Origin of the sequence: Streptomyces sp. NPDC002476, from assembly GCF_042889785.1 — a bacterium.
GTDB lineage: Bacteria > Actinomycetota > Actinomycetes > Streptomycetales > Streptomycetaceae > Streptomyces.
Genome location: NZ_JBIARH010000040.1, coordinates 1 through 57,671, shown reverse-complemented (window position 1 = coordinate 57,671; position 57,671 = coordinate 1). Strand labels below are relative to the sequence as shown.

The following is a 57,671-nucleotide window of genomic DNA, read 5'->3' as shown; positions in this document are numbered from 1 at the left end:
GCGAGCCGTCCGGGAGCAGCGTGAGTACGGTCGGCTTGCCCGCCGCGCAGGACGACATCGGCTCACCGGTGACCACCGTGGACGCGTCGACTTCCATCGGACCGGACGGGGACGGCTCGGTGGTCAGGGCGGCTTCGAAGACGCAGTGGTACGAGCCGCCGCCGTCGAGCGGTCCGTCCGCGGTGAGGGTGAGCACGGTCTGCCCGACCGCGCCCTGTCGGATGACGAGTTCCCGGGTCGAACGGCCCGAGGGGTTGTCGATGGAACCCGACCAACTGCCCAGGAAACCGGCGGGTATGGGGCCGTCGCCGCTCCGCTCGCCGGCGGAGGGCGAATCGTCCGGATCGGAGGATGCCCGGCCGTCACCGTCGTTCGCACCCGAGGACGTCCCGGCGGGTGGCGGTGACACGGTCGGGGAGGGAACGGGCTTCTGCCCCTTTTCGTTCATCAGCGCGTAGACGGACCCGCCGGCGCCGATCGCGACGAGCACGGCCACCGCGACGAGCGCGATCGTCGCCCCCTTGCCCCGCCGCACGGGTTCCGGGGCGGACCGCGGGGCGGGGGTGCAGAGCGGGCCGTACGGAGGAGTGGAGCCGAATCCGGGGTGCTGGTACGGGTGTTGCTGCGGATAGCCATACCCGGCACCGCTCTGCTGCGTACCGAACCCCATCTGTCCGGGGTGCGGCTGCGCATGCTGCTGCGGTGGATAGCCGTACGCGTGGGAGTGCGGCGCGGGGGGCGGTACGGGCGCGGGGGTGCCGACCACGGCGGGCATCGAGTGCATGGCGCCGGGCGGTGTCGGGCCGGGCCCGTCGGCCGGCGCGCCTGATGCGACGGATCCGGCGGGGGCGGAAGGAACGGAGGAAGCGGGGGATGTGGTGGGCGTGGAAGTGGCCAGAGAGGCGGTGGGCGCGCCGGGTGTGGTGGGCGCCGTGGCCGACGGGGCGGTGGGCGGTCGCTGCTCGGTTCTCTCCTCCGGATCCTCGGAGTCCAGCAGTTCCACGGCGTGGCGCCCGAGCTGGGCGAGGAGCGCGCCCGGGAGCCACGGCTCCGTCACGTCGTCGTCCGCCAGGTATTCCAGGAGCGCGTCCGTCGAGGGGCGGGCGGCCGGATCCTTGCGCAGGCAGTCCCGGACCAGCTCGACGAGGTCCACCGGGACGCCGGTCAGATCCGGTTCCTCCTGGGCGATCCGGTACATCTGCGCGTGCACACCGCTGTCGGACGTCCCGAACGGAAGCCGGCCGGTCGACGCGTACGCCAGTACCGAGCCGAGGCAGAACACGTCGCACGCCGGGGTCACCCGTTCGCCGCGCACCTGCTCCGGCGACATGAAGCCGGGCGAACCGACCAGGGCCCCGGTGCGGGTGAGGCCGCCGTCGGTGACGGTGTCGAGCGCCCGGGCGATGCCGAAGTCGATGACGCGCGGACCGTCGATCGTCAGCAGGATGTTGGAGGGTTTCAGATCACGGTGGATGAGTCCGGCGGAATGGATGGCCTGGAGCGCGTGGGCGAGCCCGGCCCCCAGGATGTGGACCGAGCGCTCGGGCAGCGGGCCGTACACGCCCGCCCCCGATGCCGATCGCGAGGCGACACTGGGGGCGGGCGGGGTTCCAGGGCGGCCGGAGACCGTGGCCTGGAGGGAAGGCCCGGCAACGTAGCCGGTCGCCACCCAGGGCACGGCGGCCTCGGTGTCGGCGTCCAGCACCGGGGCCGTCCAGGCCGAGCCGACCTGGCGCGCCGCTCGCACCTCCTGACGGAACCGGTCGCGGAATTCCTGCTGCTCGGCGAGCTCGCCGCGTACCAGCTTGATCGCGACGGTTCGGCCGCGGTCGGAACGGGCCAGATAGACCTGGCCCATCCCTCCGGCGCCGAGCCGGCCCAGTAGTCGGTAGCCGCCGATGCGTTGCGGGTCGGTGGGCCCGAGCTTGTCCATGGTGTGCGTCCTCCCCCTGCGGCGAATACGCCGGAACGCGTTGAGGATAGCGGCGCGCCATGCCGCTCCGAAGGGGCCGGATCCGGGCCCCCGCGGGCAACTCCTCAGCCCTGTCCCGGCTTTACGTCCTCGTCCTCGTCCTCGCTCCGTGCGCCTCGCCCGGCTCCGAGCTCCGGTCCCCGTTCCGGTCCCGCTTGAGGACGCAGCCGGGCACGAGGAGTGCCACGGTGGTCACGAGGTGCGGCACGCGACACGGGAAGTGGCATGAGGGGAGCACGTCGGCGCGGAATGGCGTGGCGTACGTGGGGACGGGGCCGCGCGGCACGGCGTACGTGGGGAGTGGCAGCATGCTGCCGCCGCTGTCGCCGTCACCGATGCCGGAGTGTGCAGAGCCGCGGCGTGACACCGAGTGGACGAAGCCGTGAGGCGACACCGAGTGGACGGAGCCGCGACGCGACACCCTGCCCACCAAAGCGCCGCACGCCATACAAGGTGGCCATGTCGGCCCGCCCCCGGCACATCTACGCTCGCCGCATGACCCCTCATGCCTCGCATGCCCCGCATGTCGACCCCGCCGCCGGCGCGGCCGTGAAGGCCGCAGACCGTGCGCACGTCTTCCACTCCTGGTCCGCCCAGGGCCTCATCGACCCGCTCGCCGTCGCCGGCGCCGAGGGGGCGTACTTCTGGGACTACGACGGCAACCGCTACCTGGACTTCACCAGCGGGCTCGTCTACACCAACATCGGCTACCAGCACCCCACCGTCGTCGCCGCGATCCAGGAGCAGGCGGGCAAGCTCGCCACCTTCGCCCCCGCGTTCGCGATCGAGGCGCGCTCCGAGGCCGCACGCCTCATCGCCGAGCGCACCCCCGGCGACCTGGACAAGATCTTCTTCACCAACGGCGGCGCGGAGGCCGTGGAGAACGCCATCCGGATGGCGCGGTTGCACACCGGGCGCACGAAGGTGCTCTCCGCGTACCGCTCGTACCACGGTGCCACCTCCACCGCGATCAACCTGACCGGCGATCCGCGCCGCTGGCCGTCCGACAGCGCCTCGGCGGGCGTCGTCCACTTCTGGACCCCGTTCCTCTACCGCTCGCCGTTCCACTCCGAGACGGAGGAGCAGGAGTGCGCCCGCGCGCTCCAGCACTTGGAGGACACCCTCGCCTTCGAGGGGCCCGGAACGGTCGCGGCGATCATCCTGGAGACGGTCCCCGGGACCGCGGGCATCATGACGCCGCCGCCCGGCTACCTGGCCGGCGTGCGCGAGATCTGCAACCGCTACGGCATCGTCTTCGTCCTCGACGAGGTGATGGCGGGCTTCGGGCGTACCGGCAAGTGGTTCGCCGCCGACCACTTCGATGTCGTGCCGGACCTGATGACCTTCGCCAAGGGCGTCAACTCCGGTTACGTACCGCTCGGCGGGGTCGCGATCTCCGCCGAGATCGCCGCCACCTTCGAGACCCGCCCCTACCCGGGCGGACTGACCTACTCCGGCCACCCGCTGGCGTGTGCGGCGGCCGTCGCCACCATCCACGTGATGGAGGACGAGAAGGTCATCGCGAACGCCGCCCGCATCGGCGAGACGGTACTCGGCCCCGGCCTGCGCGACCTCGCCGAGCGCCACCCGTCGGTGGGCGAGGTCCGCGGTCTCGGCGCGTTCTGGGCGCTGGAACTGGTCCGTGACAAGGAGACCCGCGAGCCGCTGGTCCCGTACAACCCGAGCCCCGAGGCCAACGCGCCGATGGCGGCCTTCGGCGCGGCGGCGAAGAAGAACGGCCTCTGGCCCTTCATCAACATGAACCGCACCCACGCCGTTCCCGCCTGCAACATCACCGACGAGGAGGCCAAGGCGGGCCTCGCCGCCCTCGACGCGGCGCTGTCGGTCGCGGACGAGTACACCGCGCAGTAGGTGCGCAGTAGGCACGCAGCAGGCGGGTACGCGGTGTGACGAGGACGTCGTGTAACGAGTGCACCGTGTGACGAGCCCGTCGTCGTGCGGCGCGTGCGCGAATGCGCCGCATGGTGAACGCACCGGGTCCCTGGGCGCGTGCACCGGCGCGGCCGCCTTTCCCGGCCACCGACCCCGCACGGGGCCGGTGGCCGGGAGCGTTCGCCCGCTCGTCCTTCCGGCGTCTCCCCTTCTGCTTCTGCTTCTGCTTCTGCCCGGATCCGGGCAGGCCGACCCCTGCCTTAAGGTTGCCGGAGGCGGAGAGCAGGGGAGGGGCGCCATGCGCGCGAGCGGAGCTGTGACCCGCAGCACGCTGCGGCAGCAGATCGCGGACGCGCTGCGCGACGAAGTGCTTGCCGGACGACTGGAGCCGGGACGGGAATTCACCGTCAAGCAGATCGCGGAACAGTACGGTGTCTCGGCGACGCCGGTGCGCGAGGCACTTTTCGACCTCTCGGCGCAGGGGCTGCTCGAATCCGATCAGCACCGCGGTTTCCGGGTACGCGAGTTCACCGTCGCCGACTACCGGTCGATGGTCGAGGCCCGCACGCTGGTCATCGACGGGCTCATTCGCGATGTCTTCCAGGGGTACGGCCCGGGGCGGACGGCCGCGCGGGCGGTGGTGTACCAGGACGGTCTGATCTCCGTGCGCCGCAGGGCGCAGGAGGCCTCGCGGGCGGCGCAGGGCGGCGACCTCGACATCCTCATCGGCTACGACCTCCGCTTCTGGCGGGAGTTGGGCGCGCTCGTCGACAACGCGTACATCAACGATTTCCTGCACCGGCTGCGCGTCCAGGCGTGGGTGTTCGCCGTGCCGTATCTGCGCCACGACGCGAGCGCCCGGGACTGGCTCTGGCACGGCCACCCGGAACTCGTCGCGGCGATCACGCTCTGCGACCACGACGCGGTGCGAGCGGTGATGGACGACTACAGTGCACACGCGCTGAGCTGGGCGGACCGGCTCGCGGCCGGAAAGCTCGCGCGTCCCGGCGCGTCCGCCTCCGCCGCTCCCGGCCCTGCCGCCCCGGTCGCTCCCGTCCCCGCCGTTCCGGGCTCCGTCGACCCTGCTGACGCCGGCGCTCCCGGTCCCGCCTACTCCGAAGAACCGGGACCGGGCTTTCCGGGGGGCTGACGGCCCGTACGGTCGCACTGCCGCGCCGTCAAGTCCTGTTGCCGGACGAGAGGCTTGTTGCCGCATCAGGTCTGTCGCGCATCAGCGGACCTGCCGGGCGCCATCGGGCTACCGGGCACCATCGGACCTGCCGGTTGCCGGCAGACCTCGGCAACTGGCGGCGCATCAGACCTGCCGTGCCATCAGGTCTGCCGCCCCGTCGGGACCGCGCGACCGGGTCCCGTCACCGCTCCCGGTGGACGTCCCGGCGGGCGTCCGGGCGCTCGCCCAGCCCCTTCTGCGGGCCACCTGGCACTGTGCGCGACGTGCCGCCCGCATTACGCTGTTGCGACTGTTGTGAATATTTCGATGCGCACCTGCGGGAGAGCGAGACTTCGTGGCCTGTGACCTGTGGCTGGTCCCCCTCGTCGATGTGCTGTGCCACAGCCCCGACAACCCGTTCGCCGAAGAGATCGCCACCTACGACAAGGTGCTGGGCGAGGCCGGACTGCCGCCCGTTCCGGTGTACGCGTACATGCCCGGCCTGACCGGTGACGTGGCCCCGGTCGCGGGCTTCGACTACGACGCCCTGCACTTCCTGCGCCGCGCCTATCTGCTCCAGCTCAGCGGCCTCGCCGTCACGCCCGTCGACGAACTGGGCGGGGACTATGAGCAGTTGCTGGAGATGTTCGAGGCGACGGCCCGGCAGTCCCATCTGGTCTGGCACTACGATCACGCGGGGGCGTACGTTCCGCTGGACTTCGCCGCCCCGCTCTCCGACGACGACCTGCTCGCGGGCGGCGGCCCCCTCGGCTCCAGCCACGGGCTGCTGAGAGAGCTGGAGTTCGTCGCCCCGTCCCTTGGCATCGACCCGGCGAACCCGCCGGCCGCCCCACTGCCGCCCGTGGCGCCGACCGAGCTGGAGGAACCGGCGGGCTCGATCCCCGACGACAACAGTCCGTTCGCCCGTGAGCGGCACGTCTGGCTGGGCCTGCACGCGGCCGCCACCCGCAGCCTCGCCCAGGGCTCGATGATCGTCTTCAGCTGACCCCCTCACCGCCCCGAGTGGCATCCGGACCGGCATCCGGACGGCACGGCTGAGGACGGCACCGCCGGGAACGGTCGGTGCCGGTGCCGGTGCCGGGGGGCGGGGCAGGGGTCGGGGCCGGCACCCGAACCGTCCTGCCCGGCCGGGCTCCTCCGGCGCCCCGCGGCGGTGTCACCGCGGGGACTCCGGGGGCCGCTGCCGCGGCATGTTCGGCCGGGCGATCGTCTGCATCGGGAATCGCCCCGGCTGCGCGCCGTGGTCCGTGCGCCCGCCGCCCCCGCCGCCGGGCGACAGGGCCTGGAGCCCCATCGGCGCCGGCCCGGCTCGGAACTCCACCATCCAGTCCGCGGTCTCGGTCCGGACGAGTTCCGTAACGTCCTCCGAGAACCGCCGCAGCACCCCGAGACAGCGCTCGGCCGCCTCGCTGGCCGTCCCCTCGGTCGGACCCAGCACCTCCCGTACGGACTCCGAGGCCCAGTCGAACTGGAGCACCTGGAGGCGACGCTGCACGGCCTGGGCGGTGGCGAGATTCCTTATCCAGCCCGATGTGAGGCCGAAGTACCGGTCGCACGCCATGCACGCGGCCCCCAGCAACAGCGACAGATAGCCCCACCCGGCCGCCCCGGCGAGCGTCCCGGTGAGGTCGAGCAGGGGCAGGGCGGCCCCCGCGACCGCCCCGGCGGCCGTACCGACCCGCAGCGTCCTGGCCGCGCGCCGCTTCCGGATCCGGTCGTTCAGATACCAGTCGGCGGTGCGCAGTGCCTCGGCCTCGACCCAGCGGTACAGCTCGTCGAGACGTTCGGCGGGTTCACCCCAGTCGCCGAGCGGGAACGGTGTACCGGTCAAGTCACCGCCCCGGCCCCGTGCGACCCGGCCACGTGCGCCGGAGCCCGATCCGGAGGAGCCGGCCGAGCCGGCCGAACCGGGCTCGTTGCGGGGTCCTTCGGGCTGCATCTCCGGCTGACTCACCGGGGTACTCCTCTGCGTTCTGCTTAATGACGCCTGATGTGCGGCGGTGGTTTCGGCGGTGGGCTGATCACTGCTCTCCGGCGCGGCCGACTGTCCCGCTTACGTAACTTTGCGTGACGGGCGGTGCGCCCTTGTGTCCTGTCGCGCATGCCCTTCCTACCGCCGAATGGTGGGCCGCGGGTTCGAAATGGCGTTATGACCGGGCGCGGGGGGCCTGTGATCAGGTATGGGCGTCATGTCGGTGCTGACCCAAACTCACTCGAAAGAGTTGCTCGCCAGTGGGTGGGGCACACCGTGCGGTGACCACGTAGGCTCGACTTACCGAAACGTGTTGTCGTCGAATTGCCAGGAGTGACCGTGATTCCCGGTGCGGGTCAGCCCAATATGCAGCAGTTGCTGCAGCAAGCGCAGAAGATGCAGCAGGACCTCGCCGCGGCTCAGGAGGAGCTGGCCAGGACCGAGGTCGAGGGCCAGGCGGGTGGCGGTCTGGTGAAGGCGACCGTGACCGGCTCCGGTGAACTCCGTGCCCTGGTGATCGACCCGAAGGCCGTCGATCCGGAGGACACCGAGACGCTCGCGGACCTGGTCGTCGCCGCGGTTCAGGCGGCGAACGAGAACGCGCAGCAGCTCCAGCAGCAGAAGCTGGGCCCGCTCGCCCAGGGGCTGGGCGGTATGCCCGGCCTCCCCTTCTGACCGACCGCCTCCGGAGCGCGGCTCGGGCCCCGGTGGGGGTCGTCTCCGGGCCGTCGTCCGGGTAGTCCGGGCACGGCCCGGACGGCATCCAGGCTGACGCACGGGCACGGCCGGGACGCTTCCCGGTCGTCGTCCGGGCGTGGCCGGGATGCTCCCCGGTCGTCGTCCAGATGTGGCCAGGACGCCCCCCGGTCGTCGCCCGGGCGCTTGTGGGCCTTCTGACCGGCGGCCCGAGCTCGTAAGTTGTATTCATAGCCCATCGCACGCGATGGACCGCCGGTCGTGCGCCGCCCGCGGCGTGCGGCCTTCGGCCCGTCGCCCGCGGCCCACCCGCCCGCGGCCCGTCCGGGGACGGGAACAGGGAGTGGAAGAGGAAGGCGTTTCCGTTGTACGAAGGCGTGGTTCAGGACCTCATCGACGAACTGGGCAGGCTGCCCGGCGTCGGTCCCAAGAGCGCGCAGCGGATCGCTTTCCACGTCCTGCAGGCCGAACCGACCGATGTGCGCCGTCTCGCACATGCCCTCCTGGAGGTCAAGGACAAGGTCCGGTTCTGTTCGGTCTGCGGCAATGTCGCCCAGCAGGAGCAGTGCAACATCTGCCGGGACGCCCGCCGCGACCAGGCGGTCATCTGCGTGGTCGAGGAGCCGAAGGACGTCGTCGCGATCGAGCGGACCCGCGAGTTCCGGGGCAGGTACCACGTGCTCGGCGGCGCGATCAGCCCGATCGAGGGCGTCGGCCCCGACGATCTGCGCATCCGTGAACTGCTCGCGCGGCTCGCCGACGGCACGGTCACGGAGCTGATCCTGGCGACCGACCCCAACCTGGAGGGCGAGGCCACCGCGACGTACCTGGCCCGGATGGTCAAGCCGATGGGTCTGCGGGTCACGAGACTGGCCAGCGGTCTGCCGGTGGGCGGCGATCTGGAGTACGCGGACGAGGTCACCCTGGGCCGCGCCTTCGAGGGGAGGCGCCTGCTCGATGTGTGACGCTTTCATGTCACCCGATGTACCGATGGTGACCATCGTCGCGACGCGCGGTGTTTTTACGTTCAGCGACGCTATGTTCTACCCACCGCTCGCGACCGTGCCCACGGGAGGTCCCCTCGATGTCTGACGCCACGCTGAACTCCGTCACGCAGGACCCGGGCGATTTCGCCGTCCAGATCGCCGACCAGATCAAGACGTTCATCGTCGCGGTCACCGAGGTGTCGAAGGTCGAGGAGCCCGAGGAGGCCGTTCCCGTCCTGCTGCTCCAGATCTCCCAGCTGCTGCTGGCGGGCGGACGGCTCGGTGCGTACGAGGACATCGTCCCCGAGGAGCGCTACGAGCCGGACCTGGGCGCGGAGCCGGACGCCGACGGGCTGCGCGAGCGGTTCGCCGTCCTGCTGGAGCCGATCGACGTGTACTCCGAGGTCTTCGACCCGTACGAGCCCCGAAAGGCGCCGGTCCCGGCCCGCATCTCGGACGACCTGGCCGACCTCGTCACCGATCTGCGCCACGGCCTGGCCCACTACGAGGAGAACCGGGTCACCGAGGCCCTGTGGTGGTGGCAGTTCTCGTACTTCTCCAACTGGGGTTCCACCGCGTCCGCCGCCCTGCGCGCCCTCCAGTCCCTGATCGCCCACATCCGCCTCAACCAGCCCCTCCAGGAGCTGGACGGCCTGGACACGGACTCGGAGACCGCCGACGAGGAGCTCGCCGAGGAGGCGGGCCGGGTGATGGCGGAGGAGATCGCGGGCCCGCTGGGGCTGCGCCCGGTGCAGTAGTTACGTCCCTCGCGCGCCTTGTCGTACCGGGCCACGGGGTGAGACGCCCCGTCGCGCCCCTCGTCCTGTCGCGCCGCAGGTGAGAGGCCCCCCTCGGGTTCCCTTGCCGTGCCTCGCCGCGGGGTGAGACGCCCCGTCCGGCGAGTGGACGGATGCCGCGCGGCAACCGCCCCGGCGTGTGACGTCGCGTGCCGCAGCTCGCAACCGCGGCGATGCGCGCCCACGTGCGGCAATGCGCGCCCATACGTGGGAGTGCGGGAATGCTGAGTTGCGGAATGCGTGGCAATCACGGCACGCGCCCTCCCGTCGGGAGCCCCCGACGGGAGCCCCCGACGGGAGCCTTCAACGGGCGGACGGTGAGGTTCCGGTCCAGGCTGGAGGGGGCGCTTCGCAGGGCGCGGCCATCCGCCGCGCGTGTGGGGTGTGCCACACCCGGGAGTGCGGCTCCGATCGGCGGGCAACAGCCCGTACGAGCGGCTTGGATCGACATACCGGTGATCACGTGCTGAGCAGGAAATCTCACCATGTGGTAAGGACGGGGCGATTTCGGGCTGCTCGTTAAACTGAGTCGACCGAGTAACGGACTGAGCGAGGAGCGCACGTGGGCCTTGTCGTGCAGAAGTACGGAGGCTCCTCCGTAGCCGATGCCGAGGGCATCAAGCGCGTCGCCAAGCGAATCGTCGATGCCAAGAAGAGCGGCAACCAGGTGGTTGTCGTGGTGTCCGCGATGGGCGACACGACGGACGAGTTGATCGATCTCGCCGCGCAGGTATCCCCGATACCCGCGGGGCGCGAGTTCGACATGCTGCTGACCGCGGGAGAGCGGATCTCCATGGCCCTGCTGGCGATGGCGATCAAAAACCTGGGCCACGAGGCCCAGTCGTTCACGGGCAGCCAGGCAGGCGTCATCACCGACTCGGTCCACAACAAAGCGCGCATCATCGATGTGACGCCGGGCCGCATCCGTACGGCGCTGGACGAGGGGAACATCGCGATCGTCGCGGGGTTCCAGGGCGTGTCCCATGACAAGAAGGACATCACCACCCTCGGCCGGGGCGGATCCGACACCACCGCGGTGGCGCTCGCCGCCGCGCTGGACGCCGAGGTCTGCGAGATCTACACCGACGTGGACGGGGTCTTCACCGCCGACCCGAGGGTCGTGAAGAAGGCCCGGAAGATCGACTGGATCTCCTTCGAGGACATGCTGGAGCTGGCCGCGTCCGGTTCCAAGGTGCTGCTGCACCGGTGCGTGGAGTACGCACGCCGCTACAACATCCCGATCCACGTCCGCTCGTCCTTCTCCGGGCTGCGCGGGACCTGGGTCAGCAACGAGCCGCAAGGGGACCAGAAGGTGGAGCACGCGATCATCTCCGGAGTCGCCCATGACGTCTCCGAGGCCAAGATCACCGTCGTCGGCGTGCCCGACAAGCCGGGCGAGGCCGCCGCGATCTTCCGCACGATCGCGAACGCGGAGATCAACATCGACATGGTGGTGCAGAACGTCTCCGCCGCGTCGACCGGGCTGACCGACATCTCGTTCACGCTGCCGAAGGCCGAGGGCCGCAAGGCCATCGACGCCCTGGAGCGCAACCGCGGCACCATCGGTTTCGAGTCGCTGCGCTACGACGACCAGATCGCGAAAATCTCCCTGGTCGGCGCCGGTATGAAGACCAACCCCGGGGTCACGGCCGGCTTCTTCGAGGCGCTGTCGGACGCCGGTGTGAACATCGAGCTCATCTCGACATCCGAGATCCGCATCTCGGTCGTCACCCGTGTCGATGACGTCAACGAGGCCGTGCGCGCTGTGCACACCGCCTTCGGCCTCGACAGCGACTCCGACGAGGCCGTCGTCTACGGGGGCACCGGCCGATGACCGCCCGCCGCCCCTCGCTCGCGGTTGTCGGAGCGACCGGGGCGATCGGCGGCGTCATGCTCCAGATCCTCTCGCAGCACGCGGACGTGTGGGGCGAGGTGAGACTGATCGCCTCGCCGCGTTCGGCCGGCCGCAAGTTGGTCGTGCGCGGCGAGGAGAGCGAGGTCCTTCCGCTCACCGAGGATGTCTTCGACGGCATCGACGTGGCGCTGTTCCTGGTGCCCGACGATGTGTCCGCGCAGTGGGCGCCCGTCGCCGCGGCCAAGGGCGCGGTCGTCGTCGACGACTCCGCCGCGTTCCGGCTGGACGCGGACGTTCCGCTGGTCGTGCCCGAGATCAACCCGCACGCCGTACGGATCAGGCCGCGCGGCATCGTCGCGAGCCCGAACTGCACGACGCTCTCGCTGATCGTCGCGGTCGGCGCACTGCACGCCGAGTTCGGGGTGCGGGAACTGGTCGTCTCCTCATACCAGGCGGTGAGCGGCGCGGGCCGCGACGGGGTGGCCGCGCTGCGCGAACAGCTGTCGCTGGTGGCCGGCACCGAACTGGGCACGAAGCCGGGTGACGTGCGTCGGGCCGTGGGGGACGCGGAGGGCGGGCCCTTCGCCGCACCGGTGGCGCTCAACGTGGTGCCCTGGGCCGGGACCGAGGCAGGCGACGGCTGGTCGTCGGAGGAACTCGCGATCCGCGGGGAGTGCCGCAAGATCCTGGACCTGCCGGACCTGCGGGTGGCGGCGACCTGCGTGTACGTACCGGTCGTAGCGACGCACTCGATGTCCGTGCACGCGCGGTTCGAGAACGAGGTCGCGGTCGACCGGGCCCACGAGATCCTGGCGACGGCGCCGGGCGTGGTGCTGTACGACAGCCCGGGGAAGGGGGACTTCCCGACGCCGTCCGACGTCGTCGGCACCGATCCGACGTGGGTCGGGCGCGTACGCCGCTCCCTGGACGACCCCCGCGCGCTGGAGCTGTTCGTCTGCGGCGACAACCTCCGTAAGGGGGCCGCGCTGAACGTGGCACAGATCGCCGAAGCGGTGGCCGCCGACTTTCCTCGTGCCTGATCACGTCCTTCCTCGCGTCCGTGCCTGACCGCGGCGTTCGATCAGGGTGTCCGGTCGAGGCGTTCGGTCGGGGTGTCTGATCAAGCCTGGTCGAACCTGATTTGTACGATCTGTGAATGCCCTGTGAGCAAGTTGAAAGTCTGAATCTCTTGAGCTGGGGTGTCGGGGTATCCGACGATGACCTTTCGGCCTGCTGCAACCGTCGGCCGGAACGTGCACGTCTATGCGATGACTTCTTGCACGACAGGGCGCGTATTTGGGGCATTTGGGGAAGAGCGGGTACGTATGAGGGCATGTCGCACCGCGTCGGACGCGGTGTCGCGCGCGTACAACCCTGACGGGGGGAAACGTGTCCAACTGGCGTGGCAGAGGTTCTCGATATCACAGTGGTGGGCCCCCTGCGCGGCGCTTCGGTGCGACCGCTCAGGCGGCCCCGCAGGCCCGGCGGCATGCCGGTGATCGCGCCCATGCCTGCCGCGCGTCCCACGACACAGCTGCCGTCGCAGCGCGAGGGCGCTGAGGAGAGCGTGGCAGCCGGAACCACCGTCGACCACCTCACCGAGACCTACCGGGCCCACTACCGCTCGCTGCTGGGCCTCGCGGCGCTGCTCCTTGACGACACCGCGTCCTGCGAGGACGTGGTGCAGGAGGCGTTCATCCGCGTGCACTCGGCGCGCAACCGGGTGCGGGACCCCGAGAAGACCCTGGCGTATCTGCGCCAGACCGTCGTCAATCTGTCGCGTTCCGCGCTGCGCCGCCGCATCCTCGGGCTGAAGCTGCTCTCCAAGCCCATGCCTGACATGGCGAGCGCGGAGGAGGGCGCGTACGACCAACTGGAGCGGGACGCCCTGATCAAGGCGATGCGTGGGCTGCAACGACGCCAGCGGGAGGTGCTGGTGCTGCGCTACTTCGCGGATATGACGGAGGCTCAGGTGGCCGAGACGCTGGGCATATCCCTGGGATCGGTCAAGGCCTACGGGTCGCGCGGGATCGCGGCGCTGCGCGTCGTGATGGAGGCGCAGGGATGAGCCGGCGCGACAGCACCAACGACAACGACAACGGCGATGACAACGGCTATGGCTATGGCGACGGTGAGGGCTGTGGCGGCGTCGGTGGCGATGGCGGTGACGACATGAGCCGCGACGGCGGTGTCGGCGGCGTGGGCCGCGAGGGCGGCGAGGTCGCCCCGGAGAACGGGTGCGAGGGCGGCCGAGAGAGCGGAAGCGGGCAGGGGCCCGGGACCGACCGGACTGGAAACACAATGGTGAACGACGGGCGGGAAGGAGCCGTGGCCCCGGACGGGGCATCGGACGCGGCCCCTGGCATGGACGCACGGGCGACGGCGGACAGGGACGGCGACGCGACCCCCGAGGCACGGACACACGAGAACGCGGGCTCCGAGGGTGCGGGTTCCGGGAACGTGGCCCCCGATGTGCGGGGTCACGAGGGCGTGGCCCCCGATGTGCGGGGTCACGAGGGCGCGGGCCCCGAGGCGCGGGCTCATGCGCGGACGGACGTGAGCCCGGGGGCGGAGGCGGACCCGGGCCGTGGCGTGGATGCGGGGGTGCATGTGGGCGCGGGCGGTGGCGACGCTACGCGCACGGGTTCCGTGACGGTCGTGGGCTTCGGCTCCCGGCGCGGTGACGGCGGCACGGAGGCGCCTGACTTCCTGGACGAGGTCGCGCTGCGCCGCATGCTGCACGGGGCGGTCCAGCACATCGAGCCCGGCCAGGGCGTCCTCGGCCACCTGCAGCGGGCGGTGCCCGCCCGTCGCGCCAGGCGGCGGCAGGCCGTAGTCGGAATGGCGGCGGCGGCGCTGCTCATCGGCACCGCGGTCCCCGCCTTCGTCCACGTCGCGAACTCCGACGGTTCGAGCACTGCCAACCCGGCGATAGCCGGGCACGGCGAACAGGCGCAGGGCGGCAACGGTACGGAGGACGGCTCGGGGAGCGGCGGGAAGGACCTCGGCGGCGGAACCGATGGCCGGGACGACCGGGATCCGGATCATCCCGTGAGCACGAGCAGCCCGTCCGGCAGCGGTGGGCAGGGAACCGAAGGCGACCTGGCCGGGGGAGTCTCCGATCCGGCCGCATCCGTGGCGTCCGCCCCGCCGGCCTGTGACGCGGGACAACTCGGTGTCGCCTCGGTCCAGACGGGCTCGGCGGGCGCCGACGGCACCGTGTACGGCACGTTCCGGATCGCCAACGTCTCCGACACGGAGTGCTCGGTGAGCGGCGGCGGAAGCGTGGGCTTCCAGGCGCTGGGGGCGGCGGACCCGGCCAAGATCACGGTCGTCCGGCACGCGGCGGGCGATGCGGCGCCCGGACTGCCCGACCCCTCGCAGGAACAGGACGCCCTGGCGCTGAAGCCGTCCATGACGTACGAGGTGAGGTTCGCCTGGGTACCGAGGGACACCTGCCCGACCACCGGGGGCTCGCCGAGCCCGACGCCGACGGAGGGCACGGGCGGCGCCAGTAGTGGTACCGCAGCCGGCGCGGGGCCGGGCACGGGTACGGGTTCCGGCGACGGGGCCGTGGCGACGGTCGAGCAGCTCGGCGGGGAGGACGGCGGATTGCAGGACGGCAGCGTCGCCGTCACGCACACCCCGGAGGCGGGAGCACCGGTCGCGGAGACGAAGATCGCCAACGCCTGTGCCGGCACGATCTACCGGACCGGGGTGCTGGCCCCCGCGACGTGACACGTGGGCACGCGCCCGAGCCTGCGCGTGCCCCCACGCTCACCAGGCGCCCACGCGTGTGTCGCTGCCCGCCCCCCGGCGCTCCGGGCGTCGGCCTCCGGGCCCCGGGGCCCCGGGGCCCCGGGCACATGCGGACGGTTCAGGCGCCGCCGGTCTTCGCGTCGGACCCGGGCCGCACGCCGTGGTCGGCGGGCCCGACGACAGCGGCACCCGCACCCACGCCCGAACTCAAGCTCTCGGCCGCATCCGCATCCGCATCCGCGTTCCTGCCTGCATCCGTACCCGCATCCGCATCCGCATCCGCGTCGGTGCTCGCCGCCGTGCTCCCGCCCGCGCCCGCTTCCGCTTCCGCTTCCGCGACGATTCCCAGCTTCAGGTCGCGCGCGGCTTCGGCCTCGCGGCGGATCAGCCGGAACCACATGAAGAGCACGAACCCGGCGAAGACGAACCACTCCCCGGTGTAGCCGAGGTTCTGGAACGCCTTCAGGTCCAGCCCGGTGCCCTGCGGCACGGTGGCCGGTACGGGACGCAGAGCACTGGTGCCGCTGCCATCGGTGTCCTGGAGCGTCACCCACGCGTCGTAGACGTCGTACGGGACGAGGTTGACGAGGGACGCTGCGCCGATGATGCCGAGCTGGCCGTCCGGGAGCCCGCCCGTGGCATGGACTCCCGCGGTGCCGGCGTTCTCCGAGGCCTGGAGGTCGCCGGTGACCGTGACCGTGCCGGTCGGCGCGGCCGGAACGGCGGTGTTGCCAGGCTCGCCCGGCAACCAGCCGCGCACGACCGGCAGCGCCTTGCCGTTGTCCGTGCGCAGCATGTTCAGGACGTAGAAGCCGTCCTTGCCGTCCAACTCCCGTCCGGGCACCAGGAACTGGTCGGCGTACCGACCGGTGGCGGTGGCGGGACGGCCGGAGGTCGCCGTGTCGACGGGCAGCAGGTCGTCGATCGGCTTCGCGGCCCTGGTACCCGGAGCGGGCTGCTTCTCGGCGGCGTTGTGCGTCTGCACACGGTCCTCGAAGCGGCCGAGCTGCCAGGTGCCCATGAAGACGCAGAAGGGGATGGCCAGCACGACGAACAGGTTGATCCCCCACCATCGCGGGGTCAGCAGGAACCGGTACACCCCTCCACGGTACGGTCTCTCGCTCCGGTTCCCCGGCGCGGGGTCCCGCCCACGCTCCCTCCGCCCCGCGCCCCGCCGCCCACGTCCACCCTCCCCGTGCGCACCGTCCCCGAGTCCCCCGTACGGCACGCCGTCCCCGCCACCCGGCGCGGCTTCTGTTCCCGTTTTCCGCCTCCCGCCTCCCCTTCCGTCCCCCGCTTTCCGTCCTGCGCTTTCCGTCTCCCGTCCTCTGTCTGCCGTTCTTCTGTCTGCCGTTCGTTCTTCTGTCTGCCGTTCTTCAGGCTTCCGGCCGCAGTGCCTCCTTCAGCCGCCGGACGGGGGAGTGTCAGCGGGGGCGGGGGCAGGGGCTTCCGTGGTCAGGTGGCGTCGGGCGAAGTCGAGCTCCAGGCGGACCTGCTTGATCCGCTCCTCCACGACCAGCGAGCCGTGCCCCGCGTCGTACCGATAGACCTCGTGCACGGCGTCGCGCCCCTTCAACCTGTCCACATAGTTCTCGATCTGGCGGATCGGGCAGCGCGGGTCGTTGACCCCCGCCGAGATGTGGACCGGCGCCCGGACGGCGTCGACGTACGTCAGCGGGGACGAGGCCGCGAAGCGCTCCGGGACCTCCTCCGGTGTGCCGCCCAGCAGGGTGCGGTCCAGCGCCTTCAGGTCCTCCATCTCGTCGTGGTACGCCGTGACGTAGTCGGCGACCGGCACGGCCGCCAGGCCCACCGCCCAGGCTTCCGGCTGGGTGCCGAGGCCCAGCAGGGTCAGATAACCGCCCCAGGAGCCACCGGCCAGGACCAGCCTCGCCGGGTCGGCGAGCCCCGAAACCACCGCCCACTCCCGCACCGCGGCGATGTCCTCCAGCTCGATCAGGCCGATCCGGTGCTTGAGCGCGTCCGTCCAGGCTCGGCCGTACCCGGTGGAACCCCGGTAATTGACGCGGACGACCGCATAGCCGTGGTCCACCCACGCGGCGGGCCCGGACGCGAAGGCGTCGCTGTCGTGCCAGGTCGGCCCTCCGTGGATCTCGAACACCGTGGGGAACGGCCCCTCGGCCGGGGCGGCGGGCCGCTGCACGAGTGCGTGGACCCGGCCGCCGGGCCCGTCCACCCATACGTCCTCCACCGGCACGGACGCCGGGGCCTTCCGGCCGGGCGGATCGAGCACCACCGCGCCCGAGGTCGACCGGATGACGGGCGGCTGCGCGGCCGATGACCACAAGTACTCCACCGTGCCGTCCGGCCGGGCCGTGGCACCCGAGACCGAGCCCGCGGGGGTCTCCACCCGGACGGGAGGAGCGCCCGCCCCCGGCTCGTACCGCCACAGATCGCTGCGGGCCTCGAACCCGTGCACGACCAGGAGCGCGGAGGCGTCCGGATACCACTCGGCGCCCACATCGCCCGGCAGATCCATCCCGAGGTCCGTCTCCGTGCCCGTCACCGGATCCCAGATCATCGGCTCCCAGCGCCCGCGACGCTGATGTCCGACCAGCAGCCTGTTGTCACCGGCGACGGGCGCGAAGCCGAGCACGGACAACCCCAACTCCTTCGTGCCGCCCGCGGTGTCGTCCAGCTCCGCGACCGTGGACCCGTCGGGCCGCACCACGCGCAGCGCGGAGTGCATCGCGTCGCCGTGCTCGGTGTGCTCCAGGGCGATCAGCATCCCGTCATGGCTGAGATCGCCGACGCCCGCCGACTCGCGATGGCGGTAGATCTCGACGGGGGCGGCCCCGGGGCGCACGACATGGATCGTCGTCCCGTCCTCGTCGGTCGAGCGGCCGATCACCGCCGTACCGTCCCGCCCGATCGCGAGCCCCGCCGGGTACGAGGGGGCGAGACCGGGCGCCGCCGGTTCGTCCGCGGGCCCCTCGCCGTCGGCGCCGTGGAACGGCTGACGCATCCACACCCCGAACTCGTCCCCGTCGGTGTCGTCGAACCACCAGATCGACTCGCCGTCCGGCGTCAGCACGCCCTCCGTCGTCCCGTTCGGCCGGTCGGTGACCTGGCGCTGCTCCCCAGTGGCGCGGTCCCATGCGTACAGCTCGTACGTCCCCGTCGCGTTGGAGACGAACAGCGCGCGGTCCGGCGCTTCCTCGGCCCAGTCGGGCAGCGACACCCGGGGCGCACGGAAGCGCTGCTCCCACACCGGCACGGACGCGCCCGCCGCCTCCTCGCCGACCGCATGTGCTCCGGCCTCGTTGCCGACCGGTGCTGTTCCGGCTCCATCGGCGACCGCCCCCGCTCCGCCCCCGTCGGCGACCGGGCTCCCGGTCCCCGCCACACGCGCATCGGTCGCGGACGCACGCCCCGGCACGGCCGGGGACGTCGGCCCGTGCTCGGCCGCGGACGCCTGCCCGGACCCGGTCGGGGACGCCTGTCCGGACTCGGTCGTGGGCGCGGGGGCGGTCGCCCGCGAGATGGGAGCCGTCGAGCCAGTGATCTCAGTCATGGTCCCCATTCTGCGCCGGAACGCCGACAATTCGTTCGCATCGTCCTCAGCCTGTGGATAACCTCTCCGGCATGCATGCAGAGACCCCCGCCGACTGGCGCCAGGCCAACCGTGCACGCTGGGACGAACGGGTCCCCATCCACACCGCGAGCGATTTCTACGAACTCGACTCCTTCCGCGCGGGCAAGGACGCACTGCGCGACTTCGAGCGTGCGGAGGTCGGTGATGTCACGGGCAAGTCGCTGCTGCATCTGCAGTGCCATATCGGAGTGGACACCCTCTCCTGGGCACGGCACGGCGCGGCGCGCGTCGTCGGGCTGGACTTCTCGGAACCGGCCGTCGGGACGGCGCGCCGCCTGGCCCGCGAGATTGGACTTCCCGAAGAACGGGCGGCGTTCGTCACCGCCGATGTCCACGACGCCGCCGAGGCCGTCCCGGACTCCTCGTACGACATCGTCTACACCGGCACCGGCGCATTGAACTGGCTTCCCGACACCCGACGTTGGGCTGAGGTCGCCGCGTCGCTCGTCGCGCCGGGCGGTTTCCTCTACCTCGCGGAGTTCCATCCGATCACCGACTGCCTCGACGACTCGACCGGCAGGGAGATCGTCCACGACTACTTCTGTCGCGACGCGTGGGTGGAAGAAACCCCGGGCACGTACACGGACTTCGACGCGCCGACCGTCCACAACCGCAGTGTCGAATGGCAGCACCCGATTGGTGATGTGGTGTCGGCACTGGCCGCGACGGGCCTGCGGATCGAGTTCCTGCATGAGCACGATGTCTCGCTCTTCGCCCGGTTCTCGGCGCTGGAGCGGCAGGACGACGGCTTCTACCGCTTCCCCGCCGGCCGCCCGCGGATCCCGCTGATGTATTCGATCAAGGCGTCGCGCCCGTCCGAGTCCTGACGGCCCATCGCATGCCCTCGACCGTCTGCTCTTTCCCCGCCGCTTCCAGCCCGCCCACAGGCCAGTTCCGGCCAGGACCGCCGAGCGTACGGGCGCGGACCCGTAAGAGGCAGAGGCCGAAGGCCGCGGCGGGCCGGCCGGAGGCTCATGCTTCCGGCCGGCCCGCCCGTCGTACCCGGGCGCACGTGCATTCCGCGCGCGACTCTTCGACTTTTCGCCCTTCGCTTTCCAGCCTTCCAGCCTTCCAGCCTTCGACCCTCCGAATTCGGCTCTCGGGCTTCGCCGTCGGCCGCGTACTACGCCGCCGAGCGGAAGGCCGGAAGGTAGCCGCCCGACTGCCCGGCCGCCTTGGGGTGGTACGAGTTGTAGACCGGGACCGACACACTGTGGAGCCACGCGTCGCCGGAGCACAGCTCGTGCCCGGTGAACTCGTCCACCACGCTGGAGTACGTGAACCCGGCGTCGGCGGCCTGCTTGGCGATGACCCCGTTCAGGACGTCGGACGCGTTGTTGATGGTCGCGCGCTTCTTCTCGGAGAGCCCGGCGACACAGCTGCCGCTCAGCTTGTAGAAACGCGGGTACCCCAGCACCACCACATGAGCCTTCGGGGCACGGGTCTTGATGGAGCCGTAGAGCGAACTCAGACGTGAAGGCAGGGAGTTCTGCACCTGGGACACGGCCGAGGCGACACTGCTCAGGCAGGCGGCCTCGCTGGACAGCACGCAGTCCTGCATGACATCGGCGAAGCCCACGTCGTTGCCGCCCGCGGTGACGCTGACCAGACCGGTGGACGAGCTGAGTGCACCCAGCTGAGTGCTCACCACGGAGCTCGTCGTGGCGCCCGAACAGGCGACGAAGGTGAACGAGGAGGGCGAGTTGGCGGCGGCCCAGAGGTAGGGGTAGGCATTGGTGCTCCGACGGCAGTCACCGCTGTCGGAAAGGTAGCTTCCCGCGCCGACGCCGGAGGAATACGAGTCGCCGAGAGCGACGTAGCCACCGGTGGCTATGGAGTTCGCCGAGGCCGGCTGGGCGACGCCCAGAGCAGCCGCGGCGGCGAGGACCAGAGTGGAAGCGGACGCCCAGAAACGCCGTACTGACATGGCTGTCAGCCCTCCGAAGTGTGGGGAATGGGTGGGGGGTGATGGGGCGCCATGTTTCTAGCAGCTCTGGGTACTGGCCGGTAATAGCTGAGCAAGAACTGGTCTGATATGCCCGAATGATCGTTCGGGTATGTGAGCTCCGCGCGTAGATAAACCTCTGGCCGCACCTGAGAAGGGTGTTTTTCGGCTCACTTGCCGACCCCGCCGAACCGTCCGCCGAGCCGCCGTGAGGGGTGTGCCGGGCGTCGCGGCCGGTCGTCAAGGCCGGAACCGGCCTTGGATGGCAGGCCCTCGACGTGGCGGGACCCCCGACGTGGCGGGGCCCCCGAGTTGCAGGGGTCTTGAGCGACGAGAGGGGGCAGGGTGTCGGCGGAGCCGGGCGGCAGGGGGTGTGGGCGGAGGGAGGCCCGAGCGGCAGAAGGTCCAATCGTCGGGGCCCGGTCGCCGGGCGCGGGCATCAGAAAACCGCCCTCCGTGGTGGCACCCCTGCGCGGGGCGCCGCCACGGAGGGCGGTGGGTCTGGATCTACGGGTTCAGTTGTCGCGGCCTACGGAGATCAATTGTGGCCGAACCTCCGCTGCTTCCGGTGGGAGACCTGCTCCGAGATCGAACGCACCGTGTCCTCGGTGGAGGCCGGCTGCGTCTTCTCCTTCGTGTCCGGGGCGGTACTGCGTTCATGGCCACCGGTGCGGGCGCCGCGATTCTGCCGACTCTGCTTCTTGCCCACGATCGTGCCTCCTGTAGCGGATCTCGGACGATGGGCCACTTTTAGATTCGCATATGCGTACGAAATGTGCATGTCGGGCGCGGGCTGCAGGGTGTGCTTCCGGGCGGGTGGCAGGCGCCGTGGGCGGCGCCCTGGGCGCAGACCCCGACGGGTGTCGCGACGGGCGTCGCGGTGGGGTCGCGACAGGTGGTGCGACAGCCGGTGGGGCCGGGACCGGGCAGAGGCGGGACGGCTCGTGCGGCAGGCGGTGTGACGCCTCCGTCGCCGTCCGCGATCCGCACCGCCGCTCCCGCCGATAATTCGAATGCGGTTCGCCCCCGTCGGGCATATGGTCGACGGCTGTGGAACCGCTCAGTGAGAAACAGATCCGCTCATCCTTCGTGAACTGCACCAAGGGGGAAGCGGCCCGGCTCCGGCTGCCACTCGATTTCGCCGAACTCCCCTGGGCGGAACTGGACTTCCTGGGATGGGTGGATCCCGGAGCACCGTTGAAGGCGCACCTGGTGCTGCCCCGTGCGGAGGGCCCGTTGGGGCTCTCGCTGCGGGTTCCTTCCATGAGGCGTACCAGCGCCGTGAAGTCCAGCCTCTGCCAGATCTGCCTGACCGGCCACGCCTCCTCCGGCGTCACTCTGCTCGCCGCGCCTCTGGCGGGCACTCGCGGACGCGAGGGCAACACGATCGGCATCTACATCTGTGCGGACCTCGCCTGCCCCCTGTACGTGCGCGGCAAGCGGCAGCCGAAACTGCGCGCCGGACGCTACGAGGAGACCCTCGGCCTGGACGAGCGCCTGGCCCGCATGTCGGAGAACCTGGACGCCTTCGCGGCCAAGGTCACCGCGGGGTGAACCGGGCGGACGCGACGGCTGCCCGCCGGCGCGGCCCGCCTACGTGCCGAGCAGGACGCGAGGGGCGGGCACAGGCTCCGGCTTCAGCCGCTCACCACGTTCCGAACCGCCGCGAGGAAGTCCTCCGTCAGCGGATGTGTGGGGTGGACGGGACGGGCGAGGTAGTCCGTGGCGGCGGGGGGCGTCGGAGACCGGGATGAAGCGGACGCCCGGGTGGCCGTGACTCTCCGCCGTGCCGACCGCGCCGAGGCCGAAGGCACCACCGGCGGCGCAGGCGCGGGCGGCACGCTGGGCGGCGCGGTGTGCCGGGTATTCGTGGCGCGCGGGCACGAGGTGATCGGCGCGGGCCGGGCCAGACCGTTCGCCCCTCCTCTACCGCGTGGGGCCGGACAGATCCCCCACCAGCAGCTCAAGAGCCGCCTCCTCATGGAGTGCCACGCCGAGCGCGGCCATGGCGGGCGCGAGCCCAGGGTCCCAGTCCGCCTCGACGGGGCGGCCGTCGAGAGGTAGTTGTGGGACACCCTCCGCCTGGCCGGCAGCGGCGAGGCGTTCGTAGTCCTCGGCGCCCATGCGCCACGGCAGGGCTCCGTAGCGGCGGATGACCCGGTTGGCGAGCGCGATGCCCGGCCAGTCGAAGTCGCCGTGGTAGGCGAAGCAGCAGCCGGTGGAGGCGAGGGCGTCGAGGAGGGTGAAGACCACCGTCGCGGCGCTGCCGGAGGTGCAGACCAGGGCTCCGGAACAGGCCGCATCCGCTGCGGCTTCCACCACGCGCGGGTTCTCGCAGATGTGGACGACGGTTCCGGCGGGGAGCCGGAGCCGCAGGCCGAGCAGATCGCGCGGCGTCAGGTGGGTCTCGGCGTGGTGGGCGGCCCGCTCTCGCAGTGACCTCGCACGCCAGTCCTCGCCGACGGGCCGGAGGCCGTAGGTCAGTACCGTGCTGGAGACCTCGTCCGGTGTGACGGAGACCAGCCGCCACAATGCGCGTCGGGCGGCCGCGTTGCCGGGGAGCTCTGTGTCGTGGGCCAGGGCGATGCCGCGCTGGACGAGGCGGGCGAGCCAGGTGCCGTCGTCCAGGCCGTGCGCCGAACCCGTCGCCGCCGCGGCCAGCTCGCCGCGGCCCCGCGATCCGGTGCGTTCCGGATCGAGCAGCACGGTGAGTACCAGGACCGCTTGCTGAAGTGTCCGTACGGCCGCTTCGGACGTCACCCCTTTCGGAACTCCGGTGCGACGCAGCACGTCGGACCACCGCCGCGTCCACTCCTGCTCGGCCAGCGGAGAGGCGCCGAGGGCCGAGTCGAGCGACGACCACACGTGCCGTCGTCGTGCCGCGCTGTCCTCGCGGGCCGCGCGACGGTCGGTGAGCGGAGGACCGAGTGCTTCCACGACCTCCTTGAGCCCGAGCCCCGCGGCCGAGGTGCGCAGGCGTTCGTCGAGCGCGTCGAGCCGCACGGTCACGGCCGTACCCGTGAGGGGTTTTTCCAGCAGGAGTGACAGGTCGTTCCGTTCCTGGGCGCTCACCGCGGTCAGCCGGAGGGAGCCGGTGGACTGTACGCCGTTGCGTTCCAGACGTTTGCGTGCCTCGCCCCAGAGCCGGGCGAGACCAGGGCCCGCCAGCCAGTCGCGTGTGGCGGGTGGGAGTCCGCTCATACCGACGCCAGACGCCGGTGCCGACCGTTCCACGTGTAGTGCAACGTGGCCACCCCGCGCACATGGGGGTCGCGGAGGCACTCGTAGATGTGCAGGGACGGAACCCCGGCCCAGTTGCCCATCAACCGCTCGCTCGTGAGGACGAAATCGAGATCCAGGTCGACAAGGATGCGGCCCAGGCGGCCGTGTGTGGGTTCGTCGACCTTGGCGAAGGCGTCGTCCAGGAGAATCAGCCGAGGCGCGTGCGGGGCCGACTCGGCGAGGCTGGTGAAGTGCGCCGCAGCGGCTGCGAAGAGCACGAGGTACGAGAGCACGCGCTGCTCTCCCTGGCTCAGGCCGGTACGGCCGGTCAACTTCCTCCTGCGCCCGGGGGCGGCGTCCTCGACCACGAAGGTGTGGAAGCTGAACCACGCGCGGTAGTCCAACGCGGTCCGCAGATGGGCTGTGTATCCGGCCGAAGGATCGGCGCGGCGAGCGTCCTCGATGCGGCGGTGCAGTACCTCACGCAGTTGCTCGGTCTGCTCGCGCGTTCGGAGGCTCGACGGGCTGCGCAGCAGTTCCACGGCTGCCCGCACGTCCGCATCCACGTCCTCGTCGAGCTTCCACAGCAGTTCTACGCCGAGGCCGTGCGAGGTCCGTACGGTCTTCAGAGTGTCGTTGAGAGCTGCGACCAGGTTGGCCGCTGTGATGACCTGTGTGGAGAGATGGTCGCCGAGCTCGCCGGTCAGGAACCGCTGGAACACCTCGCTCTCGCGCTCGGTCAGCCGTCCTCTCGCCTCCGCGGACTGTACGGCGATCCGCTCGCCCACGACCGCGACATCGTGCGAACCATGGTCGTCGAGCAGACGGCACACCTTGATGCCGTCGCGCTCGTCGAGCTGTGCGTCGTAGCCGCCTGCCAGTTGATCGCGCAGCGCCGTGTGCCGTTTGAGGAGGGTGTCGTCCGACACCTCGCCCCGCGAACCGACGAGGACTTGCCCGACTGCCTCCGCCAGTGCACGCAGCGCGCGCAGGCGGTCACGGACGTTCGAACCGGGATTGTCCGAGACATGGCCGGGCAGGGAGGACCGGTCCAGCCCTGCCCCGTTGACGACCTCCGGACGGCTGAGAGCCTCGCGGAGAGTGCGGCCGGTTTCGATGACGGCCGTCTCCTGCTCCGCCAGTTCCTCGCGCAGACGCTTCTCCTCCTCTTCCGCACGCACGCGTCGATCGCGCAGTTCGTTGTGGGCGTGCTCCGCCGCCGGGATGGCGCCCGCGGCATGCGCGACACGCTGCTTGGCATCCTGCTCGTCGGCGAGAATCTCCTCCTCGGATGATCCGACGGCCGCCTCTCGGGTCTGGAGATCCTGTTGCGCGGTGCGTAGTTGCCGGCGGCGAAGCCGATAGCCCTCTTCCGCCTCCGAGCGTCCCTCTCGGGCCCGTGTGTACCGCCGGTCGTCCGCCTGACTTCCGCCGAGCCGAGCGACCGTACCGCTGACCGCCCTGCGCAGGTGGCCGATACCGGTGAGCAGGGCCGCCAGCGCGGTGCGTACGCGGTCCAGGGCGGCGGCATCGGTGGGCAGGTCATGGGCGGTCGCGGTGGCGTCCGCCTCGGTGCGTGCCGAGACCGCGAGAGCGCGGGCCTCCTCGGCCAGCCGCGCAGCGCGGGTCGCCTTGGCGGTCAGGTCCCGCAACGCCTTCTCGGCCGACGTGGTCCTGCTCCAGGCGCCGGAGAGCTGCCGCGCCCGGGGGAAGTTGCGTTCCGCGAGAGTGAGGGCCCGCCGCCTGGAATCGGCTGTGGCGAGTTCGCTACGGGCATCGGTCAGGCGCTGCTCCGTCCGCGTGAGCCGGTCCTCCAGCTCGGCGAGTACGCGCCGCCGGGTCTCCGCGCGTACGGCTGCTCCCACGTACTCGGCGACGCTCTTGTGGTGCCGGCCACGCAGGGCCCCCAGACGCCAGCTTCCGTCGAAGTGGACCGTGCTGGCGGCGGCGGTCTCCGAGGCCGGTGCGAGCACGATGGCTGACAACAGGCGCTCCACCTGCTCGGACGTGATGCCGCACTCCGGCCGCGGGACCGGGCGCAGGGCCGAGGAGAGGTCCTGTGCTCCCGGCGGCAGTTCGAGGCCCGGCTGGAAGAGGGTGTCCCGGGTGAGCGGGTCGAGAAGGGCACCGTCCGCGCTGACCCACGCGTCGAGGATTCCGCTCCCCTCCAGCGCCGCCTCCAGGCCGGCCCGTTCGGCGGAGGCCAGGTGCTCCGCGAAGTCCACCAGCCGGTAGAAGGGCGCTCCGTCGGCGGGATTCCTTTCCGCGGTGCGGTGGTACGGGGCCGGAGGCTCGGGGTCGGCACGCCGCTCCCACTCCTGCCTCTCCTCGGCCAGGCGGTCGATCTCCTCGCCGAGCCGGCCGACGCCGAGCGCCAGTGCGTCACGGTGCCGGGTGAGGTCATCGGCGTACGGCTCCAGGGCCGCGTGGGCCGTCTGCCGCGCGCGGGTGTCGGTGTCCGGTGAGAGCACGCGGTCCGGGAACGGCGCGTCGGCGTTCGTCGCGCAGGCTACTTCAGCGAGGACGGCATCCAGCGGCGGGCAGTCGGGCCCCGCTGCGGTCCGCGTTTCCTCCACCCACGTGGCGATCTCGTCGGCGTACCCTCGGCTCTCCTCCGCGACCTTCTCGCGACTGAGTTCGAGACAGTCGGCGGCCTCTTCCGCCTCGCTCTCCAGCCGTTCCCTCTCCGTGTCGGCCTGCGCCGCCCGGGTCCGGGCTTCGTCGGCCGCCGAGGAGAGACGGGCCACCTCCTGGGCCATCCGCTCCCGGTTCCGTACGACAGCTTCGGCGTCTCCCAGTCGCCCGTGCCAGGACCGCAGCCCGGCCTCTGTCGTGGCCGTGTCCACGCGAACCACCGGCCGGTGCCGTACGGTCTGCGGTTCCCCGTCCGGGCCGGCCAGCTCAGTCTGCGTCGCCTGGGAGCGGACCGTGCGCGGCAGTGCCGGCGCGTCGCCGAGATGTCCGGTGGGAAGCCCCGCCTTCTCCGCCTGGCCCAGCAGCTCCCGGTGTTCGGTGCCCAGCTCGGTGAGCCGGCTGCCCAGGTCCTCGACGCCCTCGGCCAGCCGTTCGGCCGCGCCCTCTTCCGCCTCGTGCGCGCTGCGCAGAGCGGTGAAGGCCGTCATGGCCGTGGTGTGCAGGGCCTCCACGGTGCTGCGGCGCTCCGACAGTTCGCGCAGGCTGCGGTAGGCGTGACTGGCATGCAGAGCGGCAAGGTCCGTCCGGGCGGCCTCTTCCTCCTCATGGAGCGTCTCCAGCCCGGCTTCCGCTTCCTCCTCCTGACGCTTCAGATCGCCCGTGCGCTGCGCGGCGTCCCCGGCCGTCCGGCGTCGCCGGGAGAGGGCGTCGAGTTCCCGGTTCACGTCCCGGGCCGAGGCGCGCAGAACACCGGCGAGGTAGCGGCGGTAGTCGGCGAGGAACGTGCGCAGTGCCGCGTCGGTACGTTCCAGGCGGCCGAGTTCACTTCGTACGGTGTCCAGGTCGTGGAGGTTGCGTGCCACCTTCTCGACCACGTCCTCGTCGAGGCCCGGCAGGGTCTCGCTCAGCAGGGTTGCCAGGCCGCCGTGCTCGATGCGGTCCCCGACCGTGGGGCGCCGCAACCGGTGGAGGAGCTGGGTGAGGTTGCGGTAGCGCGTCGCGTCGGCGATCCCGAAGAGGTCCCGTGCCACGCGGGCACGGTGCTCGACCGCTCGGTCCGTCGCGTTGTCGGAGCCGACGATCTCCTTGAGCCGGTCGACGGGAAGCGGCTTGCCCGCCTCGACCAGGTGCAGATCCTCACCGACGCGCTGCGGGGTGACGAAGAAGGTCGGCACGGCCTTCTGCGCCGACTTCGAGGCCCGGACGGCGGCGCCGAGCGTCAGATAGCGGTGGTCGCCGCCCTCGCCCGTACCCCGGAACTCCACCCACAGGTAACCGAGGCGGTTGGTCTGCTCGAAGCCGTCCAGCATCAGCCAGGCGAGCGTCGTCCGCCCCGTGCCGGTCGCGTCCAGGGCCCGGGAGTCGCCGTCCAGGAGGTACGGGAGCAGCATCTCCAGGGCCTTGGACTTGCCCGCCCCGTTCTTGCCGCGCAGCAGCAGCCGCCCGTCACCGAAGGCGAACTCCTGCTCGTCGTACTGCCAGACGTTCTGGATGCCCGCGCGGTGCAGCCGGAAGCGGGTGCTCGCTGTCGTGGCCGACGGGCCGGAGCGCGGCAGCGGGACGAGGTCACGCGCATCGGTGGTCATAGCGGCAACTCCTGCTGTGCGTCGGCGACGTGGGGTCTCGCGCCGGCCGTACGCACGGTGACGCGGGTGGCGTAACGGGCCGCCGCGGCGAGCAGTACCCAGCCCTTGCCGCCGGGCCGGGCTTCACGGACGTCGGTGACCTGGCGGCCTTCCGGCAGCTCTTCGGCGTATCTCTCCGGCAGCCCCTCCCCCTCGGCCCGCTGCGGGCCGGCGGGGGCGAGCAGCCGCATACGGGACAGCAGGTCCAGCACGGCTTCGCGCAGGGCGTCGCGATCTTCCAGGTAGCCGCGCTGCCAGTTGCTACGGCCCCCGTACTCGGCGACCAGATCGGCCAGCAGCTCGTCCACCAGACCGTCCGGAACGGCCACCCCGACGACGAGCACGCCGCCGGTCGACGGATGCCCGGGCTCGGGCGGGCGGAGCCGTTCCACCAGCCTTTCCACCAGCAACAGTGCGGCCTGGGCGACGGTCCCCGTACCGGGAAGGTGGAGATCGGTCAGCTCCTCCTCGGGGTCGACCAGCGCCACTCCCTCGGCGCGGATCTCCGTCTCCAGGCCCAGGAGTTCGAGGAACGCGTGGGCTTCCCGGCGCTGGCGGGTCCGGAGCCAGTCGCGTTCCGCGTCGGTCAGCTCGTCGAGATGGACGACCGGCGTCTCGACGAGCATCCGGCGTACGTAGGTACGCGGCCCTCCGAACCCCGGGTCCGCCGCCCGCCGGACCAGATCGGCACCATCCCGGGACTGGGCGAGCGGTCCGGCCACGATGACGCGGGCGAGCTCCCGGTCGACCGTGATCAGCGCCTCCCCGCCCGCCTCCTGGGCGATGACGCCCACGTGGCCGTGCGTCTCGACGAGGACGCCCCACTCGACGAGCTGGCGCAGGGCCGCGACCAGGGTCCGTTTGGCGGCCGCCCGACCCGTCTCCTCCAGCTCGATGTCCGCGTCGGCCGCCGCAGCCCGGATATCGGCGACGAGTTGCGACAGCAGCATCTGCTCGGGGGCGGTGACCAGCACCGACAGGGCGAGTGCGAGGCAGGCGTAGGTGTGCGGGGTGAAGGGAGTGCCGGTGGACCGCACGAGCCGGTGTCCCGACCGCGCTCCCAGCCCGGCCTTGAACAGCCGGGCGTAGGAACTGTCGACCAGGAGGCGGTAGCCGAGCACCCGTTGGAACCGTTGCCCCAGCCAGTCGGCGTGCCTGCGGACCAGCAGGAAGAGGTCGGCGTGCGGGCCGTCCGACGTGACCAGCGGGTGGGCGAGCAATAGCCGGGCGGCGGTGCGGCGTTCGGCTGCCAGGGCCACGTCGTGGGCAGAGGGAAGAGTCATGACACGCTCATCTCGGCCTTGCCGACGTGCGCCGTGCGTGACGGCGTCGCATTCGCCTCGGCACCGGTCGACTCCGCTTCGTCCGTCTCACCGTCCGTCGTCGCAGCCGTCCGGCCGACGACCAGCTCCAGTTCGTCCAGCAGCAGGTCCCCGTCGGCCGAGTGGAGAAGAGTCCGCGCGCCCGCCGTACGGTGCACGGTGAGCCGGATGCCCAGATCGGCGTCCTCGCTCCACGCCGCGCCCAGACCGAAGGCCGGGACGTCCTCCCCGGCCGGGTCGAAGCGCCGCTTGAGCTGCGCGTTTCCGAGCGCCGTGGCCAGTAGTTCCAGGAGCAGGCCGAGCGCCGCCGAAGTGAGCCGTACGTCGTCGAAACGGCCCGACGCGCTGCGCAGCTCGTCCGCCGCCGCCTTCCTGTCCGCAGCCCGCCGACGCGCTGCCTCCCGCAGCCGTTCCTTCTGCGCGGAATGGTCCTCCACCGACGCCGCGCGGCCTCGCTGGGCGCGGCTGCCCCTCTCGCGCAGCGCGACCGGGACCTCGACCACCGGGCCGGTCCACCAGCTGGTGTAGGCGGGCACCACCTCATCGGTGGCGGGCGGAATGCCCAGGTGGCGGGCACCGTACAACCCGAAGGCGGCGACGGCGATGTCGTGCGCGTCCTGCGGTGCGGCCTCGTCGAACCACCGGGCCAGCCGCAGCAGGTCCCGGCGCCGCGACATCTCCCCGGTGGCCGAGCGCAGCATCCGCTTGGCGTTGGCCAGCAGCGACTGGAGGGCCCGCAGGGTGGCGTCCCGCAGCTGGTCGACCTGGCTGCTCTGCCCGCCGGTGTCGCTGAACCAGCCGCGCAGCCCCTCCCAGTCCGCGAGCTCACGGCCCCGGCTGCGCTGCACCCGGGACTCCATGCGGCCCTCGCTCTGCGACGAAATCCCGGCGAGACCCTGGGCGTGAGCGTCCAGCCGGTCCAGCAGGGCCGGGAGGCGCGGCCAGAGCGTGTCCAGTGCCGCCGAGATACGGGGTGCGCGGAAGGCCACATCCTCCGTGATCGCCTCGACGTAGTCCAGGAGCAGTTCCTTGAAGCCCTGGTACGCGGCGCTGTCCAGGTCGTACCGGGCGAGCACTTGGCCCAGGTAGGCGTAGAAGTCCCGGACGGAGTCCGCGAACTCGGCGAACTGCACGAACAGCGTGCTGACCCGCTCCAGCCCGTCCTGCGGTGCGATACCGCCCGGCTCGGTGACCAGCTCGGCCAGCTCCCGGAGCCCGCGCTCGACCAGAGCCAGCAGCTCGTTGCTCACCTCGCGGGCGGCGTCGGCCTCGGCCAGTACCCCGTCGGCGTCCCGCTGGATGCGCTCGCCCAGCCTCGAAAGCTGGTAGCGCGCGCGGGAGCGCTGGTATTCGGTGATGCTGGATGCCTTCACCGTATGGCTGCCACGCAGGAGATTGCCCCACCGCTCCAACTGCTCCAGCCGGGCCGTGAGGGGATCGGCGTCGAGACCCGCACCCGGCCCGCCGGACTCGCGCAGCTTCGTCATGACCTCCGGGACGGCCAGGTCCGCCAGGAGCGTCCCGCAGAAGACCCGCATGATCGCGATGTACTCCAGCCGCTCCGGCGCGCTCAGGTAGGCGTACGCGTCCAGGCGTCGGCGCGTCTCGTCGGAGCCGGGTGCCGATGGCGCTTCGCCGGATTCCGGCGGAGTGCCGGGTGCGGGTTCCTCCATGGCTGCGAGGTTACGTGGAGGGTCTGGCGGGTGATGGGGGGTGGCCGGAATTGGTTCAGGGGAACTTGTTGATCTCTCGCTGAGCCGAGACCGCTGCGGAGAGCCGCATGTCTGCTCAGCCGACCCTGGCCGTGCTTCGCGGCTTCCACTGCGAGCACACCCCCAGCAAGAGCCGCATCCTCGCTCTCGTCCACCACTGAGAGGGCCCTGCTTCGCTGCAGGCCATCTCATCTGTCGGCAACCCGAGCTCGCGCAGCAGGCAGTAACGACGACGCGGACGAGGACAGTGATGTCGATGAGGTCACCCGCGCCGTGCGCACCCCGAACGATGCACAGCTCGCTGACCTGGCCGGCCCAGTCATTCGAGGGATGGTTCAGGAAGTCAGGCTCTTGCGGCGGACCCTGGAGTACGTGGTGCTCTCGGGTCCGCTGCAGCGGCTCCACCCGGCCGAGGTGGCCACAGCCAGCCCCTCTGCTCTCGCATCTGCGCGGTGAACACGCCGAGACTCTCGACCCTGCACCCGCAGTCCAGCACGACCTCGATGCCAAGATATGGGCTGCGAGGATTCTGCTCGCCGTCCGACTCGGGCCACCGGACCTGGTGCACATGCCCGGCCCGCCCTGTCCGCTGCACGTCGTGCCTTATGCCGGGGCCTTGGCGTACTCGTCCATCGTCGATCACGAAGAGATGGCTGGACCACTCCCCGGGCCTCTCCGCGTACAGCCCGGACTCGCCGGCCACCGCCCGCTCTTACGCCGCCGGGGCTGTGCCATGGGTGACGCTGCCGTCCTTATGGATCTCGATGCAACAGGTGGTTCGTGCGGTGCAGGGGAAGTCCCGTCCCGCCGCCGCTGCACTTCTCGGCTCCATCGCGTGCCCTCCCGATGCGCCGGACTCCAGTTCTTGGGGCCTACCCAACCAAGATCATCTCCCAGGTTTCTCCCAAACGATCACCGGAGACGCAGGAAGGGCCTGATCCTCAGTGAGGATCAGGCCCTTGACCTGGTATTTCTCTGTCGGGGTGGCGGGATTTGAACCCACGACCTCTTCGTCCCGAACGAAGCGCGCTGCCAAGCTGCGCTACACCCCGATCGTCGCCGGTCTCCCGGCGACATCGATTACTTTAGCCCACCCGAGCCCGCAGACGAAATCCGGTTTATGTCCTGCTCACGGGGCCGAGCCCGGCGGCGGGCGTGGGGCGCGGGATCAGTCGCGGGGCGTCAAGGTCAGGAGGGTCGCCTCCGGGGGACAGGCGAAGCGGACCGGGGTGTAGCGGTTGGTGCCGCAGCCCGCGGAGACATGGAGGTAGGACCGGTGGCCACCGGAGGCGTGGGAGGAGAGGCCCTTGACCCGGTCGGTGTCCAGGTCGCAGTTGGTGACCAGGGCCCCGTAGAAGGGGACGCAGAGCTGGCCGCCATGAGTGTGACCGGCCAGGATCAGGGGGTAACCGTCCCGGGTGAAGGCGTCCAGGGAGCGCAGATAGGGGGCGTGGACGACGCCGATGGAGAGGTCGGCGCCCGTTTCGGGGCCGCCCGACACCTCGGCGTAGCGGTCGCGTTTGATGTGCGGGTCGTCGAGGCCGGTGAAGGCAATGTCCAGGCCGTCGATCTTGAGATGACCGCGAGTGTTGGACAGGCCGAGCCACCCCGCCTCGTCGAAGGCGTCGCGCATGGGCTCCCACGGGTTGTGGACGGCGCCGACCACGGGAGCGTTCCCGTTGAGGCCGTGCCTGCCCTGGATCTTCTCGACGAGGTAGCGGGCGGGATTGCGGAGCTTGGGGCCGTAGTAGTCGTTGGAGCCGAAGACGTACACGCCCGGGAACCCCATCAGCGGGCCGAGCGCGTCGAGCAGCTCGGGCACGGCCTCGGGGTCGGAGAGGTTGTCGCCGGTGTTCACGACGAAGTCGGGGCGCAGACCGGCCAGCGATTGCAGCCAGGCGCGCTTCTTGCGCTGGCCACTCACCATGTGGATGTCGGAGATCTGCAGTACGCGCAACGGGCGCGCCCCCTGCGGAAGGACGGGGACGGCTACCCGCCGGAGGCGGAACGAGCGGGCCTCGAATCCGGCGGCGTAGGCGAGGCCGGCCGCCCCGATCGCCGCGCCGACTGCCGTGATTTTCAGGGGGAGTCCGTAGCGTGCGCGCATGTGTCCATCGTCGCAGACGCGGTGCCGCGCCCGAAAAGGCGGCGGGACCGGAGACCGGCGCGGCGGGGCCGGACACGCGAGTGGTGGGGCCGGGAGATGAGAGCGGTCGGAGCGTGACGGGAGTGCGGCGGCTCGGGGAAGCCGCGGCGACCCGGGAGAAACCTGCGGGCGGCGGAGGCCGTGTACCTGCCACAATCAGCACATGACCACGCTCAAGTCCAAGCTGCAGGAAGACCTCACCACGGCCATCAAGGCGCGCGACGAGCTGACCTCGTCCACGCTCCGGCTGACCCTCACCGCCATCGCGAAGGAAGAGGTCAGCGGCACGTCGGCGCGCGAGCTCTCCGACGACGAGGTGCAGAAGGTGATCGCCAAGGAGGCGAAGAAGCGCCGTGAGGCGGCCGAGGCGTTCGCCCAGGGCGGCCGGACCGAGCAGGCCGAGCGGGAGAAGGCGGAGGGCGAGATCCTCGACGCCTACCTGCCGAAGCAGCTGAGCGACGACGAGCTGGCCGCGATCGTGGCATCCGGCGTCGAGGAGGCGAAGGCCGCCGGGGCCGAGGGACCACGGGCCATGGGTGCCGTCATGAAGATCGTGACTCCCAAGGTCGCGGGGCGGGCGGACGGCGGCCGTGTGGCGGCCGCCGTGAAGAAGCTCCTGGCGGGCTGAGACCGCCGCCGCGCGGAGTGCACGCGCATGGCATGCCGAGCGCATGCGGCGTACGCGCGGATGCGCAGGGCGTCCGGATGGACGCGGATGCGCGCGGTATGGCGGATGCGAGCGGCAGGTACGACGCGACGAACGTCCGGTACGAGGCGATGAACGTCCGGTACATGTGACGAACGCGCAGCTCGTACGACCGCCGCGCGGCACACACGACGAAGGCGGGGCTCCCGGACCGGTCACAGTCCGGGAGCCCCGCCTTCGTCGTGTGCTCTGTACGGATACGGGTCAGGGCCCCTGCGTTCCGCCGTTGTCCTGGCCGCGGTGGCCGCCGTTGTTCCCGCCGATCAGGTCCGGCGAGATGGTCATGTCGGGGAACGGGTTCCCGCCGCCGGGCCGTCCGCCCGCCCCCTGACCGTGCTGGTCGGGGCGACCCTGTCGGTCGTCTCCGTCGCCGGGCCGGCCCTTGCCGGGGCCCGGCTTCTGGCTCTTCGCCGGGTCCGGGATGTTGATGGTGTTGAAGGAGGGGGCGGGCAGTCCGTTGAGGGCGCCCGTCATCGCGTCACGCCATATCGGTCCGGGTACCTGTCCGCCGTACACCTTGGCCTGGTACACGCCGCCGATGTTGATGTTCACCATCTCGACGTCCTGGGACGGGCTGCCGACCCAGACCGCGCCGGACATGTTCGGCGTGTAACCGACGAACCAGGCGTTCTTGCGGGCGTCGGTCGTACCGGTCTTGCCCGCGTTGTCGCGGCTGCCGAGCCCCGCCTGCTGACCCGTACCGGAGTCGACCACTCCGCGCAGCAGGGAGTTGACGGTGTCGGCCGTCGTCTGGGACATGGCCGTCGAGCACTTGCTCTTCGGCACGGGGAGCGACTTGCCGTCCGCCGTCCTGACCGACTCGATGGCGATCGGCGTGCAGTACGTGCCGCGGTTGGCGAAGGCGGCGTACGCGCTGGCCATCGTCAGCGGGGACAGGCCGTCGGAGCCGAGGGTCAGCGTGGACGGGTTCTGCGGCAGCTTGCTGCCGTCGCCCTGCACCACACCCAGCTTGTCGGTCATCCGGGAGACCGGGCACATGCCGATGTCCTCGAGCATCTGTACGAAGTAGGTGTTGACGGACTTCTCCATCGCCGCCTTCAGCGCGTACGGCCCCCGCTCGGACTCGTTCTCGTTCTCCAGGTGATACTTCGGCACGCTGTCGTTGACCCACGGCTTCCCGCAGGTCCGTACCGTGTCCGGGTAGTCCATCTCGTACGGGGACGAGTAGACCTGGGTCGCCGGCTTGCCGCCCTCCAGAGCCGCCGCGGCGAGGAACGGCTTGAACGTCGAACCGGTCGGGAAGCCGAAGTTCGAGCCGCCCATGTCCTTGTCGACCGAGTAGTTGTACTGGGTCTCGTTGGGCCCGAAGCCGTACGGCCTGGACTGGCCCATCGCCATGATCTTGCCCGTGCCGGGCTGGACCAGCGTCACGGCCGTCGCGACCTTGTCCGTCTTGTAGACGTGGCTCTTGATCGAGTTCTGCGCCGACTGCTGGGACTGCGGGTCGAGCGTCGTGCGGATCGTCAGGCCGCCCTGGTTCCAGATCTTGGCCCGGTCCTCCTTGGTCTTGCCGAAGGCGGGGTCGGTGAGGAAGACGTTGCGCACGTAGTCGCAGAAGAACCCGGCGCCGCTGACGGCCGTGATGCAGCCGTTCTTCGGCTTCTTGACCTTCAGCTTGATCGGGTTCGCCTTCGCCTTGTCGGCCTCGGCCTGCGTGATGGAGCCGACGTCGGCCATCCGCTGGAGCACGATGTTGCGGCGCTTGGTCGCCCTTTCCGGGGCGTTGACCGGGGCGTAGTGGGTCGGCGACTGCACGAGGCCGGCCAGCAGCGCGGACTCCTCCAGCGTCAGGTCCTTCGCCGACTTGGAGAAGTAGCGCTGGGAGGCGGCCTCGACGCCGTACGCCTGCTGACCGAAGAAGGTGATGTTGAGGTAGTTCTCGAGGATCCGCTTCTTGCCGAGCTTCTCCTCGACCTGGATCGCGTACTTCAGCTCCTGGATCTTGCGGCCCATGGTCTGCTGCGTGGCCTGCGCGACCTTGTCCGGGTCGTCGCCGGCCTCCTCGACGAAGACGTTCTTCACGTACTGCTGGGTGAGGGTCGAGGCGCCCTGCGCCGGACCGCCCGTCTGCACGTTGCGGTTCAGCGCGCGCAGGATGCCCTTGAGGTCGATCGCACCGTGTTCGTAGAAACGGGCGTCCTCGATCGCCACGATCGCCTGCTGCATGTACGGCGAGATGTCCTTCAGCTTCACCACCGTGCGGTCACGCGAATACACGGAGGCGATGAGTCCGCCCTTGCTGTCGAGGATCGTCGTGCGCTGACTCAGCGGCGGGGTCTGGAGGTTGGCCGGGATCTCGTCGAATCCCTCGACCGTCCCCTTGGTGGCGAGCCCCAGGGCTCCGGCGGCCGGCAGCGCGATGCCCGCGAGCACGACTCCGGAGAGCGCGGCGACACCGAGGAACTTGGCGGCCTGCTGGGTCGTCGAGAGACCCCCGCCCGAGCGCTTCTTTGGCATGGGGGCAGCCTACGTTCTCATTCGCCGGACACACGTATATGCCTTGGCCTAAGCTGCACTCAACTGTCACAGCAGTCCGGTTCCGCATCAACCCCCGTGCGAGATCTGGCCAGGAGTCAGGGCGCTTCCGAATTCGCCGCATGTGTCATTGAAAGTCCGTTGCGATCTAGGTGAACTGTCCTGATTTTTAGGGGATATTGGCGTATGTCCTCACCTCACTCCCCTGGGTGATCTGCCGCATACGCATAGTCCGTTCGGGCCATTCAAGATTGGGCCCGAAGGGGGTGTTGTGCTGTCGCCACCTTCCGTAACGTCCTCAACTGGCAGCGGTGAATATGCCGCTACCGCCGTGGGGGAGCCTCGATTCGGGAGAGGACGGCGCCGTGATGGGCTGGGTAACCGACTGGAGTGCGCAGGCAGCCTGCCGCACTACCGATCCGGATGAACTGTTTGTACAAGGAGCGGCACAGAACAGGGCCAAGGCGGTGTGCACCGGATGCCCGGTGCGGACCGAGTGCCTGGCCGACGCTCTGGACAACCGCGTCGAATTCGGCGTGTGGGGCGGAATGACGGAACGGGAGCGCCGCGCGTTGCTGCGCAGGCGGCCCACCGTCACGTCCTGGCGCCGGCTGCTGGAGACCGCTCGCAGCGAGTACGAGCAGTCCACGGGAGGCATCCTGCCCGTGGCGATCGGACTGGACGACGACGAACTGCACGAGAGGTACGCCGCTGTGGGATGAGGCGGGCGCAGGTGGTTACGCGGATGCGCACTCGGGCGGACGTCCGGCGTGTCCCGCCCTGATGGACGAAGCGGACTGTGCCTGACCGGTCACGCGGCCCCGCCGCCGGGCCTGGACGGTCACGTGGTCCGGCCGTCGATCGATCCGGCCGCGAGCCGGTCACCGATGGCCCTGAGGCCCGCGAGGTCGTGCACGTCACCGGGCAGTGCGGCCACTTCGGCCACGGCCACCTCGGGGTGCAGTGCGGTGAAGCTGCCGCGTGTGCGCTGCTCGCGCGCGACCACCTGCATGCGTTCCGCGTGCAGTCGCAGGAGGGCCGCCGTCAACTGCTCGACAGAGGCGGAGGCGTACGTCTTCTGGTTCGTGAGCAGGCCCGGCGCTGCGGAGACCGATGAGTTCGTGAGTTCGGGATCCGGCGCCGGATCCGGGCCCCCCGCATCCACAGCTTCCGGATTCATGCCATCCGGATCCAAGTCATCCGCATCCGTGTCATCCGGACCCGCGCCATCCGGATCTGCGGTCGATGAGGCCGGGGTTTTCGGTGAAATCGGGGTTCTCGGGGACGTTTTCGGTCCGCGGTCCTCGTCCGAATCCCGCGGGTCCCGTAGGTCTCGTGAGTCCCGGGGGTTCTGTGAGCCCTGTGATTCCCGTGAATCCTGGTCTTCTGTTTCCTCGTGCTCCCCGTGTTCCTCGTGTCCCGCGTGCTGCCGGTCTTTCCGGCGTTCCTGATGGTCCTGGTGTTCTCTGTGCTCGACGGGGGCGGCCGTGGTGGCGTTCTCGGGAGAGGCGACCGGCCAGTCGGCCGGGTCACAAAGTGCAGCCTTCCCTTCCTCCTGATCCACAATGCCGATCGCGTCGAGGTTTTCCGCGGCCGCCAGTGCGTGTTCGGCGGAAAGCCGTGCGGCATCGCTGCCGTGGACGCGATTGAGCACCAGACCGGCCAGCGGCATGTCCTCCGAGGCGAGCCGTTCCACGAAGTACGCCGCCTCGCGCAGCGCGTCCCGTTCCGGCGTCGCGACGACGAGGAACGCCGTACCGGGCGCCTGCAACAGCTTGTACGTGGCGTCGGCCCGGGTACGGAAGCCACCGAACATGGTGTCCATCGCGGCGACGAAGGTCTGTACGTCGCGCAGGAACTGGCCGCCGAGCAGTTTGCCGAGAGTGCCGGTCATCATCGACATACCGACGTTGAGGAACTTCATCCCCGCCCGGCCGCCCACCTTCGCCGGGGCCATCAGCAGCTTGATGAACTTTCCGTCCAGGAAAGAGCCGAGCCGCTTCGGCGCGTCCAGGAAGTCCAGCGCGGAACGGGACGGCGGGGTGTCGACGATGATCAGGTCCCACTCGTCGCGGGCGCGCAGCTGGCCGAGCTTCTCCATGGCCATGTACTCCTGCGTGCCCGCGAAACCGGCCGACAGAGACTGGTAGAAGGGGTTCTCCAGAATCGCGCGGGCCCGTTCGGCGTCCGCATGGGCCTCCACGATCTCGTCGAAGGTCCGCTTCATGTCGAGCATCATGGCGTGCAGTTCGCCGGCGCCCTCGCCGTCGATGCCGGGGACCCGGCGCGGGACGTTGTCCAGCGAATCGATGCCCATGGACTGGGCGAGCCTGCGGGCCGGATCGATGGTGAGGACGACGACCTTGCGGCCGTGCTCGGCCGCGCGTACGCCCAGGGCGGCGGCGGTGGTCGTCTTGCCGACCCCGCCCGAACCGCAGCACACGATGATCCGGATGCCGGGGTCGTCGAGCAGCGCGTCGGTGTCCAGCACGGGGGTCGTGTCCGCACCCGCGCCCGTCCCCTGTCTCATGCGCCCGCCCCTTGTCCGGCCCTGCGTCCGGTTCCGTGTCCCAGCCTCTCGGTACCCGGCCCTCCGGCGCCCGGGGCGTCCGCCCCCGGTCCTTCGGCCGCTTCGTCCCCCACGCCCTGCTTGCGCAGCTCCGTCGCCAGGTCGTAGAGCCCCGCCGGGTCCATTCCCTCGCCGATCAGCGGGAGTTCGTAACCCGGGAGCCCGAGCCCCGCGAGCACCGCACGCTGCTCGCGTTCCAGCTCAACCCGTTGGGCGTGCTCGGCGGCCTGCTCGACCAGGGGGCGTACGAGTCCGGCGGAACCCGTGACGCCCGCGCGGGTCAGCGACTTGGCGATCTCCTTGCGGCGTCCGCCCGCGGCCGTGCGCAGCGCGTCCTCGTCCAGCAGATGCGGTCGCACCATGTTCACGATGACCCGGCCGACCGGAAGTTCGGCGGCCTGGAGCTCGGCGATGCCATCCGCGGTCTCCTGGACCGGCATCTCCTCCAGCAGCGTCACCAGATGGACCGCGGTCTCGGGGGACTTCAGCACCCGCATGACGGACTGTGCCTGGTTGTGTATCGGGCCGATCCGGGCCAGCCCGGCCACCTCGTCGTTCACGTTGAGGAAGCGGGTGACGCGCCCCGTGGGCGGGGCGTCCATGATCACGTAGTCGTAGACGTACCGGTTCTGCTTGTCCTTGCGGCGCACGGCCTCGCATGCCTTGCCGGTCAGCAGCACGTCGCGCACGCCGGGCGCGATCGTGGTGGCGAAGTCGATCGCGCCGAGCTTCTTGAGCGCGCGACCGGCGCTGCCGAGCTTGTAGAACATCTGGAGGTAGTCGAGCAGGGCCCGCTCCGCGTCGATCGCCAGCGCATACACCTCGCCGCCGCCCGGGGCGACGGCGATCTTGCGCTCCTCGTACGGAAGCGACTCCGTCTCGAAGAGCTGGGCGATGCCCTGCCTGCCCTCGACCTCCACAAGGAGGGTGCGCCTGCCCTCGGTTGCGAGGGCGAGCGCGAGGGCGGCGGCGACCGTGGTCTTACCGGTACCACCCTTGCCGCTGACGACCTGGAACCTGCTCACGTATTCGAGCCTAACCAGTCGGGCCGCAGGCTACGCACGAGGCTGCGCGTGCCCGGGATTACACAGGCATTACAGTCGGGCCATGACCAAGTGGGAATACGCGACCGTGCCTCTGCTCGTGCACGCGACCAAGCAGATTCTGGACACCTGGGGCGAGGACGGCTGGGAGCTGGTCCAGGTCGTTCCCGGCCCGAACAACCCCGAGCAACTCGTGGCCTACCTGAAGCGGGAGAAGGCGTAGTGGCGGGCGTCGTCGAGTCGAAGCTCGCCGAGCTCGGGCTGACCCTGCCGGACGTCGTGCCGCCGCTGGCCTCGTACCAGCCGGCCGTGCGGTCGGGGGTGTACGTGTACACGTCCGGCCAGCTGCCGATGGTGGACGGCAAGCTCGCGGTCACCGGCAAGGTCGGTGCCGAGGTCACGCCCGACGAGGCCAAGGAGCTGGCGAAGACCTGCGCGCTCAACGCGCTGGCCGCCGTGAAGTCCGTCGCCGGTGATCTGGACCGGATCGCCCGGGTCGTGAAGGTCGTGGGCTTCGTCGCCTCTGCGTCCGACTTCACCGGGCAGCCCGCCGTGATCAACGGGGCCAGCGAGCTGCTGGGCGCGGTCCTCGGCGACAAGGGCGTGCACGCGCGCAGCGCGGTGGGCGTCGCGGTGCTGCCACTGGACGCTCCTGTGGAGGTCGAGGTCCAGGTCGAGCTGGCCGGGGACTGAGGCGCGGGCCCGTGAGCGTGCGGCGCACGGAAATCCCGTCGCCGTCGTTCCCGCCCCTTCCACACTGCCGGAACCCCTGCTCCCGCCCGGTCGGCACGACCGGGCGGGAGCAGGGGCGCAGCGAGCGTACGGGCGCACGTGCGTGGCTTGTGCGGCATGCGCACGGTGGCGCACAGCATGTGCAGCAGGCGCATGCCGGCATGCGTGGGCTGCGTGAACGGCGGCAGGGATGCGGGCGTGTACGCAGGTATGCAGACGCGTATGCAGGGGGGCATGTACGGATCAGCTCCCCCCTCGAACATCGGCGCGGTTCCGGATAGCCTCCGGCCATGTCGAATGGTCAGTGGTACCCACCGGAATGGCCCGACCGGATCCGGGCACTCGCCGCAGGTGAGCTGACGCCCGCGACGCCGCGGCGAGCCGCCACCGTGATGCTGCTCCGGGACCCCGCCGTCGGCACCCGGGACGCGATCGCCGTCCACATGCTGCGCCGCCGGGCCTCCATGGCCTTCGCCGGTGGTGCGTACGCCTACCCGGGCGGCGGCGTCGACCCGCGCGACGACGACCGGCTCGTGGGCTGGGCAGGGCCCCCGCTGGAGAGCTGGGCCGGGCGGCTCGGCGTCGGGACCCCGGCCGAGGCCCAGGCCATCGTGTGCGCGGCGGTCCGCGAGACGTACGAGGAGGCGGGCGTCCTTCTCGCCGGCCCGACCGCCGACAGCGTCGTCAGTGACACCACCGGCGCCGACTGGGAGGCCGACCGCGCGGCGCTGGTCGCCCGCGAACTGTCCTTCGCGGAGTTCCTGGACCGGCGCGGACTGGTGCTGCGCTCCGATCTGCTGGGCGCCTGGGCGCGCTGGATCACCCCCGAGTTCGAGCCGCGCCGTTACGACACCTGGTTCTTCGTCGCCGCGCTCCCCGAGGGGCAGCGCACCCGCAACGTCTCCACGGAGGCCGACCGCGCGGTGTGGATCCGCCCCGGGGAGGCGGCCGACGGGTACGACAGGGGCGAACTGCTGATGATGCCCCCGACCGTGTCCACGCTGCGGGCGCTCAGGCCGTACGGCACGGCGGCCGAGGCGCTGAAGGCCGCGGATTCCCAGAACCTCGCGCCTGTCCTCGCCCGGGCGAGGCTGGAGGGCGACGAGCTGGTGCTGAGCTGGCCGGGGCACGACGAGTTCACGAAGCACATCCCGAACGCGGCGGCCGCCCCGCACGGCACCGAAGGCGGCACGCGGGGGAAGGCGGCGTGGTGAGCGGCGCGCAGGGGGGAATGAGGGTGGCACGGGCCGCGGCACGGGAGGTGAGCCGGTATGAGTGACGCGGCAGCGCTGCCGGGACAGCCGCGCGGCGGGGCCGTCTCCGGGCCCGCGACCCTCCGTACCGTCAACGTCCTCGCCCCCAACGCCTCGCCCATGACGCTGGACGGCACCAACACCTGGATCGTGGCGGAACCCGACTCCGATCTCGCGGTCGTCATCGACCCGGGGCCGCAGGACGACGCGCACCTGCGGGCGGTCGTCGACACCGCCGAACGGGCCGGCCGCCGCATCGCGCTCACGTTGCTCACCCACGGGCACCCCGATCACGCGGAGGGCGCGGCGCGCTTTGCCGAGCTGACGCGGACCAAGGTGCGTGCCCTGGATCCGGCGCTCCGCCTCGGCGACGAGGGGCTGACCGCCGGAGACGTGATCAGCACCGGGGGACTGGAACTGCGCGTCGTGCCGACGCCCGGCCACACGGCGGACTCGCTCTCCTTCCACCTGCCCGCCGACCGGGCGGTGCTGACCGGGGACACGGTCCTCGGGCGTGGCACCACGGTCGTCGCGCACCCGGACGGAAGGCTGGGCGACTACCTCGACTCACTGCGCAGACTGCGCTCGCTGACCGTCGACGACGGCGTGCACACCGTGCTGCCGGGGCACGGCCCGGTGCTGGAGGATGCGCAGGGCGCGGTCGACTTCTACCTCGCGCACCGTGCACACCGGCTGGCCCAGGTGGAGACGGCGATCGAGGCCGGGCACCGGACGCCGGCCGAGTTGGTGGCCCACGTGTACGCGGACGTGGACCGGTCGCTGTGGCCTGCGGCGCAGCTCTCCGTACGGGCGCAGCTGGAGTACCTGAGCGAGCACGGGCTGGTGTAGCGGGGACGGCCTGGTGCGGTGCTCCGGTCCGGGGCCGGGCCCTGACCTGAGCTGACCGGACCGAGCCTCGAATCAGACCGAATCGGCCCGATCGGGAGCGCACCGGATCGGATCGGCCCTGGTTGCACTGCCCCCGGCGTCGACCCGAGCGGACCGGAACCAGCCGCACCGGACCGGGGCCGATCGCATCTGATCGGACCCGGTCACACCGAATCGCCGCGCGGGGGCTCGGGGGCCTCCCCGTGCGGTCGGCGGGAGCGCTTCGACTAGCGGGAGCGCTTCGCCAGGCGTTCCACGTCGAGCAGGATCACGGCGCGCGCCTCCAGGCGCAGCCAGCCACGTCCCGCGAAGTCCGCGAGCGCCTTGTTGACCGTCTCGCGGGAGGCGCCGACCAGCTGGGCCAGCTCTTCCTGCGTCAGGTCGTGGACCACGTGGATGCCTTCCTCGGACTGGACGCCGAAGCGCCGCGAGAGGTCCAGGAGGGCGCGGGCGACCCGGCCGGGCACGTCCGAGAAGACCAGGTCGGACATCTGGTCGTTGGTCTTGCGGAGACGGCGCGCCACGGCGCGCAGCAGAGCCGAGGCCACCTCGGGGCGGGCGTTCAGCCAGGGCTGGAGGTCGCCGTGTCCGAGGCCGAGGAGCTTGACCTCGGTCAGCGCCGTCGCGGTTGCGGTGCGCGGGCCCGGGTCGAAGAGCGAGAGCTCGCCGATGAGCTCTCCCGGACCGAGGACGGCCAGCATGTTCTCGCGGCCGTCGGGGGAGGTGCGGTGGAGCTTCACCTTGCCCTCGGTCACCACGTAGAGGCGGTCGCCCGGGTCGCCCTCGTGGAAAAGAGCGTCGCCGCGTGCGAGGGTCACCTCACTCATCGAGGCGCGGAGCTCCGCGGCCTGCTCATCATCGAGCGCCGCGAAAAGCGGGGCGCGCCGCAGAACGTCGTCCACGAGTTCTCTCCTTGTCGGCCTGTTCAGGAAACCGTGGTCCCCATCATGCCGGACGGTAAAACAGTGCGATCAATCACAAACCAGTTTGACGCACGGACGTGCCGAACCGTGCGTCAGGGGGCCGATCGAGGGTGTGTACGCGGTGACCGGGGCGGATGGCGACCTGTGGCTCTAGGCTGGCCGGGTGTCCAAATCGCCGGTGAGAACGCAGGCCAAGGGGGATGGTGGGGTGTCGGAGGGCCGTGATTCCGCTATGGGCGAACAGGCTGCGAGTCGTTCGAAAAAGGTGACAAAACGCCCCGTGGTCGCGCAGTCCGGGAGCGCTGGAACGAAGGCCGTGGAGGCCCCGAAGGCCGTGAAGGCCCCGAAGGCTGGGAAGGCCGCGAAGACCGTGCAGGCCAAGAGAGCTGTCAAGGCGGCCAGGGCGGCAGAGGCGCCCAAGGGAGCGGAGGCACCCAAGAAGACCAACGGGGCCAGGGCGAACAGAGGGGCGAAGGCCGCGAAGCCGGAATCGCATCTGGCGATGGTCCGTCGCGCCCGCAGGATCAACCGCGAACTTGCCGAGCTCTACCCGTACGCCCACCCCGAGCTGGACTTCAGGAACCCGTTCGAGCTTCTCGTCGCCACAGTCCTCTCCGCCCAGACCACCGACCTGAGGGTCAACCAGACCACTCCCGCGGTCTTCGCCGCCTACCCCACGCCCGAGGACATGGCCGCGGCTGTTCCGGAGGAGCTGGAAGAGATCGTCCGGCCGACCGGCTTCTTCCGGGCCAAGGCCAAGTCGCTCATAGGGCTTTCCGCGGCGATCAGGGACAACTTCGGCGGCGAGGTGCCGGGCCGTCTGCCCGACCTGGTCACGCTGCCGGGGGTCGGCCGCAAGACCGCCAATGTCGTCCTCGGCAACGCCTTCGGTGTACCCGGCATCACCGTCGACACGCACTTCGGCCGCCTCGTCCGTCGCTGGAAGTGGACGGAGCAGGAGGACCCGGAAAAGGTGGAGGCCGAGATCGGTGCGATCTTCCCGAAGAGCGAGTGGACCATGCTCTCGCACCGCGTCATCTTCCACGGCCGACGCATCTGTCACGCCCGCAAGCCCGCCTGCGGCGCCTGTCCAATCGCGCCGCTCTGCCCCGCGTACGGGGAAGGTGAGACGGACCCGGAGAAGGCCAGGAAGCTGCTGAAGTACGAGATGGGCGGTCGGCCCGGTCAGCGGCTGAACCCGCCGGCGGACTACCCGGGGAAGCCCGCGCCCGGTCCCGGGGGCAGCTGACGTACCGGCGTCCGCCCCGGAACGAAATGCGTGACGCCAGGCGTTGTGAGACGAGGGGTGCCCATGAAGACGCGAGGACAGAGCACGGGCCGGCAGAACGCTGATCGCCGACAGAGCACTGGTCAACGACAGAGCACTGACCGGCGGGGTGCGGGTCGGCCGAGTACGGACGGGCGGAGCGAGGACGGCCGGGACGGCGCGGTGAATCGCGCGGCGGCGGCCGCAGCGTCCGCGTCCGCTGTCGCCACGGCGGGAGCGGGCGGGGCAACGCCGGGAGCGGACGCGGCCACGGCCGGCGCCGGGCAGGACTCCTGCCTCACCATGACGACGGAGGGTCTGCCCGAATGGCTCGTCCCGGTGGCCACGGCCGTGCGAACCGTCGAGCCGGGTCAGCTCAGCCGCTTCCTGCCGCCCGAGAACGGTGCCGGACGGCAGTCCGCCGTCCTCGTCCTGTTCGGCGAGGGCGAGCGCGGTCCCGAGCTGCTCCTCATGGAGAGAGCCGGAAGCCTGCGCTCCCATGCCGGGCAGCCCTCCTTCCCCGGCGGTGCCCTGGACCCGGAGGACGGCGACCAGGGGACGACGGGGCCGCTGCGGGCCGCGCTGAGGGAGGCGCAGGAGGAGACCGGTCTCGACCCGCGCGGGGTGCAGCTGTTCGGTGTGCTGCCCCGGCTCTACATCCCCGTGAGCGGCTTCGTCGTGACGCCGGTCCTCGGCTGGTGGCGGTCGCCGAGCCCGGTCGGAGTCGTCGATCCGGGTGAGACCGCCCGAGTCTTCACCGTTCCCGTGGCAGATCTCACTGATCCGGCCAATCGGGCGACCGCGGTACATCCCAGGGGGCATCGGGGTCCGGCATTCCTGGTCGAATCCGCTCTTGTCTGGGGCTTCACCGCAGGCGTGATCGACCGGATCCTGCACTTCGCGGGCTGGGAGCGCCCGTGGGACACCGGCAAGCAGGTGCCGCTCGACTGGCACGCATGACAGGCTGGCTCCGTGCTGCGCTGTCCGGCCCCGGCCGGAACCAGCAGATCGAACGGGCCCGGTGACGAATCTGTGAGGCTAGAGACGGTGAACGTGCTGGACATCCTGCTGCTGGCCGGCGCCGTGTGGTTCGCTGTCATCGGCTATCGACAGGGGTTCGTCGTCGGCATCCTGTCGGTGATCGGGTTCCTCGGCGGCGGTCTTGTCGCCGTCTATCTGCTGCCGATCCTGTGGGACCAGTTGACGAACGGCTCGGCGGTCTCGTCGACGGCGGCGGTGGTCGCGGTCGTCATCGTGATCGTGTGCGCCTCGGTCGGGCAGGCGTTCACCACGCACCTCGGGAACAAGCTCCGCCGGTACATCACGTGGTCGCCCGCGCGCGCCCTCGACGCCACCGGAGGCGCCCTGGTCAACGTGGTCGCGATGCTGCTGGTCGCCTGGCTGATCGGTTCGGCCCTGGCCGGCACCACCCTGCCGACAGTGGGCAAGGAGGTCCGCAGCTCGTCGGTCCTGCTCGGCATCTCGCGGGTGATGCCCGTACAGGCCTCGACCTGGTTCACGGACTTTTCGTCGGTGCTCGCCCAGAACGGCTTCCCGCAGGTCTTCAGCCCCTTCGCCAACGAGCCGATCACCGAGGTCCAGGCCCCGGACCCGGCGTTGAGCACCAGCCCCGTCGCCGTCCGCGCCCAGCACTCCATCGTCAAGGTCGTCGGCACCGCGCCGAGCTGCGGCAAGGTCCTCGAAGGCACCGGATTCGTGTTCGCCGACCGTCGTGTGATGACCAACGCCCACGTCGTCGGCGGTGTCGAGGAGCCGACCGTGCAGATCGGCGGCCAGGGCCGGCTGTACGACGCGAAGGTCGTGCTCTACGACTGGCAGCGGGACATCGCGGTACTCGACGTACCGGACCTCGAAGCGAAGCCGCTGCAGTTCACCGACGCCGACAAGGACGCGCGGACCGGGGACGGCGCCATCGTCGCCGGCTTCCCGGAGAACGGCTCGTACGACGTACGGTCCGCGCGGGTGCGGGGCCGTATCGACGCCAACGGCCCGGACATCTACCGCCGGGGCACCGTCCGCCGCGATGTGTACTCGCTCTTCGCGACCGTCCGTCAGGGCAACTCGGGCGGACCGCTGCTGACGCCCGACGGCAAGGTGTACGGAGTCGTGTTCGCGAAGTCGCTCGACGACCCGGACACCGGTTACGCGTTGACGGCCGACGAGATCCGCCAGGACATCGCGCACGGCCGCTCCGCCAACCAACAGGTCGACAGCCAGGGGTGCGCTCTCTAGTGCCGTGACCGGCAAGGTTTGCTCGGAAGGAGCGTCGTCCGGTGCGTGCGATCGCAAGGCGGCCGGAAGCTCTCGGATGGGGCCTTCCCTGCTCGAACGAAGCCGAGAGCCCGGGGAACTGCCGGACGGCGCGACGGGGCAAACGTCGCCGGGAGCGGCACTCGGGACTCCAGCGACTGTTTTCGGACTGCTGTTGTCCGGCCGGAGGCCGGGCCGTGCGTGCCAGCTATCGTGCGGCAAGCGGCAGTTCGACGACGGGCCCTGGCGTCGGGAGCGACAGCACCAGGCCCTGCCGTCGTCATGTCGCAACTGCCATCTGTCATCCGCCGCTTGCGGCCTGCCATCTGCTGTGCGACGCCCGACCGGCACGTCCGTCGGCCTCCGGTCGGTGAGAAGCCCGGAGCTCGGGGTCGGCCGGAGCGCGGGCCAGTCAGCCGGTCCGGCGCCCGTACGGAAGCGCGTCACCACACAGGAGTACGCCACCCATGCGGAAGAGCGCCTCACATCCGGAAACTCATCCACGCGGGTGGCGCAGTCGTGCCGAGACCCAACGGGCCCGGCGGCGCAGGATACGCGGGATGCCGAGCCGGGGATCGTGCATCACACGCATGTCATGCGCCCGGCCCTGGGGGCCGCCCCTCTCGTGATTGCCCGGATCCGCCGTGGCGGTCGAGCGACGGTTGCGTGCTGCGTCACCGATGTCGTGCGTCCAGCCCATACCTCGACGTCTGCCCGTGCCTCATGGTCGGTAACCGCCCGTCCGTCAGCCAATTGGCCTATGCGGCGGGCAATTGGCGTTCGTCGGACAACCGTGCGTGCGCGGCTACCGGTCGGGCTCGGTGTCCTTGAGCCAGTTGATGAGTTCGGCTGAGAACCCGGCCGGATCCTCCTCGTGCGGGAAGTGCCCCAGACCGTCGAAAAGTCGCCAACGGTACGGCGCCTCGACGTACTCGCCGGACCCCGCCGCGCTCCGGGTACGGACCGCCGGATCGAGTGAGCCGTGCAGATGCAGCGTGGGGACGCGTACCGGCAGCTTCATTCGCCGGTTGAACTGGATTCCGTCCGGACGGGCCAGGGAGCGCACCATCCACCGGTACGGCTCGATCGAGCAGTGCGCGGTCGACGGGATGCACATCGCGCGCCGGTAGACGTCGAGCGTCGCGTCGTCGGGGAACTCAGGCGTCCGGGGACCCGCCCAGTCATGGATCAGCCGCCCCACCAACGCCGCGTCGTCCGCGACGAGCTGACGCTCCGGCACCCAAGGGCGCTGGAAGCCCCACACGTACGACCCCGCGCGGGACTGCGCGAAGTCGGAGAGCATCGAGGAGCGCCAACGGCGCGGATGCGGCATCGAGGAGACCACGAGACGGCGCACCAGCTTCGGCCGCATCACGGCGGCCGTCCACGCGAGGTAGCCGCCCAGGTCATGACCGACGAGTGCCGCGTCCGGTTCGCCGAGCGAGCGGATCACACCGGTGACGTCGAGCGCCAGATTGGCGGGGTCGTACCCCCGGGGCGTACGGTCGCTGCCGCCCACGCCCCGCAGATCCATCGCCACGGCACGGTATCCGGCGTCGGCCAGGGCGGTGAGCTGGTGTCGCCAGGTCCACCAGAACTGCGGGAAACCGTGCAGCAGCAGGACGAGCGGTCCCTCGCCGAGCTCGGCGATGTGGAAGCGGGCGCCGTTCGCCGCCACGTCGCGGTGGGTCCACGGTCCGTCGAGCCGGACCGGCCCTCCGGCACCGGCCGGTCCGGGCCTGTCGGCGTCGGAGGGCGTGCTGTCCCGGCCCGACCGGCCCTTCGGATCTCCCGACCGGTCTTTTGGATCTCCTGACCGGCCTTTCGGACCTACCGGGTCGGACGCACTGGAATCGTGGACCATCATGTGGTCGAGCGTGCCACAGTCGGCGCCTCGTTCTGTGCCGGAGCCGCCTCCAGAGCCTTGTCCGCCCGGGTGCTGCCAGTGACGGCCGGCCGGCCCGTCCCCGCTGCGGCGGTGGCGCGCGGATGGGGCTTGACGCCCTGGAGGACCGCCGCCGTCTGCTTCGCCGAGGCGATGGACCGCTCCGGCGGCTTCACCTTCTTGAACTTGGCGACGGCGAACAGAGCGAGTAGCGCACCCAGGACGATGAACGCTCCGCCCACGATCAGGAACGACCAGGCCAGCCCGAGTCCCAGGTTGTGGATTCCGTACGCTGCCGCGAAGCTCAGCACCGGGATCGCGAACAGAAGCAGCACGCCCGCGATGATGATCACCACACTGCCGGTGACTCCACGCTTGACGTCCTGGCGTACCTCCGCCTTGGCCAGGGCGATCTCGTCGTGCACCAGTGCGGACATCTCGGCCGTCGCCGCGGCGACCAGCTGTCCGAGACTGCGGTCGGTGTTGCCCGCCATGTTGCCGGGGTCGCTCATCCCTGACTCCCTACTTCTGCTCTCCTGCTCAACACATCTGGTGTCAGATCATGCCGGACTGTCCGGCTTGCTGCTCGCTGCCCCCGCCAGTCGGGCAAGGCGTCGGTGCTCGGCCGCCTTCTTCTCGTGGATCGCGGCCATCCGCAGGTGGTACTCCGGATCGCCCTGCTCATAGACGTCGGGCACGCCGTCCTGGTCCTCGTCGAGCTCCTCGGCCTCGTGCAGCATCCGATATTTGCGTACGCGGAGTTTGAGCAGCGTTCCGGAGAACAGCGCGGACGTGAGGGAACCGATCAGCACGGCGGCCTTGATCTCGTTGATCGTGTCCGCGTCGCCGACGAAGGCCAGCTCGCCGATGAGGAGCGAGACGGTGAAGCCGATGCCCGCCAGCGACGCGACCGCGAAGACGTCCGCCCAGGCCAGATCCTTGTTCAGTTCCGCCTTGGTGAAGCGGGTGGCCAGCCAGGTGCCCCCGAAGATGCCGATCGTCTTGCCGACGACCAGTCCCAGGACGACGCCGAGCGTCTCGGGCCGGGTGAAGACGTTCGCCAGCGCTCCCCCGGAGAGGGGCACCCCGGCGGAGAAGAGGGCGAACAGCGGTACGGCAACACCGGCCGAGAGGGGGCGTACCAGGTGCTCGATGCGCTCACCGGGGGAGTGCGTCTCGCCGTCCTGCCGGGTGCAGCGCAGCATGAGGCCCATGGCGACCCCGGCGATGGTGGCGTGGATGCCGCTGTTGTACATCAGGCCCCAGATCACCACGGCTAGCGGTACGTAGATGTACCAGCCGCGTACCTTGGCGCGCAGCAGCAGGTAGAACACGACGAGGCCGACGAAGGCGCCGATCAACGCCATGAAGTTGATCTTCTCGGTGAAGAAGACAGCGATGATCAGGATCGCGAAGAGGTCGTCGACTACGGCGAGCGTCAGCAGGAAGGCACGCAGCGCGTTCGGCAGCGAGGTGCCGATGACCGCGAGGACGGCGAGCGCGAAGGCGATGTCGGTGGCGGTGGGGACGGCCCAGCCGTCGGTGGAACCACCGCCGATCAGGACCTCGGCCGTGTAGACGACGGCCGGGACGGCCATGCCGCAGAGCGCGGCGATGACCGGCAGCGCGGCCGCCTTGGGGTCGCGCAGTTCGCCCGCGACCAGTTCCCGTTTGAGTTCGACGCCTGCGACGAAGAAGAAGATCGCCAGCAGCCCGTCCGCCGCCCAGTGCTCGACGGAGAGGTCGAGGCCCAGCGAGGCGGGACCGAGGTGGAATTCGCTGACGGCCGCGTAACTGGAGCCGAAGGCGTTCGCCCATATCAGGGCCGCCACTGCCGCGACCAGCAGAATGACCCCGCCGACGGTCTCGGTGCGCAGGGCGTCCGCGAGGTAGTTCCGCTCGGGAAGGGACAACCGCCCCAGGAAGGTACGGCGGGACGAGGGCGTGGGGGTGGGCGCGGCCACGAGAGGAGACCTCCGGGTCGGTCGGTACGGCGGCGATGGCATGGCTGATGCACTTGCCGACCAGACTTCCCGGCACACCCAGTGAAGATTTTTTGTTGAGCTGTTGACGCGCTTGCCACTGTACCCGGGATGCGCCGGGTTGTATCTGGTGATCTCCGCCCCAACAATGCCCGAGGGGCATCCGGCGCGTTGCCGGATGCCCCTCGGGGGCGTGCTCGGGCCTTGGTGCCCAGGCACTCGTTGCCCCCTGTCCGAGGGCCCGCAGCTCAGATCCGTCGCCAGGGGCCCGCTGCCCGGACCCTGGTGCCCGGGGTTCTGCGGCCCGGGCACCGGTGCCTCACTCGGTTACGGGGTGTGTTCAGTCCTCGGACGAGCCGGAGGACGACGGCAGCTGGTTCTGGATGAGATCCATGACCGAGGAGTCGGTGAGCGTCGTGACATCTCCCAGCTCGCGGTTCTCCGCGACATCCCGCAGCAGCCGCCTCATGATCTTGCCGGAGCGGGTCTTCGGCAGCTCGGCGACCGGCAGGATCCGCTTGGGCTTGGCGATCGGGCCCAGCGTGGCGCCGACGTGGTTGCGCAGGTCCGCGACCAGTTCGTCGGACGCGGTGGCCGAACCGCGCAGTATCACGAACGCGACGATGGCTTGGCCGGTCGTCTCGTCGGCGGCGCCGACCACGGCGGCCTCCGCGACCGAGGGGTGCGACACGAGCGCCGATTCGACCTCGGTGGTCGAGATGTTGTGACCGGACACGAGCATCACGTCGTCGACCCGGCCGAGCAGCCAGATGTCGCCGTCCTCGTCCTTCTTCGCGCCGTCGCCGGCGAAGTACTTGCCCTCGAACCGCGACCAGTAGGTGTCGATGAAGCGCTGGTCGTCGCCCCAGATGGTGCGGAGCATCGACGGCCACGGCTCCGTGAGGACGAGATAGCCGCCCCCGCCGTTCGGCACCTCATTGGCCTCGTCGTCGACCACCGTGGCGCTGATGCCGGGCAGGGCGCGCTGGGCGCTTCCCGGCTTGGTCTCCGTGACGCCCGGCAGCGGCGCGATCATCATCGCGCCCGTCTCGGTCTGCCACCAGGTGTCCACGATCGGGCACTTGTCGGCGCCGATGTGCGTGCGGTACCACATCCACGCCTCGGGGTTGATCGGCTCACCGACCGACCCCAGGACCCGAAGGCTGCTCAGGTCGAACTTGGCGGGGATGTCGTCTCCCCACTTCATGAACGTGCGGATCGCGGTCGGCGCGGTGTAGAGGATCGTGACGCCGTACTTCTGCACGATCTCCCAGAAACGGCCCTGGTGCGGGCTGTCGGGCGTGCCCTCGTACATGACCTGCGTCGCGCCGTTGGCCAGCGGGCCGTAGACGATGTACGAGTGTCCGGTCACCCAGCCGATGTCGGCGGTGCACCAGAAGACGTCGGTCTCCGGCTTGAGGTCGAAGACCGCGTGGTGCGTGTACGCGGCCTGCGTGAGGTAGCCGCCGGAGGTGTGCAGGATGCCCTTCGGCTTACCCGTCGTGCCGGAGGTGTACAGGATGAAGAGCGGCTGCTCCGCCTCGAACGCCTCGGGGGTGTGCTCGGCGGACTGCCGACCGGTGATCTCGTGCCACCAGACGTCACGGCCCTCGGTCCATGCGGTGTCCTGGCCGGTGCGCCGGACCACCAGGACGTGCTCGACGCCGTCGATGCGGGAGACGGCCTCGTCCACGGCCGGCTTGAGCGCGGACGGCTTGCCCCGGCGGTAGCCGCCGTCGGCGGTGATGACGACCTTGGCGTCCGCGTCCTGGATACGGGCGGCGATGGCGTCGGCCGAGAAGCCGCCGAACACCACCGAGTGCGCGGCGCCGATGCGGGCACAGGCCAGCATCGCGACGGCGGCCTCGGGGATCATCGGGAGGTAGACGGCGACCCGGTCGCCCTTGCCGACACCGAGCTCGGTGAGAGCGTTCGCGGCGCGGGAGACCTCGTCCTTCAGATCGGCGTACGTGATGGCGCGGCTGTCGCCGGGCTCGCCCTCGAAGTGGATGGCGACCCGGTCGCCGTGACCGGCCTCGACGTGGCGGTCCACACAGTTGTACGCGACGTTGAGCTTGCCGTCCGCGAACCACTTGGCGAAGGGCGGGTTGCTCCAGTCGAGCGTCTCGGTCGGCTCCGTGGCCCAGGTCAGACGGCGGGCCTGCTCGGCCCAGAAGCCCAGCCGGTCAGCCTCGGCCTGCTCGTAAGCTTCCGCTGTGACGTTGGCGTTCGCGGCCAGATCGGCAGGCGGCGCGAATCGGCGCTCCTCACGAAGCAGATTGGCCAGGCTGTCATTGCTCACGACATCTCCCATTCCCAGGGTGTCCGTTGTGTCCCGTGCATAGCTCATCAGGCCGGAGGGCCGGGTGACAAGGGTTTGCCGAGAATTGGTTTAGACCTGTGTTTCGGTGTATGGGGACATGGCCCCGCGTTTCCATGCTGCGCGGCACCGCGCGACGCGGCGCGCAGTGACACGACGCGGTGCGACGTGATGCGCTCCAGGTGGCGGCGGGAAAGCGGGGGCATGAGATCTCACGGAATTTCCTACGGACCCGGTGCGTATCCGGTTCAGCCGGTTCAGCTTTGGTCCGCTTTCGCTCCGGAGCGGGTGCCCTCGGGCGGCCGAAGGGCTGCCGTCCGAGGGCACCTGGCGTCGGAGCGCATCGGGCATCGGGGCACACTCGGCGTCCGAGGGAACTGGGCATCCGAGGACACCGGGCGGTCCGTGCCGTCCCACGCGCCCATGGTGTTCTGCAGGCCCGGGTTCTCGGGGGTGAGCCGCCCAAGTCAGACGCCGGTGCGTTCCAGACCGTCCGGGTCGGAAGGGGTGCCTGGTCTCCCCGGTGTATCCGGTCTCGACGGTGTTCCGGCGGTTCCCGGTGTTCCGGACGAGTCCTCGGTTCCCGCGGCTCCCGGTCTCCCCGACGAGATCCCGGGGGCGGCGCAGACGTCGCCGGGGCCCACCCGGTCGAAGACCTCGTCGAGTGCGATGCCGACGCTCGCGGGCCCGGTCAGCAGATACGCCTGGGCCTCGCCCACGTGGAAGTACATCCCGTGCAGTTGAAGGGTGCCTTCGGACAGCCGTCGTGCCACCGAATCATGGGCCCGCAGATGCTCCATCTGCTGCACCACGTTGGTGAGGCAGAGCTGTTCCACCGCGTCCGTGGGCAGACGGCCGGAGATCCGGGCCCAGGGGTGACGCCGTGATGCCATTCGCTTCAGGCTGGGCAGTCCGTGTCTCAGCCAGCGCCACAGGGACGTCTGTGGAGTGTCCGGGGTTCGTGTGCCGTCGAGCAGTGCCTGCATCGCACCGCACCCGGAGTGCCCGCAAATGGTGATGGAATCCACCCCCAGCACGTCCACCGCGTATTCGATGGCGGCGCCCACCGAATCGTCCCCGGACTCGGTGTTCGGCGGCGGCACCAGATTGCCGATGTTCCGGACGGTGAACAGATCGCCCGGCCCGCTTGCCGTGATCATGCTGGTGACGAGACGGGAATCGGCGCAGGTGATGAAGAGCTGGGAGGGGCGCTGTCCCTCCCGGGCCAATCGGGCCAGCTCCTCACGCACCAACGGGGCGGTGTGGCGCTGGAACGTGCTCAGGCCGCTCACCAGGCGGTTTCCGCCTGTCTGACGCCGGTCGGCGGTCGATGCGCCCACTGGGGCCGGGGCGCTGTCGCCTCCGGCAACGGGGCGAGCGGCGGCAGGGCCGGCGGGAGCAGGGCCAGGGTCGGTTGCAAGGGGACAAGCACCGGTCGGATCGTCGGAGCCACGGCTGTGGCCGGCACCTTGGCCGGGCCCCTGATCGGGGCCGAGGCCATGGCCGTGGTCGCGCCCGAGACCTGGACCGCGATCGCGGCTGACGCCCGCAGCGATGCCGGATCCGTGGCCGTGGCCGATGCCGGGAAGGTCGTCGGGGGTGGCGTCAGAGCTGGGAGGGGCGTCCGGGGCGATGTCGGAGCCGGGAGGGGCGCTGTCGGCGGTGCCACGATGGGGAGAGGTGAAGGCATCGGATCCGGGGACCGGCGCGGTGGCGCCGCACGTGTGGAAGGCGCGTTTCGCGCCGGAGTCCGGGGCAGTGGCAACGTGCGCTTCGGGGGCGTCGCAGGACGGCGTGCCACCGCCCTCGGGAAGACCGTGCTTCTGCTCGGACCGGTCGTGACAGTGATGGTTGCGCCACGGTGTCCAGGGGCTGCAACAAGAATGGGCGGCCGAGGCGGGCTCCGCGATCCGGCTCCCGGACCTGCCGGTGAAGACGACCCGGCCGCCGTGGGCCCTCTGCGCGATGCTCCAGTCCTGGATCGTCTCGTATGCAGCGTGGTCCATGAAGAAACCGTCCAGTTCGACGACCACATCTCCGTCCTGCGGCAGCCGCCCGAACGTCCGGCTGAGCCTGGGGACCGCGAGGAACGTCAACTGGCCCTGTACGACGACCAGGTGCCGTCCTTCATGGTCGGTGACGGTGATTCTGGTACGGGCCAGCCGGTGGAGGGCGACGACCACTGCCACCGCGATGCCGATCGCCACACCCTTGAGGACGCCGAACAGGATCACACCGCTGATCGTCGCGCCGTACACCAGGAATTCCCGGTGCTTATGGACATTGCGGATGTGGGCGAAACTCACCATTTGGATGCCGACCATCATGACCAGCGCGGCGAGCGCGGCCAACGGGATCAGCTCCAGGACGGCGACCAGGAGCCCGGTGGCAAGGACCACCCAGATGCCGTGCAGCACGGTGGAGGCGCGGCTGGTGGCCCCGGCCCGTACGTTCGCCGAACTGCGCACCGCGCCCCCGGACACCGCAAGTCCGCCCACCAGCCCGGACAAGGTGTTGGCGATGCCTTGCGCACGTAGTTCGCGGTCGAGGTCGGAGCGCCCGACCGGCGGGCCGGGCGGGCCGGGCGGGTCCGACGAGGCGGGCTCGGAGGGGACGGCAGGAGGGGTGCAGACGGCTGCCGCAGCTGAATTGCCGGGCGAGACAGGCACGTTGGGCGCTGTTGCCGTAGCCGACACCGGCGGCGACGAGGGTGTGTCCCTGTTCCGGTCGGCGGCTCGTCCGCCGAAGCGGTCGGCCGTCAGCTTGTCCACGGCGACTGCCGCGAGCAGTGATTCCAGACTGGCCACCAGCATCACCGTGAACACTGCGGTGGCGAGAGCGAGCACCGGACCGTGCGGCAGTTCCGGTAGGGCGTGCGAGCGCCAGGACGGCAGATCGACGCGGGCGACTCCCGGCGTTGCGACCCCGGCCACCACCGTCGCGGTCACCACCGCGACGAGGGCCGCCGGCACCCGTCGTACCGTCCGGCCGAGTCGGCCCGGAGTCCGCGGCCACAGGACCAGGACGGTGATGGTCAGCATTCCGATGAGCGGCGCCGACGGGCTCACCCGATCCAACTGGTCGGGCAGGGCAAGGAGGTTGGATACCGCGGAACTCTGAGGCGAGCCGCCGAGCACGATGTGCAGCTGAGCGAGCGCGATGGCCACGCCGATGCCGGCGAGCGTGCCGTGGACGATGGCGGGGCTGACCGCAAGGGCGCTGCGTGCCGCCCGCAGCGACCCCAGCACGATCTGGAGCAGTCCGGCACCGATGGTGATCGCGCAGGTGGTGCGCCAGCCGTAGATCTGGATCAACTCGGCTGTTACCACGGTCAGTCCGGCGGATGGGCCGCTGACCTGAAGAGGTGTGCCGCCGAGCAGTCCGGCGACGATACCGCCGATCGCGGCGGAGATCAGTCCGGCCGTCAGTGGGGCGTCCATGGCGACGGCCAGCCCGAGCGACATGGGGACTGCTAGGAGAAAGACCGTGATGGACGCGGAGAGATCGGCGCCCGAGATGCGGAGTCGTGGACCGCCCAGTGGCGACGGCGGCGGGCTGTGTGGTCGCTTGACCCCCGATGAGCGGGGTGGACGCGAACTCCGGGACGCGCGGTCATGACGTGTGGGTACGCAAGCGGACATGTTTCCGTCTCCTCCGGACAGCGTGGGCGCGAAACATGAGGGAAAGCGGCCGCGAAGCAGGGCGCCCGACGGCGACATTTCCCAACTCTTGGTAAATAGATCGTAATGGAGAGTAAAGACTTGCGTCCATACTTGGGGTCAAATGATCTATTCATTCATCCATTTCGGTGAATAGGCATTTTTTTGTGTGACCCACCGCTTGGCTGTTGCCGCTAGTACTCCAGCCGTAGATCGTGATCTTCAGGTCGGATTCGCAGCTTGCCGGCGGTAATGGCTGGCTTGGGCTCGGGCCTGGTGGCGACGTTGCCAGGCGGACCACGCGAGCCGGTGGGCTGCATCGTGCATGGGCCG

43 protein-coding genes and 1 tRNA gene (1 of these 44 running past the window's edge) are annotated in these 57,671 nt (G+C 70.6%); 22 read left to right on the top strand and 22 right to left on the bottom strand.

What is annotated here, in order from left to right:
* A protein-coding gene (locus ACFYXM_RS30915) for a protein kinase (RefSeq protein ID WP_389294322.1) crosses the window boundary here: on the bottom strand, window positions 1–1,933 show its 5' portion. 56 nt of this gene lie to the left of the window's left edge; only the first 1,933 of its 1,989 coding nucleotides appear in the window; the start codon lies at window positions 1,931–1,933; its stop codon lies beyond the left edge, outside the window.
* A 534-nt stretch (window positions 1,934–2,467) separates the two neighbouring features.
* On the opposite strand from ACFYXM_RS30915, the gene ACFYXM_RS30910 reads away from it, so the two are divergent.
* The 3 genes from ACFYXM_RS30910 (at window position 2,468) to ACFYXM_RS30900 (ending at window position 6,042) form a co-directional block, all read left to right on the top strand.
* Window positions 2,468–3,844: an aspartate aminotransferase family protein gene (locus tag ACFYXM_RS30910; RefSeq protein ID WP_389294320.1), complete on the top strand. Its 1,377-nt coding sequence runs from the start codon at window positions 2,468–2,470 to the stop codon at window positions 3,842–3,844.
* A gap of 319 nt (window positions 3,845–4,163) precedes the next feature.
* Window positions 4,164–5,015, top strand: coding sequence for a GntR family transcriptional regulator (locus ACFYXM_RS30905; protein ID WP_389294319.1), 852 nt, complete (start codon window positions 4,164–4,166; stop codon window positions 5,013–5,015).
* A 376-nt stretch (window positions 5,016–5,391) separates the two neighbouring features.
* Window positions 5,392–6,042 carry a hypothetical protein gene (locus ACFYXM_RS30900; protein ID WP_389294317.1) on the top strand — a complete coding sequence of 217 codons (651 nt, stop codon included), beginning with the start codon at window positions 5,392–5,394 and terminating at the stop codon, window positions 6,040–6,042.
* A gap of 171 nt (window positions 6,043–6,213) precedes the next feature.
* Here the strand turns inward: ACFYXM_RS30900 and ACFYXM_RS30895 are convergent, their stop codons facing one another.
* Complete coding sequence (locus tag ACFYXM_RS30895; RefSeq protein WP_389294316.1) at window positions 6,214–7,011, bottom strand: SLATT domain-containing protein; 798 nt, start codon at window positions 7,009–7,011, stop codon at window positions 6,214–6,216.
* 357 nt (window positions 7,012–7,368) lie between these two features.
* Here ACFYXM_RS30895 and ACFYXM_RS30890 point away from each other — a divergent pair, with 357 nt between their 5' ends.
* From ACFYXM_RS30890 to ACFYXM_RS30860, 7 genes are all read left to right on the top strand, one after another.
* Complete coding sequence (locus ACFYXM_RS30890; protein ID WP_073788244.1) at window positions 7,369–7,704, top strand: YbaB/EbfC family nucleoid-associated protein; 336 nt, start codon at window positions 7,369–7,371, stop codon at window positions 7,702–7,704.
* A 386-nt stretch (window positions 7,705–8,090) separates the two neighbouring features.
* On the top strand, window positions 8,091–8,690 hold the full coding sequence (gene recR / locus ACFYXM_RS30885) for a recombination mediator RecR (protein ID WP_389294314.1): 600 nt from the start codon (window positions 8,091–8,093) through the stop codon (window positions 8,688–8,690).
* Window positions 8,691–8,809: 119 nt separating this feature from the next.
* Window positions 8,810–9,469 carry a DUF5063 domain-containing protein gene (locus tag ACFYXM_RS30880; RefSeq protein ID WP_389294312.1) on the top strand — a complete coding sequence of 220 codons (660 nt, stop codon included), beginning with the start codon at window positions 8,810–8,812 and terminating at the stop codon, window positions 9,467–9,469.
* Window positions 9,470–10,070: 601 nt separating this feature from the next.
* Window positions 10,071–11,342 (top strand): aspartate kinase, encoded by a 1,272-nt coding sequence (locus ACFYXM_RS30875; protein WP_389294311.1) that lies wholly within the window; start codon window positions 10,071–10,073, stop codon window positions 11,340–11,342.
* Window positions 11,339–12,403 (top strand): aspartate-semialdehyde dehydrogenase, encoded by a 1,065-nt coding sequence (locus ACFYXM_RS30870; RefSeq protein WP_389294310.1) that lies wholly within the window; start codon window positions 11,339–11,341, stop codon window positions 12,401–12,403. Before ACFYXM_RS30875 ends, ACFYXM_RS30870 begins: the two co-directional genes overlap by 4 nt.
* Before the next feature lie 449 nt (window positions 12,404–12,852).
* Window positions 12,853–13,431: a SigE family RNA polymerase sigma factor gene (locus ACFYXM_RS30865; protein WP_073788253.1), complete on the top strand. Its 579-nt coding sequence runs from the start codon at window positions 12,853–12,855 to the stop codon at window positions 13,429–13,431.
* Complete coding sequence (locus ACFYXM_RS30860) at window positions 13,428–15,101, top strand: hypothetical protein (protein WP_389294308.1); 1,674 nt, start codon at window positions 13,428–13,430, stop codon at window positions 15,099–15,101. Before ACFYXM_RS30865 ends, ACFYXM_RS30860 begins: the two co-directional genes overlap by 4 nt.
* A gap of 139 nt (window positions 15,102–15,240) precedes the next feature.
* On the opposite strand, the gene ACFYXM_RS30855 is transcribed toward ACFYXM_RS30860, so the two are convergent.
* Together ACFYXM_RS30855 and ACFYXM_RS30850 are read right to left on the bottom strand one after the other, a co-directional pair.
* The gene (locus ACFYXM_RS30855) at window positions 15,241–16,221 is read right to left on the bottom strand and encodes an SURF1 family protein (protein ID WP_389294306.1); all 981 of its coding nucleotides are present in this window, start codon (window positions 16,219–16,221) and stop codon (window positions 15,241–15,243) included.
* Between the two features lie 303 nt (window positions 16,222–16,524).
* Complete coding sequence (locus tag ACFYXM_RS30850; RefSeq protein ID WP_389294326.1) at window positions 16,525–18,360, bottom strand: S9 family peptidase; 1,836 nt, start codon at window positions 18,358–18,360, stop codon at window positions 16,525–16,527.
* 368 nt (window positions 18,361–18,728) lie between these two features.
* Between ACFYXM_RS30850 and ACFYXM_RS30845 the strand changes: the two genes are divergently transcribed.
* Window positions 18,729–19,565 carry a class I SAM-dependent methyltransferase gene (locus ACFYXM_RS30845; protein WP_389294304.1) on the top strand — a complete coding sequence of 279 codons (837 nt, stop codon included), beginning with the start codon at window positions 18,729–18,731 and terminating at the stop codon, window positions 19,563–19,565.
* Window positions 19,566–19,861: 296 nt separating this feature from the next.
* Here ACFYXM_RS30845 and ACFYXM_RS30840 read toward each other — a convergent pair whose 3' ends face one another.
* Together ACFYXM_RS30840 and ACFYXM_RS30835 are read right to left on the bottom strand one after the other, a co-directional pair.
* Window positions 19,862–20,665 carry an SGNH/GDSL hydrolase family protein gene (locus ACFYXM_RS30840; protein WP_389294302.1) on the bottom strand — a complete coding sequence of 268 codons (804 nt, stop codon included), beginning with the start codon at window positions 20,663–20,665 and terminating at the stop codon, window positions 19,862–19,864.
* Between the two features lie 556 nt (window positions 20,666–21,221).
* Window positions 21,222–21,392, bottom strand: a complete 171-nt coding sequence (locus ACFYXM_RS30835; protein ID WP_389294300.1) for a hypothetical protein — start codon at window positions 21,390–21,392, stop codon at window positions 21,222–21,224.
* Between the two features lie 341 nt (window positions 21,393–21,733).
* Between ACFYXM_RS30835 and ACFYXM_RS30830 the strand changes: the two genes are divergently transcribed.
* A complete protein-coding gene (locus ACFYXM_RS30830; RefSeq protein ID WP_389294298.1) occupies window positions 21,734–22,237 on the top strand; it encodes an FBP domain-containing protein in 504 nt (167 codons plus the stop codon).
* A 372-nt stretch (window positions 22,238–22,609) separates the two neighbouring features.
* Here ACFYXM_RS30830 and ACFYXM_RS30825 read toward each other — a convergent pair whose 3' ends face one another.
* The 6 genes from ACFYXM_RS30825 to ACFYXM_RS30800 form a co-directional block, all read right to left on the bottom strand.
* Window positions 22,610–23,884 (bottom strand): TIGR02679 family protein, encoded by a 1,275-nt coding sequence (locus ACFYXM_RS30825; RefSeq protein ID WP_389294296.1) that lies wholly within the window; start codon window positions 23,882–23,884, stop codon window positions 22,610–22,612.
* Window positions 23,881–28,125 (bottom strand): TIGR02680 family protein, encoded by a 4,245-nt coding sequence (locus ACFYXM_RS30820; RefSeq protein ID WP_389294294.1) that lies wholly within the window; start codon window positions 28,123–28,125, stop codon window positions 23,881–23,883. Before ACFYXM_RS30820 ends, ACFYXM_RS30825 begins: the two co-directional genes overlap by 4 nt.
* On the bottom strand, window positions 28,122–29,447 hold the full coding sequence (locus ACFYXM_RS30815) for a TIGR02678 family protein (protein WP_389294292.1): 1,326 nt from the start codon (window positions 29,445–29,447) through the stop codon (window positions 28,122–28,124). The genes ACFYXM_RS30820 and ACFYXM_RS30815 overlap by 4 nt, the downstream gene beginning before the upstream one ends.
* Window positions 29,444–31,159: a TIGR02677 family protein gene (locus tag ACFYXM_RS30810; protein ID WP_389294290.1), complete on the bottom strand. Its 1,716-nt coding sequence runs from the start codon at window positions 31,157–31,159 to the stop codon at window positions 29,444–29,446. Before ACFYXM_RS30810 ends, ACFYXM_RS30815 begins: the two co-directional genes overlap by 4 nt.
* A 1,017-nt stretch (window positions 31,160–32,176) precedes the next feature.
* A tRNA-Pro gene (locus ACFYXM_RS30805) sits at window positions 32,177–32,250 on the bottom strand.
* Window positions 32,251–32,366: 116 nt separating this feature from the next.
* Window positions 32,367–33,305: a metallophosphoesterase gene (locus ACFYXM_RS30800; RefSeq protein WP_389294288.1), complete on the bottom strand. Its 939-nt coding sequence runs from the start codon at window positions 33,303–33,305 to the stop codon at window positions 32,367–32,369.
* A gap of 202 nt (window positions 33,306–33,507) precedes the next feature.
* Between ACFYXM_RS30800 and ACFYXM_RS30795 the strand changes: the two genes are divergently transcribed.
* The gene (locus ACFYXM_RS30795) at window positions 33,508–33,972 is read left to right on the top strand and encodes a GatB/YqeY domain-containing protein (protein WP_073788274.1); all 465 of its coding nucleotides are present in this window, start codon (window positions 33,508–33,510) and stop codon (window positions 33,970–33,972) included.
* 32 nt (window positions 33,973–34,004) lie between these two features.
* A complete protein-coding gene (locus ACFYXM_RS30790) occupies window positions 34,005–34,142 on the top strand; it encodes a hypothetical protein (protein WP_389294286.1) in 138 nt (45 codons plus the stop codon).
* A gap of 112 nt (window positions 34,143–34,254) precedes the next feature.
* Here ACFYXM_RS30790 and ACFYXM_RS30785 read toward each other — a convergent pair whose 3' ends face one another.
* Entirely contained in the window at window positions 34,255–36,528 is a 2,274-nt protein-coding gene (locus tag ACFYXM_RS30785; RefSeq protein ID WP_389294285.1) for a transglycosylase domain-containing protein, read from the bottom strand.
* 386 nt (window positions 36,529–36,914) lie between these two features.
* On the opposite strand from ACFYXM_RS30785, the gene ACFYXM_RS30780 reads away from it, so the two are divergent.
* Window positions 36,915–37,268: a WhiB family transcriptional regulator gene (locus tag ACFYXM_RS30780; protein ID WP_199883305.1), complete on the top strand. Its 354-nt coding sequence runs from the start codon at window positions 36,915–36,917 to the stop codon at window positions 37,266–37,268.
* 119 nt (window positions 37,269–37,387) lie between these two features.
* On the opposite strand, the gene ACFYXM_RS30775 is transcribed toward ACFYXM_RS30780, so the two are convergent.
* Together ACFYXM_RS30775 and ACFYXM_RS30770 are read right to left on the bottom strand one after the other, a co-directional pair.
* The gene (locus tag ACFYXM_RS30775) at window positions 37,388–39,076 is read right to left on the bottom strand and encodes an ArsA family ATPase (protein ID WP_389294283.1); all 1,689 of its coding nucleotides are present in this window, start codon (window positions 39,074–39,076) and stop codon (window positions 37,388–37,390) included.
* Complete coding sequence (locus ACFYXM_RS30770; protein WP_389294281.1) at window positions 39,073–40,140, bottom strand: ArsA family ATPase; 1,068 nt, start codon at window positions 40,138–40,140, stop codon at window positions 39,073–39,075. The genes ACFYXM_RS30775 and ACFYXM_RS30770 overlap by 4 nt, the downstream gene beginning before the upstream one ends.
* Before the next feature lie 82 nt (window positions 40,141–40,222).
* Here ACFYXM_RS30770 and ACFYXM_RS30765 point away from each other — a divergent pair, with 82 nt between their 5' ends.
* From ACFYXM_RS30765 to ACFYXM_RS30750, 4 genes are all read left to right on the top strand, one after another.
* On the top strand, window positions 40,223–40,381 hold the full coding sequence (locus ACFYXM_RS30765; RefSeq protein ID WP_003967454.1) for a DUF4177 domain-containing protein: 159 nt from the start codon (window positions 40,223–40,225) through the stop codon (window positions 40,379–40,381).
* The gene (locus ACFYXM_RS30760) at window positions 40,381–40,851 is read left to right on the top strand and encodes a RidA family protein (RefSeq protein ID WP_389294279.1); all 471 of its coding nucleotides are present in this window, start codon (window positions 40,381–40,383) and stop codon (window positions 40,849–40,851) included. Before ACFYXM_RS30765 ends, ACFYXM_RS30760 begins: the two co-directional genes overlap by 1 nt.
* Before the next feature lie 329 nt (window positions 40,852–41,180).
* On the top strand, window positions 41,181–42,104 hold the full coding sequence (locus ACFYXM_RS30755) for an NUDIX hydrolase (protein ID WP_389294278.1): 924 nt from the start codon (window positions 41,181–41,183) through the stop codon (window positions 42,102–42,104).
* Between the two features lie 57 nt (window positions 42,105–42,161).
* Window positions 42,162–42,992 (top strand): MBL fold metallo-hydrolase, encoded by an 831-nt coding sequence (locus tag ACFYXM_RS30750; protein ID WP_389294276.1) that lies wholly within the window; start codon window positions 42,162–42,164, stop codon window positions 42,990–42,992.
* A gap of 266 nt (window positions 42,993–43,258) precedes the next feature.
* On the opposite strand, the gene ACFYXM_RS30745 is transcribed toward ACFYXM_RS30750, so the two are convergent.
* Window positions 43,259–43,933, bottom strand: coding sequence for a Crp/Fnr family transcriptional regulator (locus tag ACFYXM_RS30745; RefSeq protein ID WP_010473292.1), 675 nt, complete (start codon window positions 43,931–43,933; stop codon window positions 43,259–43,261).
* A gap of 253 nt (window positions 43,934–44,186) precedes the next feature.
* On the opposite strand from ACFYXM_RS30745, the gene nth reads away from it, so the two are divergent.
* The 3 genes from nth to ACFYXM_RS30730 all read left to right on the top strand — a co-directional run bounded on the left by nth (window position 44,187) and on the right by ACFYXM_RS30730 (window position 47,474).
* Window positions 44,187–45,203: an endonuclease III gene (nth, locus tag ACFYXM_RS30740; RefSeq protein ID WP_389294274.1), complete on the top strand. Its 1,017-nt coding sequence runs from the start codon at window positions 44,187–44,189 to the stop codon at window positions 45,201–45,203.
* Between the two features lie 321 nt (window positions 45,204–45,524).
* Window positions 45,525–46,181 (top strand): CoA pyrophosphatase, encoded by a 657-nt coding sequence (locus tag ACFYXM_RS30735; protein ID WP_073788286.1) that lies wholly within the window; start codon window positions 45,525–45,527, stop codon window positions 46,179–46,181.
* 87 nt (window positions 46,182–46,268) lie between these two features.
* Window positions 46,269–47,474, top strand: a complete 1,206-nt coding sequence (locus ACFYXM_RS30730; RefSeq protein WP_389294272.1) for a MarP family serine protease — start codon at window positions 46,269–46,271, stop codon at window positions 47,472–47,474.
* Between the two features lie 514 nt (window positions 47,475–47,988).
* Here the strand turns inward: ACFYXM_RS30730 and ACFYXM_RS30725 are convergent.
* The 6 genes from ACFYXM_RS30725 to ACFYXM_RS30700 all read right to left on the bottom strand — a co-directional run bounded on the left by ACFYXM_RS30725 (window position 47,989) and on the right by ACFYXM_RS30700 (window position 57,320).
* On the bottom strand, window positions 47,989–48,192 hold the full coding sequence (locus ACFYXM_RS30725) for a hypothetical protein (protein WP_389294270.1): 204 nt from the start codon (window positions 48,190–48,192) through the stop codon (window positions 47,989–47,991).
* Window positions 48,193–48,297: 105 nt separating this feature from the next.
* Complete coding sequence (locus ACFYXM_RS30720) at window positions 48,298–49,359, bottom strand: alpha/beta fold hydrolase (protein ID WP_389294268.1); 1,062 nt, start codon at window positions 49,357–49,359, stop codon at window positions 48,298–48,300.
* Window positions 49,356–49,889, bottom strand: coding sequence for a phage holin family protein (locus tag ACFYXM_RS30715; RefSeq protein ID WP_389294266.1), 534 nt, complete (start codon window positions 49,887–49,889; stop codon window positions 49,356–49,358). The genes ACFYXM_RS30720 and ACFYXM_RS30715 overlap by 4 nt, the downstream gene beginning before the upstream one ends.
* Window positions 49,890–49,937: 48 nt before the next feature.
* The gene (nhaA, locus tag ACFYXM_RS30710) at window positions 49,938–51,341 is read right to left on the bottom strand and encodes a Na+/H+ antiporter NhaA (RefSeq protein ID WP_389294264.1); all 1,404 of its coding nucleotides are present in this window, start codon (window positions 51,339–51,341) and stop codon (window positions 49,938–49,940) included.
* Between the two features lie 358 nt (window positions 51,342–51,699).
* Entirely contained in the window at window positions 51,700–53,673 is a 1,974-nt protein-coding gene (gene acs / locus ACFYXM_RS30705) for an acetate--CoA ligase (protein ID WP_389294263.1), read from the bottom strand.
* A 473-nt stretch (window positions 53,674–54,146) separates the two neighbouring features.
* Window positions 54,147–57,320, bottom strand: a complete 3,174-nt coding sequence (locus tag ACFYXM_RS30700) for a SulP family inorganic anion transporter (RefSeq protein ID WP_389294262.1) — start codon at window positions 57,318–57,320, stop codon at window positions 54,147–54,149.
* Window positions 57,321–57,671: the final 351 nt, after the last annotated feature.

What these genes read in the sequence shown, in the direction of transcription:
- ACFYXM_RS30715 (WP_389294266.1), bottom strand. Translation starts at nt 49,889, where the DNA reads ATGAGCGACCCCGGCAACATGGCGGGCAACACCGACCGCAGTCTCGGA.
- ACFYXM_RS30780 (WP_199883305.1), top strand. Translation starts at nt 36,915, where the DNA reads ATGGGCTGGGTAACCGACTGGAGTGCGCAGGCAGCCTGCCGCACTACC.
- ACFYXM_RS30795 (WP_073788274.1), top strand. Translation starts at nt 33,508, where the DNA reads ATGACCACGCTCAAGTCCAAGCTGCAGGAAGACCTCACCACGGCCATC.
- ACFYXM_RS30700 (WP_389294262.1), bottom strand. Translation starts at nt 57,320, where the DNA reads ATGTCCGCTTGCGTACCCACACGTCATGACCGCGCGTCCCGGAGTTCG.
- ACFYXM_RS30775 (WP_389294283.1), bottom strand. Translation starts at nt 39,076, where the DNA reads ATGAGACAGGGGACGGGCGCGGGTGCGGACACGACCCCCGTGCTGGAC.
- ACFYXM_RS30725 (WP_389294270.1), bottom strand. Translation starts at nt 48,192, where the DNA reads ATGGGCTGGACGCACGACATCGGTGACGCAGCACGCAACCGTCGCTCG.
- ACFYXM_RS30905 (WP_389294319.1), top strand. Translation starts at nt 4,164, where the DNA reads ATGCGCGCGAGCGGAGCTGTGACCCGCAGCACGCTGCGGCAGCAGATC.
- ACFYXM_RS30880 (WP_389294312.1), top strand. Translation starts at nt 8,810, where the DNA reads ATGTCTGACGCCACGCTGAACTCCGTCACGCAGGACCCGGGCGATTTC.
- ACFYXM_RS30800 (WP_389294288.1), bottom strand. Translation starts at nt 33,305, where the DNA reads ATGCGCGCACGCTACGGACTCCCCCTGAAAATCACGGCAGTCGGCGCG.
- ACFYXM_RS30845 (WP_389294304.1), top strand. Translation starts at nt 18,729, where the DNA reads ATGCATGCAGAGACCCCCGCCGACTGGCGCCAGGCCAACCGTGCACGC.
- ACFYXM_RS30825 (WP_389294296.1), bottom strand. Translation starts at nt 23,884, where the DNA reads ATGAGCGGACTCCCACCCGCCACACGCGACTGGCTGGCGGGCCCTGGT.
- ACFYXM_RS30820 (WP_389294294.1), bottom strand. Translation starts at nt 28,125, where the DNA reads ATGACCACCGATGCGCGTGACCTCGTCCCGCTGCCGCGCTCCGGCCCG.
- nth (WP_389294274.1), top strand. Translation starts at nt 44,187, where the DNA reads ATGGGCGAACAGGCTGCGAGTCGTTCGAAAAAGGTGACAAAACGCCCC.
- ACFYXM_RS30870 (WP_389294310.1), top strand. Translation starts at nt 11,339, where the DNA reads ATGACCGCCCGCCGCCCCTCGCTCGCGGTTGTCGGAGCGACCGGGGCG.
- ACFYXM_RS30735 (WP_073788286.1), top strand. Translation starts at nt 45,525, where the DNA reads ATGACGACGGAGGGTCTGCCCGAATGGCTCGTCCCGGTGGCCACGGCC.
- ACFYXM_RS30865 (WP_073788253.1), top strand. Translation starts at nt 12,853, where the DNA reads ATGCCGGTGATCGCGCCCATGCCTGCCGCGCGTCCCACGACACAGCTG.
- ACFYXM_RS30910 (WP_389294320.1), top strand. Translation starts at nt 2,468, where the DNA reads ATGACCCCTCATGCCTCGCATGCCCCGCATGTCGACCCCGCCGCCGGC.
- ACFYXM_RS30755 (WP_389294278.1), top strand. Translation starts at nt 41,181, where the DNA reads ATGTCGAATGGTCAGTGGTACCCACCGGAATGGCCCGACCGGATCCGG.
- ACFYXM_RS30815 (WP_389294292.1), bottom strand. Translation starts at nt 29,447, where the DNA reads ATGACTCTTCCCTCTGCCCACGACGTGGCCCTGGCAGCCGAACGCCGC.
- ACFYXM_RS30790 (WP_389294286.1), top strand. Translation starts at nt 34,005, where the DNA reads ATGCCGAGCGCATGCGGCGTACGCGCGGATGCGCAGGGCGTCCGGATG.
- ACFYXM_RS30785 (WP_389294285.1), bottom strand. Translation starts at nt 36,528, where the DNA reads ATGCCAAAGAAGCGCTCGGGCGGGGGTCTCTCGACGACCCAGCAGGCC.
- acs (WP_389294263.1), bottom strand. Translation starts at nt 53,673, where the DNA reads ATGGGAGATGTCGTGAGCAATGACAGCCTGGCCAATCTGCTTCGTGAG.
- ACFYXM_RS30765 (WP_003967454.1), top strand. Translation starts at nt 40,223, where the DNA reads ATGACCAAGTGGGAATACGCGACCGTGCCTCTGCTCGTGCACGCGACC.
- ACFYXM_RS30810 (WP_389294290.1), bottom strand. Translation starts at nt 31,159, where the DNA reads ATGGAGGAACCCGCACCCGGCACTCCGCCGGAATCCGGCGAAGCGCCA.
- ACFYXM_RS30860 (WP_389294308.1), top strand. Translation starts at nt 13,428, where the DNA reads ATGAGCCGGCGCGACAGCACCAACGACAACGACAACGGCGATGACAAC.
- ACFYXM_RS30720 (WP_389294268.1), bottom strand. Translation starts at nt 49,359, where the DNA reads ATGATGGTCCACGATTCCAGTGCGTCCGACCCGGTAGGTCCGAAAGGC.
- ACFYXM_RS30750 (WP_389294276.1), top strand. Translation starts at nt 42,162, where the DNA reads ATGAGTGACGCGGCAGCGCTGCCGGGACAGCCGCGCGGCGGGGCCGTC.
- ACFYXM_RS30840 (WP_389294302.1), bottom strand. Translation starts at nt 20,665, where the DNA reads ATGTCAGTACGGCGTTTCTGGGCGTCCGCTTCCACTCTGGTCCTCGCC.